The sequence below is a fragment of the Modestobacter sp. SYSU DS0657 genome, assembly GCF_054050925.1.
The window spans coordinates 1-57,671 of the sequence record NZ_JBJHAG010000023.1 but is presented as its reverse complement, the minus strand read 5'-3'; the positions used below and the strand labels follow the sequence as shown (position 1 = coordinate 57,671).

The following is a 57,671-nucleotide window of genomic DNA, read 5'->3' as shown; positions in this document are numbered from 1 at the left end:
CAAGACCAGCCTCGCGCTCATCATCGGCTCCGAGCTCGGCACGGCGGTGAAGATCACCAGCGGCCCGGCGATCGAGCGGTCGGGTGACCTGGCCGCGATGCTGTCCAACCTCGGCCACGGTGACGTGCTGTTCATCGACGAGATCCACCGCATCGCCCGCCCGGCCGAGGAACTGCTGTACATGGCGATGGAGGACTTCCGGGTCGACGTCGTGGTCGGCAAGGGGCCCGGCGCGACCGCCATCCCGCTGGAGATCAACCCGTTCACCCTGGTGGGCGCCACCACCCGCGCCGGCCTGCTCACCGGCCCGCTGCGCGACCGGTTCGGCTTCGTCGGGCAGATGGAGTTCTACGAGACCGCCGACCTGCAGCGGGTCCTCGCCCGCAGCGCCGACCTGCTCGGGGTCGAGCTCACCGACGACGGCTCGGGAGAGATCGCCGGCCGCTCGCGGGGCACGCCGCGGATCGCCAACCGGCTGCTGCGCCGGGTCCGGGACTTCGCCGAGGTGCGCGCCGACGGCCGGATCACCCGCGACGTCGCCCGGTCGGCACTGGCCCTCTACGACGTCGACGAGCTCGGCCTGGACCGGCTGGACCGGGCGGTCCTCGATGCGCTGGTGACCAAGTTCGGCGGCGGCCCCGTCGGGGTGGCCACCCTGGCGGTCGCCGTGGGGGAGGAGCCGCACACCGTCGAGGAGGTCTGCGAGCCCTTCCTGGTGCGTGCCGGACTGCTGGCCCGCACGCCCCGCGGACGGGTGGCCACCGAGGCGGCCTTCTCCCACCTGGGGCACCCGCTGCCGCGTGGGGGACTTGCGCTGCACGGGGGTGCTGCGCCCGCTGGGGGCACAGGTGACCCGCCGCCGGACGGGGCGTCGTCACAGACCCTCTTCGACGCCTAGACTCCTCGGCGCTGGCGCGCAACCCGGACCAGCCGGGCGACGCGCCTCGCCCCGGGGCCACTCCGCGCGGGTGGGAGTGCGCCGGCGCCGATGTACCCGAGCGGCCCTCCCGGGCCGCACCGACCGCGCGACCTGCCGCGGTAGAGAGGCTCACCAGTCGTGGAACAGCTCTTCCCGTTCGTCCTGCTCGCCCTCGCGTTCGTCCTGCTGATCGTGCTGCCGGCCCGGCAGCGCAAGAAGATGCAGGCCAACGCGCAGGCCCTGCAGGAGTCGCTGACGGTCGGCACGCCGGTCATGCTGACCAGCGGCATCCACGGCACGGTCGCCGGCCTCGGTGAGGGGACCATCGACCTCGAGGTCGCCTCCGGCGTCGTGATCACCGTCGCGCGCCCCGCGGTGATGGAGGTCCGCACGCCGGCCGCTCCGGCCGACGGCGCCCCGAACAGCTCCGGCGGGACGGTCGACGGCGACGGCGACCCCACCGACCGCACCCGCTGACCCGGGCCCATGGCTGCCCGCCAGCTCCCTGCGCGCCGCTACTTCGCGGCCTTCCTGCTGATCGTCGCGGGGCTGTACGCGCTGGTCTTCCTCACGGGTGACCAGCGCACGCCCCAGCTCGGCCTGGACCTCCAGGGCGGCACCACCGTCACCCTCACCGCGCGCACGCCCGGCGGCGAGGCCCCGGCCCGCGAGGACCTCGAGCTCGCCCGGCGCATCATCGAGCAGCGCGTCAACGGCCTGGGCGTCGCCGAGGCCGAGGTGGTGACCGAGGGTGACAGCAACATCGTCATCTCGGTGCCCGGTGACGACGGCGAGCGCGCCCGCGAGCTGGGCACGACCGCGCAGCTGCGCTTCCGCCCGGTGCTGCAGGCCGAGCCGGTCATGCCGCCCGCCGAGGACGCCGCGCCGACGGAGGACCCGGCCGAGGAGCCGGCTCCGGAGGAGGGCGCCGCGCCGGTCACCCAGGAGGAGGCGGCCGCGGAGTTCGCGACGCTCACCTGCGACGACCAGACCACCGACATCGACCGGCCCGACGACCACATCGCCGCGTGCGGCGAGGACGGCGCCGTGAAGTACCTGCTCGGCCCGTCGGTCCTCGAGGGCACCGACGTCACCGACGCGACCGCCGGCACCCGCGCGGGCACCGGCGAGTGGATCGTCGACCTGTCGCTGAACAACTCCGGCGCCGACGCGTGGGCCACGTACACCACCGCGAACGTGGGCAACAGCGTGGCGATCACCCTGGACGGCCGGGTGGTCTCCGCGCCGACGATCAACAGTGCCATCGTGGGTGGCAGCACCGAGATCAGCGGCAACTTCACCCAGGCCGAGGCGACCGAGCTCGCCAACCAGCTCAAGTACGGCGCGCTGCCGCTGACGTTCGAGCAGGCGACCGCGCAGTCGATCTCCACCCAGCTGGGAGAGGAGCAGCTGCGGGCCGGGCTCATCGCCGGTGGCATCGGCGTCGCCCTGGTCTTCGTGTACGGGCTGCTCTACTACCGCCTGCTCGGGCTGGTGATGATCGCCAGCCTGGTGCTGTCCGCGGTCGTCGTCTACGGCTGCCTGGTGCTGCTCAGCCGCGAACTGGGCCTGGCGCTCAGCCTCGCCGGCATCGCCGGGTTCATCGTCTCGATCGGCATCACCGCCGACTCGTTCGTCGTGTACTTCGAACGCCTCAAGGACGAGGTCCGCGAGGGGCGGTCCCTGCGCAGCGCCGTGCCCCGCGCCTGGGTGCGCGCCCGCCGGACCATCCTGTCCGCCGACGCGGTCAGCTTCCTGGCCGCGGCGATCCTCTACTGGCTGGCCATCGGTGACGTGAAGGGCTTCGCCTTCACCCTGGGCCTGTCGACCGTCCTCGACCTCGTCGTGGTCTTCCTCTTCACCCACCCGCTGATGGCGGTGCTGAGCCGGGTCAGGTCCTTCGGCTCCAACCGGTTCTCCGGTCTGGGCCAGGTCGACCGCGGACGCCGCACCGCGCCGGCGACGGCGCGCGAGCCCGAGCTGGTCGGCGCCGGCAGCAGCACGAACGGGAGCACGCGATGACCACCCCCCGGGACGACGCCGACCAGGCACCGGTGCCGGTCGGCTCCGCCGCCGACGAGTCCGTCGACGAGTCGGCGGTGGCCACCGAGGCCACCGAGGAGAGCGTCGGGGACCAGGCGCTCGCCGACGCCGGCCTGCCCGCGGAGGGCGGCGCCGCGGCCCGCCCGCACCGGGCGTCGCTGGCCCACCGGCTCTACAACGGCGAGGCCGGCCTGGCCGTCGTCGCCAGGCGCCGGTTCTGGTTCCGGGTCACCGCCGTCGTCGTGCTGCTGTGCGTGCTGGCGATGGGCGTGCGCGGCTTCAACTTCAGCATCGAGTTCGCCGGCGGCAGCAGCGTGCGGGTGCCGGCCACCAGCGAGCAGCTCGCGGACGTCCGCGAGGCCGCCGAGGGAGCCGGGGCCGAGGTCTCCAGCGCGCAGGTGGTCGGCGGGGACTCCGTGCTGCTGCGCACCAGCGAGCTGGACAACGACACCGAGCGGGCCGTCGTCGACGCCGTGGCCGAGGCCGCCGGCGTCGAACCGTCGGCGGTCAGCCCGCAGTCGGTGAGCGCCGACTGGGGCAGCGACGTCACCAACCAGGCGCTCATCGCGCTCGCGGTGTTCCTGGTCGCCGTGGTCGCCTTCCTCGCGGTGCGGTTCCAGCCCAAGATGGCCGTCGCGGCGATCGTCGCGCTGCTGCACGACATCCTCGTCACCGCCGGCATCTACGCGCTGGTCGGCTTCGAGGTCTCGCCGTCCACGGTGATCGGTCTGCTCACCATCCTCGGGTTCTCCCTCTACGACACCGTCGTCGTGTTCGACAAGGTCGACGAGAACGTCAAGGACCTGGACAAGAGCAGCCGGTCGACCTTCACCGAGGCCTCGGACCTGGCGGTCAACCAGACGCTGATGCGCTCGATCAACACCTCGGTCATCGCGCTGCTGCCGGTCGCCGGGCTGCTCTTCGTCGGCGCCGGGCTGCTGGGTGCCGGCACCCTCAAGGACCTCGCGCTGGTGCTGTTCGTCGGCCTGGCGGCCGGTACCTACAGCTCGATCTTCCTGGCCACGCCGGTGCTCGCCGAGCTCAAGGAGCGGGAGCCCGAGCAGCAGGCGCTGCGCAAGCGGGTGCTCGCCCGCCGGGCGGCCGAGGCGCGCAGCGCTGGCCAGCCGGCCGGGCCGGTCGCCAGCGCCCGCCGTGGCGGGTCGAGCGGGCGGTCGTCGGTGGCCGTCGCGGAGGGGCCGGGGACCGAGCGGCCGGGGGCAGGGCGGCCGGGGACGGGGCGCACGGAGACCCTGCCGGGCCGGCCGGTGGCCGACGTGCAGGTGGAGTCGCCGTCCTCGGTGCAGGCCGCCCCGCGGCAGCCGGGGACCGGCCGCGGTGGCGCGACGGCCCCGCGTCCGGGGCAGCGCCCGGCGGGCAAGAAGCGCCGGTGACCGCCGGGCCTGCGCAGACGCCCGCCGCCGGGACGCAGCTGCCGATCGCGGAGCTGGTCGCGTCGGTCGCGGTCACCATCCCGGACTTCCCCGAGCCCGGGGTGCTGTTCCGCGACCTGACGCCGGTGTTCGCCGACGCCGAGGCCTTCCGCCGGGTCGTCGACGCGTTGGCCGAACCGGCCGGGGTGGACCCGCGGGCGGCGGCGCTCGGCGGCAGCGACGGCTCCGGAGGCGCCCCGGACCCGGGCTTCGACGTCGTCGCCGGGGTCGAGGCGCGCGGCTTCCTGCTGGCCGCCGCCGTCGCGGTGCGCACGGGTACCGGGGTGGTCCCGATCCGCAAGGCCGGGAAGCTCCCGCGCGAGCGGGTGTCGGCCGACTACGCGCTGGAGTACGGCACCGCGACCCTCGAGCTGCACACCGACTCGATCCGCCCCGGCCAGCGCGTGCTGCTGGTGGACGACGTGCTGGCCACCGGCGGCACGCTGGCGGCGGCCGTCAACCTGCTGGAGCAGCTGGGGGGTGTGGTCACCGCGGTCTCGGTGGTGATCGAGCTGGGCGTCCTGGGCGGTCGCCAGCGCGTCGCGCCGCACCCGGTGCACTCGCTCTGGACGACCTGAGCCGCGGGCGCCGGATGACATGATCGGCGGGTGAGCCCAGCAGCTGAGGAGTCCGCGACCCGGTTCCGCTCCGTCTACCGGCACGGCTTCGCGCGGGTCGCCGCGGTCACCCTGCCCGTGACGATCGCCGATCCCGCGGCCAACGCCGCGGCCGTGCTGGCGCAGGCCCGGGAGTGCTCGGCCGAGGGCGTCGCCGTCGCGGTGTTCCCGGAGCTGTGCCTGTCCGGCTACTCGATCGAGGACCTGCTGCTGCAGGACCCGCTGCTGGACGCGGTCGAGGCGGCCCTCGCCGACGTCGTCGCCGGGTCGGCCGACCTGACCCCGGTGCTGGTGGTCGGGGCGCCGCTGCGCCACCGCAACCGGGTCTACAACACCGCGGTCGTCGTGCACCGCGGCCGGGTGCTGGGCGTCGTCCCGAAGTCCTACCTCCCCACCTACCGGGAGTTCTACGAGGCCCGGCAGCTGGCCTCCGGGGTCGACGCCGCCGGCGAGGTGCACACCGTCGCCGGGCAGCCGGTGCCCTTCGGTCCGGACCTGCTGTTCGACGCCGTCGACGTGCCCGGCCTGGTGCTGGCGGTGGAGATCTGCGAGGACATGTGGATCCCGGTCCAGCCCGGGGCCGAGGCGGCGCTGGCCGGGGCCACCGTGCTGGCCAACCTCTCGGGCAGCCCGATCACCGTCGGGCGGGCCGACCAGCGGGCCACCCTGGCGCAGGCGACGTCGATCCGCTGCCTGGCCGCCTACGTGTACGCGGCCGCCGGGCAGGGGGAGTCGACCACCGACCTGTCCTGGGACGGGCAGACGATGGTCTGGGAGAACGGTGTCCTGCTCGCCGAGTCCGACCGCTTCCCCGACGGGCCGCGCCGGTCGGTGGCCGACGTCGACCTGGACCTGCTGCGCGCCGAGCGGGCGCGGATGGGCACCTTCGACGACAACCGGCGCGCGCTGGCCGGCCGGCTGGACCACCGCCGGGTGGAGTTCCGGCTGCAGCCCCCGACCGGGGACCTGGGCCTGCGCCGTCGGCTGGACCGCTTCCCGTTCGTGCCGGCCGACCCCGCGCGGCTGGCCCAGGACTGCTACGAGGCCTACAACATCCAGGTCGTCGGGCTGGAGCGGCGGCTGGCGGCGATCGGCTGGCCGACGGTGGTCATCGGGGTCTCCGGCGGGCTGGACTCCACCCACGCGCTGATCGTCGCCGCCCAGGCGATGGACCGGGCCGGCCGGCCGCGCAGCGACATCCTGGCGTTCACCCTGCCCGGGTTCGCGACCGGCGACGAGAGCAAGGCCAACGCCGTCGCCCTCGCCACGGCGCTGGGGGTGACGTTCGAGGAGATCGACATCCGCCCCGCGGCCACCCGGCTGCTCACCGACATGGGTCACCCCGCCGGCCGCGGCGAGCCGGTCTACGACGTGACCTTCGAGAACGTGCAGGCCGGTCTGCGCACCGACTACCTGTTCCGGCTGGCCAACCAGCGCGGCGGGATCGTGCTCGGCACCGGTGACCTCTCGGAGATCGCGCTTGGCTGGTCGACCTACGGCGTCGGCGACCAGATGTCGCACTACAACGTCAACGGTGGCGTGCCCAAGACGCTCATCCAGCACCTGATCCGCTGGGTGGTGTCCTCCGAGCAGTTCGACGAGCCCGTGCTGCGCACCCTGGAGCGGATCCTGGCCGCGGAGATCAGCCCGGAGCTGGTCCCGGCGGGCGCCGGCGAGCCGGTGCAGAGCACCGAGGCGCAGGTCGGGCCCTACGCGCTGCAGGACTTCACCCTCTTCCACGTGCTGCGCTACGGCATGCGGCCCTCGAAGATCGCGTTCCTCGCGCTGCACGCCTGGGCCGACGCCGAGGCGGGGGAGTGGCCGGCGGGCTTCCCCGCGGACCGGCGGGTGTCCTACCAGCTGGCGGAGATCCGGCACTGGCTGGAGGTCTTCTGCCGGCGGTTCTTCGCCTTCAGCCAGTTCAAGCGCTCGGCGATGCCCAACGGCCCCAAGGTCTCCGCCGGGGGCTCGCTCTCGCCGCGCGGCGATTGGCGCGCGCCCTCGGACGCGACGGCCCGGGTGTGGCTGGCGGAGCTGCAGCGCGAGGTCCCCGAGGGGTGAGCCACCCGGCCCCCTGTGCCCGACCCACCCACCCCGGGGGGCACGACCGGCCGGGCCCGCCCGGGCGCGGCTAGCATGGGATGGGTCCCACCCTCCTCAGCAGGCAGGAGCACTCGTGGCCGGTGACGTCGCCGCACCGCAGACGTCCGACGCGCCCGCCGTCGAGGCGGAGCCGCCGCGCGCGGCGCTGCCCGAGCGGCCGGTCGTCCGTCGTCCCGACGACGTCGCGCCCGAGCCCGGCGGGGACGCCGAGGCGGTACCCCGCCGGCGGGTCCGAGACCGGCTGGCCCGCCGCATCGTCGCCGGTCAGCGTTCCACCGGGATCCGGCCGGTGCTCGAGCCGCTGGCCGTGCTGCACCGGCAGAGCCATCCGAAGGCCGACCTGCTGCTGCTGCAGCGGGCCTACGACGTCGCCGAGGAGGCGCACGCCCCGCAGAAGCGGAAGAGCGGCGACCCCTACATCACCCACCCGCTGGCGGTCGCCACCGTGCTGGCCGGCCTCGGGATGGACACCACCACCCTGGTGGCCGCGCTGCTGCACGACACCGTCGAGGACACCGGCGTCACGCTGGACACCATCCGTGCCGACTTCGGCCCCGAGGTGGCCCACCTGGTCGACGGCGTCACCAAGATCGACCGGGTCAAGCTGGGTGACGCGGCGCAGGCCGAAACGATCCGCAAGATGATCGTCGCGATGTCCCGCGACCCGCGGGTGCTGGTGATCAAGCTCGCCGACCGGCTGCACAACATGCGCACCCTGCGGTTCCTCCCACCGGAGAAGCAGGAGAAGAAGGCGCGCGAGACGCTGGAGATCCTCGCCCCGCTGGCGCACCGGCTGGGCATGAACACCATCAAGTGGGAGCTCGAGGACCTCGCGTTCGCCACGCTGTACCCCAAGCGCTACGACGAGATCGTCCGGCTGGTCGCCGAGCGGGCGCCGTCCCGGGACACCTTCATCGCCGAGGTGACCAGCCAGGTCACCGAGCAGCTCAAGGCGTCCAAGATCGAGGCGACCGTGACCGGGCGCCCCAAGCACTACTACTCGATCTACCAGAAGATGATCGTCCGCGGGCGCGACTTCACCGACATCTGGGACCTGGTCGGCATCCGCATCCTGGTCGAGTCGGTGCGTGACTGCTACGCCGCGCTGGGCATCATGCACGCGCACTGGCAGCCGGTGCCCGGCCGGTTCAAGGACTTCGTGGCGATGCCGAAGTTCAACATGTACCAGTCGCTGCACACCACGGTCATCGGCCCGCAGGGCAAGCCCGTCGAGCTGCAGATCCGCACCCACGAGATGCACCGCACCGCGGAGTACGGCATCGCGGCGCACTGGAAGTACAAGGAGAAGGCGCGCGCCGGCGGCGGCAAGGCGGACCTGGTGCCGACGCCCGGCGCGGCGGGCGACGACATGCTGTGGCTGCGCCAGCTGCTGGACTGGCAGCGCGAGGCGCAGGAGCCGGGTGAGTTCCTGGAGACCCTGCGGTACGACCTGGGGCCGCAGGAGGTCTTCGTCTTCACGCCCAAGGGCGACGTGATCAGCCTCCCCGGTGAGGCCACCCCGGTCGACTTCGCCTACGCGGTGCACACCGAGGTCGGCCACCGCTGCATCGGTGCCCGGGTCAACGGCAACCTCGTCTCCCTGGACAGCAAGCTGTCCAACGGCGACGTCGTCGAGGTCTTCACCTCCCGCTCGCCGACCGCCGGCCCCTCCAAGGACTGGCTGTCGTTCGTCGGCTCGTCCCGGGCGCGCACCAAGATCCGCCAGTGGTTCACCAAGGAGCGGCGCGAGGACGCCGTCGAGGCGGGCAAGGACGCGCTCACCAAGGCGATGCGCAAGGCCGGCCTGCCGCTGCAGCGGCTGCTCGGCGGGGAGGCGCTGGCCACCCTCGCCGCGGATCTGCACTTCAGCGACGTCAGCGCGCTGTACGCGGCGGTCGGCGAGAACCAGGTCTCCGCGGCGTCGATCGTGGAGAAGCTGCTGACCGCGCTGGGCGGCTCCGAGGGTGCCACCGAGGACATCGCCGAGACGGCGATCCCCACCAAGCGCACGGTGGCGCGCACCGCCAGCGGCGACCCGGGCATCGTCGTGCACGGCATGACCGACGTCTGGGCAAAGCTCGCCAAGTGCTGCACGCCGGTGCCCGGCGACGACATCCTGGGCTTCGTCACCCGCGGTGGCGGCGTCAGCGTGCACCGCACCGACTGCACCAACGCCGCTGACCTGCAGAGCAAGCCCGAGCGGCTGGTGGAGGTCGACTGGGCCTCCCAGCCCGGCGCGGTCTTCCTCGTGGCGATCCAGGTCGAGGCGCTGGACCGGCACCGGCTGTTGTCCGACGTCACCCGGGCGCTGGCCGACGAGCGGGTCAACATCCTCTCCGCCTCGGTGCAGACCAGCCGGGACCGGGTGGCGATCAGCCGGTTCACCTTCGAGCTGGCCGACCCCGCCCACCTGGGTGCGGTGCTGCAGACGGTGCGCAACGTCGACGGCGTCTTCGACGTCGAGCGCGTCACCGCGTGATGACAGCCGCGGGAGCATCGCAGGGAGCCCCAGCGACCGAGGAGCGGACCGCGGCGCGGAGTCGCGCCGTCGGCACCGCCTGAGGGTGGACGTCCGCGGCGTCGACCCACGGGACGTGCGCTGGGAGATCGACCAGCCGCGGTATCGCGTCCACTTCTGGTGGGGCGCTCCCGGCGACGAGGGCCGGCCACCGGGGTCGGCGGCCGACGAGTACGAGATCTCCGGGGCGGACATCCCCGCCGTGCTGGACTGGGCGGCGTTCCGCTGCAGCGAGCTGGGGGCCGACCGGTTCGAGGTGTTCGCAGTGGTCGACCACGCCGGCGACCGGGGCCTGGTGCGGCTGACCGCCGGCTGACCCCCGGCTGAGCGGTCGGTCAGGCGGTGGGGTCCCGGCGGCGGCCGGGGCGACGGTCGGGGAGCAGCAGGACGACGGCGGCCGCGGTGCTCAGCAGCAGCGGGAGCCCCGGGCGCTCCCAGGACGCGAGCTGGACGACCGCCGCCCACACCAGGCAGACCACCGCCACGTCCCGCGCCACGTGCCGTCTCATGCCCGGACGGTATCGGCGTGGCCGGCCCCGGACGCGCGACGGCCCGGCCCCTCGGGGAGGGGGCGGGCCGTCGGGTGCTGCGGTTACTGCTGGACGGTCATCGACTCGATGGTGACCGGCTCGGCCGGGGCACCGTCGGACGCGCCGCCCTCGATCCCGGCGGCGGCGATCGTGTCCAGCACCTGCAGGCCGGCCTCGTCGATCGTGCCGATCACGGTGTAGTCGGGGGAGAGCTGGCTGTCGGCGTAGACGAGGAAGAACTGGCTGCCGTCGAAGCCGGAACCGCTGTTCGCCATGGCCACCGTGCCGCGCGGGTACGTCTCCTCGCCGGTGACCTGGGTCGGGAACTGGTAGCTGGGGCCCCCGGTGCCGGTGCCGCTGGGGTCGCCGCACTGGAGCACGCTCAAGCCCCCGGAGGTCAGCCGGTGGCAGGGGCTGCCGTCGAAGAACCCCTGCTGGGCCAGGTACACCATGCTGGCCGAGGCGCAGGGGGCGTTCTCCTGGTCCAGGGTCAGCGGGATGTCGCCGACGTTCGTCGTCATCGTGACCGGGACCGTGCCGGTGGTCGGCACCTCGGCCGGCGGCGTGCCGACGTCGGTGGTGGTCTCACCGCGGCTGGCCTCGGTGAAGTCGCAGGTCCCGTCGCTGCCGTCGACGACCGGGGCGGCGGCGGTGTTGTCGCTGGCGGCGCCGGCGGTGTCGGCCGTGTCGTCCTCGCCGGTGATCCCGGTGATGATGAAGACGGCGGCCACCACGGCCAGCACGGCGATGACCGTCACGCCGATGAGCACGTTCCGGCGCCGCTTGCGGGCCAGCTGCTCACGGCGCTCCAGCTGACGCTGCAGGTGGCGCTGGGCGGCCTCACGGCGCTGCTTGTTGGTCGGCACTCTTCTCGGGCTCCTCGGGCGGTGGTCGGCGGCGGGTCCGGGGCGGCGGCGGCCGGCGCCCGGGCGGCGTCAGGTGCGCAGTGTAGGGGCGCTCCCTGGCGGCTCCCTGGCAGCGCGGCTGGGTGTGATCACAGCCGCGTAACCTGCACGGGTGCTCATCCGCTCGTTCCCCGCCGGCGCGTTCGGCACGAACTGCTACGCGGTGGCCCCTCGCGCGGGGTCGTCGGCGCTGAAGCAGGAGTGCGTCGTCGTCGACCCGGGCATGGACGCCGTCGAGCCGCTGCGCGCGATGCTCGTCGACAACGGCCTGCAGCCGGTCGCCGTCGTGCTGACCCACGGGCACCTGGACCACACCTTCTCGGTCGTCCCGGTGTGCTCCGGCTACGACATCCCGGCCTACCTGCACGCAGCTGACCACCCCATGCTCGCCGACCCGGTGCGCTGGCACGGGCCGCAGCTGGCACCGCTGATCGGGGCGGCCGATCTCCCCGAGCCCGACGACGTCCGGGTGCTGGCCGACGGCGCCACCCTCTCGCTGGCCGGGGTCGACCTGACCGTGCGGCACGCGCCGGGGCACACCCAGGGGTCGGTGGTCTTCTCCCTCGACCTCGCCGACTCCCCGGGCCTGCTGGCCGGCGACGTCCTGTTCGCCGGGTCGGTCGGCCGGGTCGACCTGCCCGGCGGCTCGTGGGACGACATGCTGCGCTCGCTGCGCGACGTCGTCCTGCCGCTGGACGACGAGACGGTCGTGCTGCCCGGGCACGGGCCGGCGACGACGATCGGGCGCGAGCGCGCCACCAACCCGTACCTGGCCGAGGCGGCCGGTGCACCGAAGGGACCAGGACTGTGAGCGGGCTGACCGCCCCCAAGGGCACGTTCGACACGCTGCCGCCGGCGTCGGCGCAGTTCCTCGCCGTGCGCGACACCCTGACCGCGCCGCTGCGCCGGGCGGGCTACGGGTACATCGAGACGCCGACGTTCGAGGACACCGCCGTGTTCTCCCGCGGGGTGGGGGAGTCCACCGACGTCGTCTCCAAGGAGATGTACACCTTCACCGACCGCGGCGACCGGTCGCTGACGCTGCGCCCGGAGCTCACGGCCGGGCTGATGCGCGCCTTCATCGAGCACCGGCTGTACTCCGGCGCGCTGCCGGTGAAGCTGTGGGCGGTCGGGTCGGCGTTCCGCTACGAGCGGCCGCAGGCCGGCCGGTACCGGCACTTCACCCAGGTCGACTGCGAGGCCCTCGGCGTCGACGACCCGGCGCTCGACGCCGAGATCGTCGCGCTGGCGGTGCAGGGGTTCCGCGACCTGGGGCTGCGTGACTTCGAGCTGCTGCTGACCTCCCTGGGCGACGCCACCTGCCGCCCGCAGTACCGCGAGCTGCTGGTCGACTTCCTGGCTGGTCTGGACCTGGACGCCGAAACCCGGCGCCGGGCGGAGATCAACCCGCTGCGGGTGCTCGACGACAAGCGGCCCGAGGTGCAGGCACAGCTGGACGACGCCCCGCTGATGGTCGACCACCTCTCGGACAGCACCAAGGCGCACTACGACGCCGTCCGCCAGCACCTGACCGACCTGGGTGTGACCTGGACCGAGGCGCCGCGGCTGGTCCGCGGGCTGGACTACTACACGAAGACCACCTTCGAGTTCGTGCACTCCGGCCTCGGCGCCCAGTCCGCGATCGGCGGCGGCGGGCGCTACGACGGGCTGTCCGCGGCTCTCGGCGGCCCGGACCTGTCCGGCATCGGCTACGCCGTCGGCGTCGACCGCACCCTGCTCGCGGTGCAGGCCGAGGGGCTGGACCTGGGGGCGGGCGCCGGGGTGCAGGCGTTCGTCGTCCCGCTGGGGGCGGAGGCCAAGCGGCTCGCCGTCCGGCTGGTCGGGCAGTTGCGCGAGGCCGGCGTCGCCGCCGACACCGTGTACGGCGACCGCGGCCTGAAGGGGGCGATGAAGGCGGCCGACCGGTCCGGTGCCTCGCACGCCGTGGTGCTGGGCGAGCGCGACCTGGCCGACGGGGTGGCGCAGCTGAAGGACCTGCGCACCCAGGAGCAGGTCGCCGTCCCCCTGGGCGAGCTGTTCGAGCGCGTGCGTGCGACGGTTGGGAGGTGACTGTGACTTCCTCGACCCCGCTGGAGACCCGCCCGCTCGGCCGCACCGGAGCCGACGTGTCCGTCGTCGGGCTCGGCACCTGGCAGCTGGGGGGTGACTGGGGCGAGGTCACCGAGGCCGCCGCCGCCGCCGTCCTGGACGCCGCGCTCGACGCCGGGGTGACCCTGCTGGACACCGCCGACGTCTACGGCGACGGCCGCTCCGAGCAGCGCATCCGCCAGGCGCTGGCCGCCCGGGGCGAGCGCCCGTTCGTCGCCACCAAGGCCGGCCGGCGCGCCGACCCGTTCACCGCCGAGCAGTACACCCCGGAGAACCTGCGCGCCTGGATCGACCGGTCGCGGACCAACCTCGGCGTCGACACCCTCGACCTGGTGCAGCTGCACTGCCCCCCGCCGACCGTCTACTCCGACGAGCGGGTCTACGACACCCTCGACGCCCTCGTCGCGGAGCAGGCGATCGCCGCCTACGGCGTCTCGGTGGAGACCGTGACCGAGGGCCTGACCGCGCTGCAGCACCCTGGCGTGCAGACCATCCAGGTCATCCTCAACATCTTCCGGCGCAAGCCGCTGGAGCAGCTGCTGCCCGCCGCCCAGCGCGCCGACGTCGGCATCCTCGCCCGGGTTCCGCTGGCCAGCGGCCTGCTGTCGGGCAAGTACTCCACCGACACCACGTTCGCCGCCGACGACCACCGGAACTACAACCGCAACGGCGAGGCCTTCGACGTCGGCGAGACCTTCGCCGGCGTGCCGTTCGAGGTGGGCGTCGCCGCGGCGCGCGAGGTCGCCGAGATCGCCGGCCCGGACGTCTCCACCGCCGGCTTCGCGCTGCGCTGGGTGATCGACCAGCCCGGCGTCACCACCGTCATCCCCGGCGCCCGCAACGTCCAGCAGGCGCTGGACAACGTCGCGGCCGCCTCGCTCCCGCCGCTGTCCGACAGCCAGCTCGCCGACCTCGAGCGCGTGTACGACGAGCGCATCCGCGCGCACGTGCACGACCGCTGGTGACCGTCCCCACCTCCCTCAGAAGGGCCTGAAACGTGCTCCGCACCCACGACGCCGGGACGCTCCGCGCCTCCGACGCCGGCTCCACGGTCACCCTCGCCGGCTGGGTCGCCCGCCGTCGCGACCACGGCGGGGTCGTCTTCCTCGACCTGCGCGACTCCTCGGGCTACGCCCAGGTCGTCGTCCGCGAGGAGGAGGCGCACGCCCTGCGCAACGAGTACTGCGTGCTCGTGACCGGGCAGGTGCAGCGCCGCCCCGCCGGCAACGAGAACCCCGAGCTCTCCACCGGCGAGATCGAGGTCGTCGCCGCGGAGCTGACCGTGCTGTCGGCCGCGGCGCCGCTGCCGTTCCCGATCGAGACCGCGCAGGCGGCCGGGGACGACGTCCGCTACAAGTACCGGTACCTGGACCTGCGCCGGCAGGGGCCGGCGGCGACGCTGCGGCTGCGCAGCGAGGTCAACCGGATCGCCCGCGGGGTGATGGCGCAGCACGGGTTCACCGAGGTCGAGACCCCGTCGCTGACCCGCTCCACCCCCGAGGGGGCCCGCGACTTCGTCGTCCCGGTCCGGCTGCAGCCGGGCCACTGGTACGCCCTCCCGCAGTCGCCGCAGCTGTTCAAGCAGCTGCTGATGGTCGGTGGCCTGGAGCGCTACTACCAGATCGCCCGCTGCTTCCGGGACGAGGACTTCCGGGCCGACCGGCAGCCGGAGTTCACCCAGCTGGACTTCGAGATGAGCTTCGTCGACCGGGACGACGTGCTGGCCGTGGCCGAGCACGTCATCCGGGCGCTCTGGCGTGAGCTGGCCGGCTACGAGATCCCGGAGATCCCGCGGATGACCTACCGCGAGGCGATGGACCGGTTCGGCTCCGACAAGCCCGACCTGCGCTTCGGCGTGGAGCTGACCGAGCTGACCTCCTACTTCGCCGAGACCCCCTTTCGGGTCTTCCAGGCGCCCTACGTCGGCGCGATCGTGATGCCCGGCGGCGGGTCGCAGCCGCGGCGGGCCTTCGACGCGTGGCAGGACTGGGCGCGCTCGCGGGGCTACAAGGGCCTGGCCTACGTCACCGTCGGCGAGGACGGCACCCTCGGGGGCCCGGTGGCCAAGAACATCTCCGAGGCCGAGCGGGCCGGGCTGGTCGAGGCGGTCGGGGCGAACCCCGGCGACTGCGTCTTCTTCGCCGCCGGCCCGCGCCGGCAGGCCCAGGAGCTGCTCGGCGCCGCCCGCAACGAGGTGGCCAAGCGGCTGGAGCTGATCGAGCCGGGGTCGTGGTCGTTCCTGTTCGTCGTCGACTTCCCGATGTTCGAGCAGACCGAGGACGGCGACTGGACCTTCATGCACCACCCGTTCACCTCGCCCACCCCGGAGTGGCGGGAGCGGTTCGCCGACGACAAGGGCGCCGCGCTGTCGGACGCCTACGACCTGGTGTGCAACGGCAACGAGCTGATGAGCGGGTCGGTCCGCATCCACGACGCCCAGCTGCAGGAGCGGGTGTTCCAGACCCTCGGCATGACGCAGGAGGAGGCCCGGGCCCAGTTCGGCTGGTTCCTGGAGGCCTTCGACTACGGCCCGCCGCCGCACGCCGGTGCCGCGATCGGCTGGGACCGGCTCACCGCGCTGCTGGCCGGCGTCGACTCCATCCGCGAGGTCATCGCCTTCCCCAAGACCGGCGCGGGCTTCGACCCGCTCACCGGTGCGCCGACGCCGATCACCGCCGCGCAGCGGAAGGAGGCCGGCATCGACGTCGACCCGGACGCCGATCCGGCCCCCGGTCAGCCCGGCGCCCCCGGTCCGACCGACCCCGCCAAGGGCGCCTGACGGCGGATCTCGTCCTCCCTTGCAGTTGATCATCGGCGAACGGCCGCGCGCACTGGCGTGTCGGGCAGCCGTTCGCCGATGATCGACGCGGGAACCCGGAGCGGCGGGGGGAGCGGCGGGCATGCGGGTGCTGGTCGCGGCGATGCCCTTCGCGGGTCACGCCACCCCGATGGCGGCCGTGGCCGCGGCCCTGGTCGCCCGCGGGCACGACGTCGTCGCCTACACCGGGCGCCGGTACGCCGCGCGGTTCACCGCCGCCGGTGCGACCTGGCTGCCCTGGGAGCGCGCCCCGGACTTCGACGACGCCGACCTGCGGGCCACCTTCCCGGAGGTCGGCGACGGGCGTGGGCCGCGAGAGGTCACCGCGAACGTGGAGCACGTCTTCCTGCGCACCGGTGCCGGGCAGGCGAAGGACCTGCTGGCGGCCGGACCGTTCGACGTGCTGGTGTCCGATCAGCTCGCGATCGGGTCCGCGCTCGCCGCGGAGCGCACCGGCACGCCGTGGGCCTCGGTCTCCCTGGTGCCCCTCGGTCTGACCAGCCGGGACCTGCCGCCGTTCGGCCTGGGTCTGCGGCCCGGCCGGGGCCGCGCAGGGCGGGTGAGGGACGCCGCTCTGCGACGGGCGACCCAGCTCGCGCTGGGACGGCGGCTGGACCGCGTGGCCACCGAGGTACGAGCGGAACTCGACCTGCCACCGGCGCCCTCCACCGCCCTGGACGCCTTCTACTCGCCGCAGCTGGTACTGGCGCACGGAGTACCGGAGCTGGAGTACCCGCGCAGTGACCTGCCCCGGCACGCGCACTTCGTCGGCCAGCTCGCCGCGCCTGCCGGGGGCGCTCCCGTGCCGCCCTGGTGGCCCGAGCTGACCGCGGCCGACCGCCCCCTGGTGCACGTCACCCAGGGCACCTACGACGTCGATCCCGCCGACCTGCTGATCCCAGCGCTGGCCGGCCTCGCGGACGCCGACGTGCTGGTGGCCGCATCGACCGGACCCGCCGGGCTGCCGGCCGCCCAGGTGCCGGCCAACGCCCGGCAGGCACCCTTCCTGCCCTACGACCAGCTGCTCCCGAGGACCTCCGTCGTGGTCACCAACGGCGGGTGGGGCGGGGTGCTGGCCGCGCTGGCCGCCGGTGTCCCCCTCGTGGTCGCCGGCGGCACCCTCGACAAGCCGGAGATCGCCCGCCGGGTCGCCTGGTCCGGTGCGGGGATCGGCCTGCGCACCGGCCGCCCGCTGCCCGCACAGGTGGCGGACGCCGTCGGACGGGTGCTGGCCGACCCGGCCTTCGCGCGGCGGGCCGCGGAGCTGGCCAGCTCCCTGGCCGCTCGTGGCGGAGCTGGCGAGGCGGCCGCCCTCGTGGAGCGGCTGGCCACCGAGCGGCGCCCCGTGCTCCGGGAGTCGCCCGACCCGTGGGCCGCCTGACCGCCCACCGGCCGTTCTCAGTTGATCATCGGCGATCGGTCGCCCCCGGCGGCGTGTCCGACGACCACCTGCCGATGATCAACCCGGGCGTGGTCGCCAGCCGCGGCTGAGCAGGGCGCCCCGAGTGCGCTCGACCACGGGCCGGGGACTCCGGAGGTGCTGGCGGGCGAAGCGCAGCACCAGCCAGCCGTCGGCCGCCATCAGCGAGTACCGGTCGACGTCGCGGCCGAACTGGTCCTCGTCGGCGTGCTGGCGGCCCTCGTACTCCAGCAGCACCTTCCAGTCGCTGTAGCCGAGGTCCCCATGGGCCACCACGCGTCCGAGCCGATCGTGGACCTCCACTTGAGGTCGAGGGTCGGGGAGGTCGCTGGTGACCAGCCAGTAGCGCACCAGGCTCTCCGGGCGGGAGGCCGCCACCGGGTCGAGCAGCGGCGCGCAGGCCCGGGCGCGGACCACCCCACGCACGCGGTCGGCCCGGGCCAGTCGTTCGGACAGCCGAGCGCGGTCGAGGTGGCCGGCGCGGTACAGGGCGTCGCCCACCGCGACCAGCTCCTCCGGCGGGAGCGTGGCCGCCAGATCCAGGAACGTCTGCGGGCCGGCCGTCACCCGCAGGCCCCGGTGGTGCACCACGTCGGCCGGGCCCAGCCGCCGTCCGTGCACCACCAGCCCGGCATGCTGGGGGAGCACCCGGCGGGGCGTCAGGGCCACGTGCGGTCGGGCGGCAGGTCGACCGGCGCACCGAGCAGCGCGGCCGCGGTCCCGTGGCTGAACGCCGCGTCCGGCGGGAGGACGGTCGCCAGCAGGCTGAGCCGCTCCACCTCGTCGACGGCGTCCTCCAGCCGGACGACGACGCCGTGCGTCAGCCGGACGTGGTCCGGGCGGCGGAGCTGTGCGCGGGTGCAGCCGAGGGCGAGAGCGGCGGCGACGGTGGTGGGCTGGGCAGGTGGCAGCACCGGCACCACGCTGGCGGGAACCGCCGGGCCGGCGGAGGTCTGCAGTGCATCTGTGGACGGGCGCCGGCCCTGTGGACGTGGCGTACGTCCGCAGGGCCGACGTGTTGATCATCGGCGAACGGTCGTCCGGCACGCCGCTGCGGAGCGCGGATCGCCGATGATCAACTGGGATGGGAGGGACAGGGGGCGGGAGGTCGAGGGCGCTGGGTCAGGCGGCGTCGAGACGGGCCAGCTGGTCGGGTGTCAGCCGGAGCTCTGCCGCGGCCGCCGAGTCGGTGATCGACTCCGCCCGGGACGCGCCCGGGATGGGGACGACGACGTCGGCCTGGGCCAGGTGCCAGGCCAGCGTCACCTGGTACACGGAGACCCCGAGCTCGTCGGCCACCGCGGCGAACGCGTCGGCGGTCGACCCCAGCGACTTGGCCGAGGACACCCCGCCGAACGGGCTCCACGGGATGAACGCCAGTCCCAGCTCCGCGCAGTGGGCCAGCTCGCCGGCCGAGGAGCGCCAGCCAGGGGAGAACTGGTTCTGCACGCTCACCAGCGCCGGGCCCACGATCTGCCGGGCGCTGTCGATCTGGGCGACGTCGGCGTTGGAGATCCCGGCCAGCCGCACCAGCCCGTCGTCCACCAGTGCCCGCAGGGCGCCCATCGACTCCTCCCACGGCGTCGCCGGGTCCGGCCGGTGGAACTGGTAGAGCCCGATCGCCTCGACTTCCAGCCGGCGCAGCGAGGCCTCGCACGCCCGGCGGAGGTACGCCGGCGACCCGTCCAGCTCCCAGTCGCTGCCGCGGCGGGTGTGCCCGCCCTTGGTCGCCACCAGGACGTCGTCCGTGGTGCCGCCGTACGAGCGCAGCGTTCTGGCGACCAGCTCCTCGTTGTGCCCGAACTCCGCCTCGTCGCGGGCGTAGGCGTCGGCGGTGTCGACCAGCGTCACTCCGGCGTCGAGCGCGGCGTGCACCACCGCCTCGGCGTCGGCGGGCGTGGGACGGTCGTCCTTGGTCGACAGGGGCATGGCCCCCAGGCCGATGGCGCTGACGGTGCGGTCGCCGATGCGTCGCTGCTGCATGGGACCGCCGTGCCCCGCGGGTAGCGTCGCAACCGTGAGTTCGCTGTTCGACCCCGCTCCGGACGACGACGGTGGCGCGCCGGTCGACCCCGGTGCGCCGCTGGCGGTCCGGATGCGACCCCGCTCGCTGGACGAGGTGGTCGGGCAGACCCACCTGCTCGGGCCCCGCGCGCCGCTGCGCCGGCTGGTGGAGGCCGACGAGCCGATGTCCCTGGTGCTCTACGGGCCCCCGGGAACCGGCAAGACCACGTTGGCGCACGTGATCAGCCTGGCCACCAAGCGGCAGTTCGTGCAGCTGTCCGCGCTGGACTCCGGGGTGAAGGAGGTCCGCGCGGTCATCAGCTCGGCCAAGCGCGAGCTGACCATGGCCGGCCGGCGCACGGTGCTGTTCATCGACGAGGTGCACCGCTTCTCCAAGACCCAGCAGGACTCCCTGCTGTCGGCGGTGGAGGACCGGATCGTCAGCCTGATCGCGGCCACCACCGAGAACCCCTTCTTCTCCGTGGTCAGCCCGCTGCTCTCCCGCAGCCTGGTCCTCGCGCTGCAGCCGTTGGACGACGACGACGTGCGCACGCTGCTGCGCCGCGCGCTGACCAGCGACCGGGGGCTGGACGGCGCGGTGACGCTGAGCGCCGAGGCCGAGGAGCACCTGGTCCGCATCGCCGGTGGCGACGGCCGCAAGGCGCTGACCGCGCTGGAGTCCGGCGCGGGCGCGGCGCTCGCTGCCGGCGGCACCGAGATCGACCTGCCCACCCTGGAGACCGCGGTGGCCCAGGCAGCGGTGCGCTACGACCGCGCCGGCGACCAGCACTACGACGTCGCCAGTGCGCTGATCAAGTCGATCCGCGGGTCCGACGTCGATGCGGCGATGCACTACCTGGCGCGGATGGTGGAGGCGGGGGAGGACCCGCGCTTCATCGCCCGCCGGCTGGTCATCTCCGCCAGCGAGGACATCGGCATGGCCGACCCCACCGCGCTGCAGGCCGCGGTCGCCGCGGCCGAGGCCGTGGCCTTCATCGGGATGCCGGAGGGCCACTTCCCGCTCGCCCAGGCCGTCGCCCACCTGGCCACCGCACCGAAGTCCAACGCGCTGACCGTGGCGATCGGCGAGTCCGTCGCCGACGTCCGCGCCGGGCTGGCCGGCCCGGTGCCGCCGGGCCTCCGCGACGCCCACTACGCGGGGGCGAAGAAGCTCGGCCACGGGAAGACCTACTCCTACCCGCACGACCACCCCGACGGCGTGGTGCCGCAGCAGTACCCGCCCGACGCCCTGGTGGGCCGCGACTACTACCGGCCGACGGCGCGCGGGGTGGAGGCGCAGATCGGCGCCCGGCTGGTCAAGCTGCGGGCGATCATCCGACGGCGGAGCTGACGGTGGCCGGGCACAGCTAGGGTTGCTCGACCGGTGGCCCGACCACCGCGCACGCAGAAGACGACGAAGGGGACCCACCACGTGTCCGCAGGAGAGATCGCCGGGCTGATCGCAGCCATCGCGGTGGCGTTGCTGGTGCTCATCGTGGCCGTGCCACTGATGAAGCTGGGGCGCACGCTCGACGAGACCACGCTGACCATCCGGCAGGTCCGGGAGCAGAGCCAGCCGATCCTCAGCCAGGCGTCGACGACGGTCACCCACGTCAACGCCAACCTCGAGCGGGTCGACGACATCACCGGCAACGCCGCCAACGTCTCGAGCAACGTGGCGGCGCTGACCAGCGTCTTCGCCGCGACCCTGGGCAGCCCGCTGATCAAGGTCGCCGCGTTCAGCTACGGCGTCCGCAGCGCCGCGCGGAAGAAGCGCGAAGGCCAGGCGCTCGCCGACGCCCAGCGCACCGCCAAGGACGAGCGGCGGGCCCGCCGCGCCGCCCGGAAGGCCGCCTGATGCGCCGGCTGTTCTGGCTCACGATGGGCGTGACGATCGGCGTCCTCGTCGTCCGCAAGCTGTCCCAGACGGCGGAGAAGCTCACCCCGCAGTCGATGGCCGGCAACCTCGCCGACGGGCTGCGCGAGCTGGCCGACGCGATCGGCGACTTCGGGGCCGACGTCCGGGCCGCGATGGCCGAGCGCGAGGAGGAGCTGCGCGCGGGCACCGGCCTGGACGCCCCGCTGCCCGACAGCTCCCAGGTCGAGCTGCCCACCCGCCGCGGCGCGCACGCCGCGGACAGCTGAGCCCCACCCTCCCCGCTGCCTGAGCAGGCAGCACCCGCTGGCTGGAGAACCGAGACCCACCGCATGCAGACCGCCGAGATCCGCCGCCGCTTCCTGGAGCACTTCGAGCAGCGGGGCCACACCGTCGTCCCGAGCGCCTCGCTGGTGTCGCCCGACCCCTCGTTGCTCTTCACCGTGGCCGGGATGGTGCCGTTCATCCCGTACCTGACCGGCCGTGAGCCCGCCCCCTACCCGCGGGCCACCAGCGTGCAGAAGTGCGTCCGCACCCTCGACATCGAGGAGGTGGGCAAGACCACCCGGCACGGCACGTTCTTCCAGATGAACGGCAACTTCTCCTTCGGTGACTACTTCAAGGAGGGGGCGATCCAGTACGCCTGGGAGCTGATCACCGGAGCGGTCGCCGACGGCGGGCTGGGCTTCGACCCGGAGAAGATCTGGGTGACGGTCTACCTGGACGACGACGAGGCCGCCGACGCGTGGCACCGCATCGCCGGGGTGCCGAAGGAGCGCATCCAGCGGCTGGGCATGGACGACAACTACTGGTCCACCGGGGCGCCCGGGCCGGCCGGTCCCTGCTCGGAGATCTACGTCGACCGCGGCAAGGAGTACGGCCCGGACGGCGGCCCGGCCGTCGACCGCGCCGGCGACCGGTTCCTGGAGATCTGGAACCTGGTCTTCATGCAGTACGAGCGGGGCCCGGGGGAGGGCAAGGACTTCCCGATCCTGGGCGACCTGCCCAAGCAGAACATCGACACCGGCATGGGCCTGGAGCGGGTTGCCTACCTGCTGCAGGGCGCCGACAACATGTACGAGATCGACGAGGTCGCGCCGGTGCTGCGCCGGGCCGCGGACCTGGCGGGGGTGCGCTACGGCGCCGACCACGAGGCGGACGTCCGGCTGCGGGTGGTCGCCGACCACGTGCGCAGCGGGCTGATGCTCATCGGGGACGGCGTCACCCCGGGCAACGAGGGGCGCGGCTACATCCTCCGCCGGCTGCTGCGCCGCGCGGTCCGGTCGATGAAGCTGCTCGGCGTCGACGAGGCCACCCTGCCGGAGCTGCTGCCGGTCTCCCGCGACGCGATGAGCGCCAGCTACCCCGAGCTCGCCGGTGACTTCGCCCGGATGTCCGGCGTCGCCTACGCCGAGGAGGAGGCGTTCCGGCGCACCCTGACCGCCGGGACGGCGCTGTTCGACACCGCGGTCGGCCAGGCGAAGAAGGCCGGCACGCCGGCGCTCTCGGGGGAGCAGGCGTTCTCGCTGCACGACACCTACGGCTTCCCGATCGACGTCACCCTGGAGATGGCCGCCGAGCAGGGCGTCACCGTCGACGAGGCCGGGTTCCGCGCCCTGATGAAGGAGCAGCGCGACCGGGCCCGCGCCGATGCCCGGGCCAAGCGCACCGGCTCGGTGGACGTGCTGGCCTACCGCCGGCTGCTCAGCGAGTTCGGCCCCACCGACTGGCGGGCCTACGACACGCTGCGCACGGACTCGCGCGTGCTGGGCGTGGTCGACGAGTCCGACGACGCGACCAGCGGCGACGCCGAGCCGGTCGTCGGTGCGGGGGGCATCACCCGGGTGGTGCTGGACCGCACCCCGTTCTACGCGGAGTCCGGCGGTCAGGTCGCCGACGCCGGCGAGCTGACCTGGGACGGCGGCCGCGCCGAGGTCATCGACGTGCAGCGCCCGGTCAAGGGTCTGGTGGCCCACCAGGTGCGGGTGCTCGAGGGTGAGCTGCGCGCCGGCACCGAGCTCACCGCCCAGGTCGACCGTGAGTGGCGGCTGTCGGCGTGCCAGGCGCACTCGGGCACGCACGTGCTGCACGCCGCGCTGCGCCAGGTTCTCGGCCCGCAGGCCCTGCAGTCCGGCTCCTACAACCGTCCCGGGTACCTGCGCCTGGACTTCGCCTGGCAGGGCGCGCTCACCCCGCAGCAGCGTCGGGACATCGAGGACGTCGCCAACGCCGCCGTCCGCGCCGACCACGGGGTGCGCGCGCTGTACATGACGCTCCCGGAGGCGCGGGAGTTCGGCGCGCTGGCGCTGTTCGGGGAGACCTACGGCGAGCAGGTGCGCGTGGTCGAGATCGGCGGCGAGTGGTCCCGCGAGCTCTGCGGCGGCACCCACGTGCGCGGCAGCGCGCAGATCGGCACGCTGGCGCTAACCGGCGAGAGCTCGGTCGGGTCCGGTGCCCGCCGGGTCGAGGCGGCGGTCGGCCTGGAGGGCTTCCGCTACCTGGCCCGCGAGCGGGACCTGGTGCGCCAGCTCGCCGACCTGCTCAAGACCCCGCAGGACGGGCTCGCCGACCGGGTCAGCGGGATGCTGTCCCGGCTCCGCGACGCCGACAAGGAGCTCGCCGACCTGCGCGCCCAGCAGACGCTGGCCGCCGCCGGCGACCTGGCCGGTGCGGCGACCGACGTCGGCGGCGTCGCGGTCGTCACCGGGGCACCGGCCGGCCTCTCCGGCGGTGACCTGCGCAGCCTGGCCCTCGACGTCCGGGGCCGGCTCGGGGAGAAGCCCGCCGCGGTGGTGCTGGCCTCCGCCGCCGACGGCAAGGTCGCCCTCATCGCCGCGGTGAACCCCGCCGCGCAGCAGCGGGGCCTGTCGGCCAACGACCTGCTCAAGGCCGCGGCCGGGCCGGTCGGTGGCCGTGGTGGTGGCAAGCCGGACGTCGCCCAGGGGGGTGGCACCGACCCCGCGGGCATCCCCGCGGCCCTGGCCGCCGCCCAGCAGGCGATCGGGGCGGCCACCTCGTGAGCGCGGCGTCCGACGGGTCCGGCACCGGGCCGGTGGAGGAGCCGGTCGCCCAGACCGGTCGTCCGCCGGTGCCCGGCCGGGCACCGGCGGACGACGGCCGGGACGGCCGGCAGGACGCCGAGCCGGGCGGGGAGGGGCGGCACTCCACCGAGCGGGTGCCCTTCCCCCTGCCGGAGCTCCACCAGCACCTGCCGGAGCAGGCCCCGGGGACCGGCCGCCTGCAGCTGGGCGGCTACCCGCCCCGGGTGCCGGGCGCGATCCGCCGTCCCGACGCGGCCCCGGGCGACCGCCGCACCGACTGGCCGGACGAGGACGGCGACCCGCGGAGCCGGTCGTGAGCGCGCCGGACCGGTCCGGCCCGGCGTGGACACCCGGGCGGCGGATGGGCATCGACGTCGGGACCGTCCGCGTCGGCGTCGCCCTCTCCGACGCCACCGGCACCCTTGCCAGCCCGCTGGAGACCCTGCGGCGGACCAAGGACCGACGGGATCTGGACCACCTGGCCGGGCTAGTTGTGACACACGAGGTGGTCGAGGTGGTTGTGGGATTGCCCAAACACCTGTCGGGTGCGTCGGGCTCCTCGGCAAGAGATGCCAGCGCCTACGCTCGGGATCTGGCCAGCCGCATCGGGGACGTCCCGGTGCACCTCGTCGACGAAAGGCTCTCCACCGTGACCGCCGCCACCCACCTGCGCACCGGGGGCATCGACAGCCGCCGGCAGCGGTCGGTGATCGACCAGGCTGCCGCGGTCGTGATCCTGCAGAGCCACCTCGACGGTAGACCTCGCTCTGGCCCCGACTCCGGGAGGCCCACCTCGTGACCGACCCGACCCCGCCGCGTCCGCGCGGCAGACACTCCGAGCTCGACGCGGTCGAGGGCGCCGGGCGCCCCGCAGCCGAACTGCTCGCCGCCTGGGGCGCCACCACGACGCAGCTCTCCGAGGACGCCGGCGAGGCCCGGGGTGACGGGGCCCGAGGTGACCTGCCCGGCGCCGGCCGCCCCGGGCGCCGCCACGTGGCCGAGTCCGACACCGGTGCCCTGCCCGGCTCGCGGGTGCTGCGCGGCGGCGCGGCAGCGGCCGCGGCCCCGGCCGGCTGGGCCCGCGGCCCAGGTCCGGTGCCCGCGGCGCGGGTCGCGGCCGACGTCGCCCCCCGCACCACCGAGCTCGCCGTCCCGCCGTCGGCCCCGGGGCAGTTCCTCCCCGGCCGGGGGGTGCCCGCCGGGCGCAGGCCCGCCGACGACCTCCGGCCGCCGACGTCGACGCACGGCCCGGCCGCGCCCGCCGACGACCAGGACGACCGGTTCGACGTGGGCGACACCGACCCGAGCTGGCGCGCCGGGCGCCGCCTGGTGCCGGACGTGCCGCCGCCGGCGGGCGGCCTCGGCGTCCTGGCGGGCAGCCGGACCACCGGTGCGAGCCTGGCGCCGGCCCTGAGCACCGGTGAGATCGCCACCGAGGTGCACCCCGTGGTCTGGGCCGACGACCGCGGCGCGGACGAGGTCGACGCCGACGACGACACCGCATGGACCCGGGACGACGACACCGCATGGACCCGGGACGACGTCGTCTGGGCAGAGCGCTCCTGGGCCGAGGACCGCCACCACGGCGATGAGCCGGACGGCCCGGACGCCCAGCCCGACGGCGAGTTCCACGGAGCCGAGCAGCAGGGTGCCGGTCACCAGCACGTCGACCACCACCGCTTCGACGACCACCTCGGTGCGGACCCCGGCCACCACGACGACGACGTCCCGCACGACCGGACCGGTGGTCTGGACGTCCTCGGTGCCGGCGGCGGGTCCGGTGGCGGCGGTCGCGGTCGGCGCGGCGGGTCCAGTGGCGGCCACGGTGGCGGGGCGTCCCGGAGCAGCCGGCGCCGGCCGGTCACGATCGTGCTGTCCCTGCTGGTGCTGGCCGGCCTCGTCGCGGGCATCGTGTTCGGCGGGCAGGCGCTGTGGCGCACGCTCAACCCGGCGTCGGAGGACTACACCGGTCAGGGCACCGGCTCGGTCGAGGTCCGGGTCAACGAGGGCGACTCGCTGCGGGCCATCGCCCGTTCGCTGGTGTCCGCCGACGTCATCGCCTCCACCGGGCCGTTCCTGGAGGCAGCCGAGGCGAACGACTCGGCCACCGGCATCCAGCCCGGCGTCTACGAGATGCGCCAGCAGATGTCCGGCGCGTCCGCGCTGGACCTGATGCTGCACCCCGAGACCCGGATGGTCACCAAGGTGACCCTGCGGGAGGGCCTGACCGTCAGCCAGACGCTCAGCCGGCTGGCCGAGGCCACCGGCATCCCGCTGGCGGAGTGGGAGGCGGCGGCGGCCGACCCGGCGGCGCTCGGACTGCCCGCCTACGCCGGCGGCATGCTCGAGGGCTTCCTGTTCCCGGCCACCTACGACGTGACCCCCGACGACACCCCGGCTTCGGTGCTGTCGGCGATGATCGCCCGTGCCGACCAGGTGCTCACCCAGCTCGGCGTGCCGGTCGAGCAGCGGCTGCAGGTCGTCACCAAGGCCAGCATCGTGCAGGCCGAGGCGGGCAACGTCACCGACATGGGCATGGTGGCCCAGGTCGTGGAGAACCGGCTGCGCGACGGCATGCCCCTGCAGATGGACTCCACGGTGAACTACGCCAACGGCAAGGGCGGGATCACCACGACGCCGGAGGACCGGGCCAACCCCTCGCCGTACAACACCTACCTGCACACCGGGCTGCCGCCGGGTGCGATCGGCAACCCGGGCGAGGACGCGATCAAGGCCGTGCTCGCCCCGACGCCGGGGGAGTGGCGCTACTTCGTGGTGGTCGACCCGGACACCGGCGAGACCCGCTTCGCGGTGACCGGCCAGGAGCACCAGCGGAACGTCGTCCTGTTCCAGCAGTGGCTGCAGGACAACCCGGGCAACTGAGCGGCGGGCCGGGGGCGGGCGGGCGCGCCGCCGTCCTCGGCCGGCCGGTCAGCCACTCCCTCTCCCCGTTGCTCCACCGGGCGGCCTATGCCGCGCTGGGGCTGCAGGGCTGGACCTACGACGCCCTCGACGTGGGCGCGGAGGACCTGCCGGTGCTGCTGGCCGGGCTGGGCCCCGAGTGGCGCGGCTTCTCGGTGACCATGCCGTGCAAGCAGGCCGCGGTCGAGGTCGCCGACGAGGTCGACCGGCTGCCCCGGTTGCTCAACGCGGCCAACACGCTGGTGCGCACCGACCGCGGCTGGCGAGCGGAGAACACCGACGTCCAGGGCGTCGGGATGGCGCTGCAGCTGGGCGGGGTCGAGCAGGTCGAGCACGCCGCGGTGCTGGGCGCCGGCGGGACCGCGGCGGCCGCGGTCACCGCGCTGGCGTCGCTCGGCGCCCGGCGCATCGACGTCGTCGTCCGCGAGCCGGCCCGCGCCGGCGACCTGCTGCGCGTGATCGACGAGCTGGGGGTCACCTCCGACGTCCAGCGCCTGGACCGCACCGGCACGCTCACCGCACCGGTCGTGGTGAGCACCGTGCCCGCCGCCGGGCAGCCGGCGGTGGCGGACCTGGCCTGGTGGCGCGGGCAGACCGTGCTCGACGTGCTCTACGCCGGCTGGCCCACCCCGCTGGCCCGGCGCGTGCAGGAGGCCGGGGGCGCCACCATCAGCGGCCTGGAGGTGCTGTTCTGGCAGGCGACCGCACAGGTCGAGCTGATGACCGGGCTCCCGGCGCCGATCGCGGCGATGCGCGCCGCGCTGGACGCCTGACCCGGCGCCGGTGACCGTCGCGCTGACCGGTGCCGGCGCCGTGCTCGGTGCGCTGCTGGGGCCGTGGCTGGCGGCGGTGACCGTGCGGCTGGCCCGCCGCGACGCCACCGCCCGGCCGAACCCCCGCCGCGTGCTGGCGACCTGCCTGGTCACCGCGGCCGCGGTGGCGGCGGCGCCCGCGCTGGCCGGGGTGCGGCCGGCCGCCGTCGCGCTGGCGTGGTTCGGTGGCGCCGCCGTCGTCCTGGCCGGGGTCGACGTGGCCAGCCACCGGCTGCCGGACCGGGTCACCTTCCCGGCGGCGCTGGTCGTCACCGCCGCCCTGGCGGTGGACGGTGCGGTCACCGGCACCTGGCCGGCGGTGGGCCGGGCGGTGCTCGCCGCGGCGGTGGCCTGGGCGGTGCTCACCGGGGTCCGGCTGGTCGACCCCCGCTCGTTCGGCGGCGGGGACGTCAAGCTGCTCGGGCTGCTCGGCCTGCTGCTGGGCTGGGCCGGGTGGGGAGTGCTGCTGACCGGGCTGTTCGCCGGGCTGCTGATCGGGGCGCTCGGGTCGCTGCTGCTGATCGCCACCGGCCGTGCGCGCTGGCGCACGGCGGTCCCCTTCGGCCCGCCGCTGCTGCTCGGCGGGTACGTCGCGCTCGCCCTTGCCGGCCCGCTGCCTTGACCTCGGCCCCGTTCCAGGGGCCTGGCCCGAGCTCGCGAGGGGTGGGGAGGAACGGGGTCCTCCTACTGGCATGATCTGCGGCATGTTGCGCTGGCTGACCGCCGGTGAGTCGCACGGCCAGCAGCTCACCGCCATCCTCGAAGGGCTCCCCGCCGGCGTGCGGGTGCAGACCACCGACCTCGACACCCAGCTCGCCCGCCGCCGCCTGGGCCACGGGCGCAGCGCGCGGATGAGCTTCGAGGAGGACGTCGTCACCCTCACCGGTGGCGTCCGGCACGGCGTCACCCAGGGCGGGCCGATCGCCGTCCAGATCGGCAACACCGAGTGGCCCAAGTGGTCCACCGTGATGTCCGCCGACCCGGTCGACCCCGAGGTCCTCGAGGGGCAGGCGCGCAACGCCCCGCTCACCCGGCCCCGCCCCGGCCACGCCGACCTGGCGGGGCTGCAGAAGTACGGCTTCGACGACGTGCGCCCCGTGCTGGAGCGCGCCAGCGCCCGCGAGACCGCGGCCCGGGTCGCGCTCGGCACGGTGGCCCGGCAGTTCCTGCAGCAGGTGCTCGGGGTCCAGGTGGTCAGCCACGTCGTCGGCATCGGGCCGGTCACGGTGCCCGACGGCGTGCTGCCCGGCCCGGGGGACAACCCGCGGATCGACGAGGACCCGGTGCGCTGCGCCGACCCGGACACCAGCGGCCGGATGGTCGCCGAGATCGACGACGCCCGGAAGTCCGGCGACACCCTCGGCGGGGTGATCGAGGTCGTCGTCCACGGTCTCCCGCCGGGCCTGGGCAGCCACGTGCACTGGGACCGCCGGCTGGACTCCCGGCTGGCCGGTGCGCTGATGGGCGTGCAGTCGGTGAAGGCCGTCGAGGTCGGCGACGGGCTGGAGACCGCCCGCCGCCGCGGCTCGGTCGCCCACGACGAGATCGAGCTGGTGGACGGCGCGCTGCAGCGGCGCACCGACCGCGCCGGCGGCATCGAGGGCGGGATGACCAACGGCGAGGTGCTGCGCGTGCGCGCGGCCATGAAGCCGATCAGCACGGTGCCCCGCGCGCTGGACACCGTCGACGTCACCACCCGGGAGGCGGCGGTCGCGATCAACCAGCGCTCCGACGCCTGCGCCGTCCCGCGCGGCAGCGTGGTGATGGAGGCGATGGTCGCCCTGGTGCTGGCCGACGCGGTGCTGGAGAAGTTCGGCGGTGACTCGGTGCCCGAGACCCGCCGCAACGTGCAGGGCTACCTCGACGCGCTGCCGATCCGGTGACCGGCCCGCGGCTGGTGCTCGTCGGCCCGCCGGCGTCGGGCAAGACCACGGTGGGCACGGCGGTGGCCGAGGCGCTCGGCCTGTCCTTCCGGGACACCGACGCCGACGTCGAGGTGCAGACCGGCAGCACCATCGCCGACCTGTTCGTGCAGCAGGGCGAGGCCCACTTCCGGGCGCTGGAGGAGCAGGCGGTCGCCCGGGCGCTGGCCGAACACCCTGGCGTGCTGGCCCTCGGTGGGGGTGCGGTGACCAGCGCCGCCAGCCGCGAGCTGCTCGTCGCCCACGGCCGGGCCGGTGGCGCGGTCGTCTGGCTCGACGTCGACGTCCCCTCCGCGGCCCGCCGGGTGGGGTTGTCCCGGGACCGGCCGCTGCTGGCGGTCAACCCACGCGCCATGCTGCGCACCATGCTCGAGGCCCGCGCCCCGCTCTACGCCGAGGTCGCCACCGCGACCGTGTCCACCAGCGACCGGGAGGTCGACGCCGTCGTGGCCGACGTGCTCGCCTGCACCACCGGAGACCAGTCGTGACCGCGCACCGGATCACCGTGGCCGGCGAGGCGCCCTACGACGTCGTCATCGGGCCCGGCGTGCAGGCCGAGCTCGGGCTGCTGCTGGCCGGCACGCCCCGCGCGGTCGTGGTGCACAGCCGGGCGCTGGCCGCCGCGGCCGGCGCCGCGGTCGAGACGCTGCAGGAGGCCGGGGTCGCCGCCGAGGCGGTCGCGGTCCCCGACGGCGAGGCGGCCAAGACCGCCGAGGTCGCCGCCGGCGCGTGGGAGGAGTTCGGTCAGCTCGGGCTCACCCGGTCCGACGCCGTCGTCGGCGTGGGCGGCGGCGCGGTCACCGACCTGGCCGGGTTCCTCGCCGCCACCTGGCTGCGCGGGGTCCGGGTGGTCCAGGTGCCGACCAGCCTGCTGGGCATGGTCGACGCCGCGGTCGGTGGCAAGACCGGCATCAACACCCGGGCCGGCAAGAACCTGGTCGGCGCGTTCCACCCGCCCGCCGGCGTGCTCGCCGACACCGACGCCCTCGCCGGCCTGCCCGAGGCGGAGTTCCGCGCCGGCCTGGCCGAGGTGGTCAAGTGCGGCTTCATCGCCGACGGGCGGGTGCTGGAGCTGCTCGAGGCCGACCCCACCGGCCGGGCCGACACGGTGGAGCTGATCGCCCGGGCCGTGCAGGTGAAGGCCGATGCAGTGGGGGAGGACCTGTACGACACCGGCCGCCGTGAGTTCCTCAACTACGGGCACACCCTGGCCCACGCCATCGAGCGGGTGGAGGACTTCGGCTGGCGGCACGGCGAGGCGGTCGCCGTCGGCCTGGTGTTCGCCGCGGAGCTCGCCGGCCAGGCCGGGTTGCTGTCGGCCGCCGACGTCGCCCGGCACCGCGACCTGATCGCCGCCATGGGCCTGCCCACCAGCTACCGCGGTGACTGGCAGCAGCTGCAGGCGGTGATGCGGGTGGACAAGAAGGCCCGCGGCGCCTCGCTGCGCTTCGTCGTCCTCGACGGACTCGGCAACCCGCGCATCCTGACCGACCCCGACCAGGCCTGGCTGGACGCCGCCTGGGCAGCCGTATCGGCGTCCGCCCGCCCCACCACCCCGACGGAGACAGCATGACGATCCAGGTGCTCAACGGCGCCAACCTCGGGCGGCTCGGCACCCGGGAGCCCGAGGTCTACGGGACGACGACGTACGCCGAGCTGGTGCAGCTGATCCAGGCCGCGGCCGCCGAGCTGGGTGTCGAGGTCGTCGTGCGGCAGACCGACTCCGAGGCCGAGCTGCTCGGCTGGGTGCACGCGGCCACCGACGCCGGCGACGCGATCGTGGTCAACCCCGGTGGCTGGTCGCACACCTCCGTGGTGCTGCACGACGCCCTGGCCGCGGTGCCGACCCCCGTGGTCGAGGTGCACATCAGCAACATCCACCGGCGCGAGGAGTTCCGGCACCACTCCTACGTCTCCCGCGTCGCCGACGGCGTCATCGCCGGCCTCGGCGTGCAGGGCTACGAGCTGGCGCTGCGCCACCTCGCCGCGAAGGGCGTGCGATGACCCGGGACACCACCCGCGAGGCCGGCCGCCGCGACCGGCTGCGCGCCGTCGCCGCCGAGCAGGGCCTGGACGCCGTCCTGGTCACCAACCTGCTCAACGTGCGTTACCTGACCGGGTTCACCGGCTCCAACGGGGCGCTGCTGCTGCGCACCGATCCGTCGCCCGCCCACCCCGACCTGCTCGGCACCGACGGCCGGTACACCACCCAGGCGCAGGCCCAGGTGCCCGACGTCGAGCTGCTGGTCGACCGGGGCACCGTGGCGGCGCTCGCCGCCCGGGCCGCGGGCCGGATCGGCTACGAGTCGCACGAGGTGACCGTCGACGGGCTGCGTGCCCTGGAGCGGGTGGTCGGCGACGCGGAGCTGGTCAGCATCCGCCGCGCCGTCGAGGCGCTGCGCGCGGTCAAGGACGACGGCGAGATCGAGTCGCTGCGCCGGGCCTGCGCCGTCGCCGACCGGGCACTGGCCGAGCTGGCCGCCGAGGGGGCGCTGCGGCCGGGGCGCACCGAGCGGGAGGTCGGCCGCGAGCTGGATGCGCGGATGCTCGCGCTCGGCGCGGAGTCGCCCAGCTTCGAGACGATCGTGGCCGCCGGCGCCAACTCGGCCATCCCGCACCACCGGCCCGACGCCACCGCGCTGCGTGACGGCGACTTCCTGAAGCTCGACTTCGGCGCCACCGTCGACGGGTACCACTCGGACATGACCCGCACGTTCGTGCTGGGGCACGCCGCCGACTGGCAGCGTGAGGTGTACGAGCTGGTCGCCGCGTCGCAGGCGGCCGGCCGGGCGGCCCTGGCGGTCGGTGCGGAGGTCGTCGCGGTCGACGCCGCGTCCCGCGACGTCATCGTCGCCGCCGGGCACGGCGACCACTTCACCCACGGCCTGGGGCACGGGGTGGGCCTGGAGATCCACGAGGCACCGGGGATCTCGGCGCTGGGCGCAGGTACCCTGGCCGCTGGCATGGCCGTCACCGTGGAGCCGGGCGTGTACCTGCCCGGGCACGGCGGTGTCCGGATCGAGGACACCCTCATCGTCACGGACGACGAGCCCGAGTTGTTGACCCTCACGAGCAAGGAACTGCTGGTTCTCTAGATGGCTACCACCAACGACCTCAAGAACGGCATCGTCCTCAACCTGGACGGCCAGCTCTGGACCGTCACCGACTTCCAGCACGTCAAGCCGGGCAAGGGTGGCGCCTTCGTGCGCACGACCCTGAAGAACGTGCTGTCGGGCAAGGTCGTCGACAAGACCTTCAACGCCGGCACCAAGGTCGAGACGGCGACCGTCGACAAGCGCTCGATGACCTACCTCTACAAGGAGGGCACCGACTTCGTCTTCATGGACGGTGACACCTTCGAGCAGATCTACGTCCCCGAGGCCACGGTCGGCAGCGGCGCGGACTACCTGCTGGACAACACCGAGGTCACCGTGGCCGTGCACGACGACACCCCGCTGTACGTCGAGCTCCCGGTGACCATGGAGCTCGTGGTGCAGCACACCGACCCGGGCCTGCAGGGCGACCGCTCGACCGGTGGCACGAAGCCGGCGACGCTGGAGACCGGTGCCGAGATCCAGGTGCCGCTGTTCATCAGCACCGGCGAGAAGCTGAAGGTCGACACCCGCGACGGCCGCTACCTCGGCCGGGTCTCCTGATGATCCCGACCCGGCCCGCCCGCTAGTGGCCGCCCGTTCCAAGGCGCGCAAGCGCGCGGTCGACGTCCTCTACGAGGCCGACCTGCGCGGCAGCGACCCGCTCGCGGTGCTCCGCGACCGGGTCGGCGACGACTCCCCGCCGGTGCCCGACCACGCCGTCCGACTCGTCGAGGGCGTGGTCGAGCAGCAGGCGCGGATCGACGAACTGATCGAGCGGCACGCCCAGGGCTGGTCGCTGGACCGCCTGCCCGACGTCGACCGCGCCATCCTGCGGATGGCCACCTACGAGCTGCTGTGGGTCGACGACGTCCCCGACGCCGTGGTGATCGACGAGGCGGTGACGCTGGCCAAGGCGCTGTCCACCGACGACTCCCCGGCCTACGTCAACGGCGTCCTCGGCGGTATCGTCCGGGCCGAGATCCCGACCTGACGTCCCAGCGCTGAACACGAACGGCCCACTCTGCGCTGCAGAGTGGGCCGTGGGCGTTCAGCGGTCTGCCACCATCGCGGTCGTGGCCGTCGGACCGACACGGGGGTGGACGCCGGAGCCCGAACCCGAGGGGCCGCCCACCGTCGTCTGGCTCGAGGTCGACTACGCCTACTCGTCGATCCTGGTCGACCGGTCCCCGGGAGTGCTCGGGGTCCGCGTCCTCGACCCTGTTGCGCTCGGCCTGTCGCCGGGCCTGGCCGAACGGCTGGCGACGTGGCTGACCCGCTGGGAGCGGGTGTCCGGCTACTGGATCAACGAGTGGGGGAGGCCCGACTGGCTCCCGGCGGAGGAGGCGGCGCTGAGCCGGGACCTGCTGGACCTCGGGCACGACGTCGCCCACGAGCTGGGCCCGGATGTCGAGGTGCTGATCGAGGGCGTTCCGCTCGACGAGTACCGCCGCAACGGTCCCTGAGATCTGCGGTCTGGTGGCCACCGGGTGCCGGAGGCCACCAGACCGCAGATCTCGCGCGGGACCTCTCCTGCCGGAACCGGTCGCGAGCGGTGGGGGCGCTGTCAGCGGGGGGTGCGCCGCCGGTCGCCGCCCCAGCTGGGCTCGTCGTCGTCCTCGGTGGCGTAGCCGACGCCGTCCGGGCCGGGGGAGAGGACGCCCCACTCGATGAGCCGGGTGGTCAGCTCGTCGGGGCTCATGTCGTAGATGATCGCCAGCGACTTGAGGTCCTCGGCGCGGATGGACAGCACCTTGCCGTTGTAGTCGTGGCGCTGCGCCTGGATGGTCGAGGCGTAGCGGGCCAGCGGCCCGGCCTCGTCGGCCGGCAGCGAGCCGAGCGACTCCAGGTTCAGCACGATCTTGGTGCTCTTGGTGACGGCGCTGCTCGGCCGCGGGTCGGGCAGCAGCTCGGACACCGGGACGCCGTAGAACACGGCGAGCTCGGACAGCCGCTGGACGGTGACCGCCCGGTCGCCCCGCTCGTACGAGCCCACGACGACGGCCTTCCAGCGTCCGTGCGACTTGTCCTCCACGCCCTGCAGCGACAGGCCCTGCTGGTTGCGGATCGCTCGCAGGCGGGCGCCGAGCGCCCGCGAGTAGTCGGTGCTCATCGTCTCTGCTCACTGACTGTCGTCGGATGGGAGCCGTACTGGTGACGCAGAGTACCGAGCCTGCGTCCCGAGCGACAGTCGGGCGGCCCCCGGAGGGGGCAGATCGGGTGATCCGGGCACGGTCGGAGGTCACATCGGCCGGTGCAGTACCGTCGTCGCCGGTCCCACTCCTTTAACGACCCGTCCAGTGAGGCGGGGAAGGAGGCCTGATGGCCGACTCATCCGACCTGCCCGCACCGCCGCTGCTCGGCGCCGACGACCTCGCTCGCGTGGTCGACCGGATCGCCCACCAGCTGATCGAGAAGGCGGGCAACTCCCTGGCCGACCTCGTGCTCGTCGGCATCCCCACCCGCGGCGCCCCGCTGGCCCGCCGGCTCGCCGGCCGGGTCGAGGCGTTCTCCGGTACCGCCGTCGACGTCGGCACCGTCGACATCACCCTCTACCGGGACGACCTGCGGCGGCGCGGCGTGCGCGCGCTGGAGGAGACCCGGCTGCCCGGGACCGGGATCGACGACCGGCTGGTGGTGCTCGTCGACGACGTGCTCTTCTCCGGCCGCTCGGTGCGCGCCGCCCTGGACGCGCTGCGCGACCTCGGCCGCCCCCGCGCCGTCCAGTTGGCGGTGCTGGTCGACCGCGGGCACCGCGAGCTGCCGATCCGAGCGGATTACGTGGGCAAGAACGTGCCCACCTCCCGCAACCAGAAGGTGGAGGTCCACCTGGCCGAGATCGACGGGCTCGACGAGGTCCTGGTCACCGGCGGCCCGGAGCGGGGTGGTGACCAGTGAAGCGGCACCTGCTGGAGGCCGGCGACCTCGACCGGGACGACGCGACCCTGGTGCTGGACACCGCCGCCCAGATCGAGCAGGCGCTGACCGGGCGCGAGGTGAAGAAGCTGCCCACCCTGCGCGGGCGCACCGTGGTCAACCTCTTCTACGAGGACTCCACCCGCACCCGGATCTCCTTCGAGCTGGCCGCCAAGCGGCTCTCCGCCGACGTCATCAACTTCTCCGCCAAGGGCAGCAGCGTCTCCAAGGGCGAGAGCCTCAAGGACACCGCGCTGACCCTGGAGGCGATGGGCGCCGACGGCATCGTCGTCCGGCACGGTGCCTCCGGGGCGCCGCACCGGCTGGCGCACTGGGTCCGCGGCAGCGTGGTGAACGCCGGTGACGGCACGCACGAGCACCCCACCCAGGCGCTGCTGGACGCCTACACCATCCGCCAGCGGGTGGGCCGGCTCGACGGCGTCCGCGTGGTGATCGTCGGCGACGTGCTGCACAGCCGGGTGGCCCGCTCCAACGTCTGGCTGCTGGCCACCCTCGGCGCCGAGGTCACCCTGGTCGCCCCGCCGACGCTGCTGCCGGTCGGGGTCGGCAGCTGGCCGGTGCGGGTCGGCTACGACCTGGACGCCGTGCTGCCGAAGGCCGACGTGGTGATGATGCTGCGGGTGCAGGGCGAGCGGATGAACGCCTCGTTCTTCCCCAGCGCCCGCGAGTACAGCCGCCGGTACGGGCTGGACGCCCACCGGATGGCGGCGCTGCCCGACGACGCGATCGTCATGCACCCCGGGCCGATGAACCGGGGCATGGAGATCGCCGCCGAGGTGGCCGACTCGGCCCGCTCCACGATCGTCGACCAGGTCGGCAACGGCGTCAGCGTGCGCATGGCCGTCCTGTACCTGCTGCTCGGCGGCGCTCCTGAGGGGACCTCGTGAACACCTACCTGATCAAGAACGCGAGGCCGTACGGCGAGGACGCCGTCGACCTGCTGCTCGACGACGGCCGGATCGCCGCCGTCGGCACCGACCTGGCCGCCGACGGCGCCCGGGTGGTCGACGCCGACGGGCTGGTCGCGCTGCCCGGGCTGGTCGACCTGCACACCCACCTGCGCGAGCCGGGCCGGGAGGACGCCGAGACCGTGGAGACCGGCAGCCGGGCCGCGGCGCTGGGCGGCTTCACCGCGGTGCACGCGATGGCCAACACCGACCCGGTCGCCGACAGCGCCGGCGTCGTCGAGCAGGTCTGGCGGCTGGGCCAGCAGGCCGGGCTGGTCGACGTCGTCCCGGTCGGGGCGGTCACCGTCGGGCTGCGCGGGGAGCGGCTGGCCGAGCTCGGCGCGATGGCCGACTCCGCCGCCCGGGTGCGGGTCTTCTCCGACGACGGGCACTGTGTGGCCGACCCGGCGCTGATGCGCCGGGCACTGGAGTACGTGAAGGCCTTCGACGGTGTCGTCGCCCAGCACGCCGAGGAGCCGCGGCTCACCGTCGGCGCGCAGATGAACGAGGGCGACCGCTCCGCCCGGCTGGGCCTGGCCGGGTGGCCGGCCGCCGCCGAGGAGGCGGTGATCGCCCGCGACGTGCTGCTGGCCGGGCACGTCGGTGCGCGGCTGCACGTCTGCCACGTGTCGACGGCGGGCTCGGTGGAGATCCTGCGCTGGGCGAAGTCCCGCGGCGTGCAGGTGACCGCCGAGGTCACCCCGCACCACCTGCTGCTCACCGACGAGTGCGCCGAGGGCTACGACCCGGTGTTCAAGGTGAACCCGCCGCTGCGCACGGCCGAGGACGTCGAGGCGCTCCGGGCCGGGCTCGCCGACGGCACGATCGACGCCGTCGGTACCGACCACGCCCCGCACGCGGTGGAGGACAAGGAGAGCGAGTGGGCCGCCGCCCGCCCGGGGATGCTCGGGTTGGAGCAGGCGCTCGCCGTCGTCGTCCAGACGATGGTCGAACCCGGCCGCCTCGACTGGCGCGGCGTCGCCGACCGGATGTCGGTCCGCCCGGCGGCCATCGGCCGCCTGAGCTCGCACGGGCGGCCGCTGGCCGCGGGCGAGCCCGCCAACCTGCTGCTGCTGGACCCCGCGCACCGGGCCGTCGTCGACCCGGCCGCGCTGGCCAGCCGCAGCCGCAACAGCCCTTATGCCGGCCGGGAGCTCCCCGGCCGGGTGGTCGCCACGTTCCTCCGGGGCGCCGCGACCGTGCTCGACGGGAAGGCACAGAAGTGACAGAGGCACTGCTCGTCCTGGAGGACGGGCGCACGTTCCGTGGCGAGGCCTACGGCAAGGTCGGGACGACGGTCGGGGAGGCGGTCTTCTCCACCGGCATGACCGGCTACCAGGAGACGCTGACCGACCCCAGCTACGCCCGGCAGATCGTGGTGATGACCGCTCCGCACGTCGGCAACACCGGCGTCAACGCCGAGGACGACGAGAGCCGCCGGATGTGGGTGGCCGGCTTCGTCGTCCGCGACCCCGCGCGCCGCCCGGCGAACTGGCGGGCCACCGGCAGCCTGGACGACGAGCTGACCGCGCAGGGCGTCGTCGGCATCAGCGGCATCGACACCCGGGCGCTCACCCGGCACCTGCGCGACCGCGGCGCCATGCGCGCCGGGATCAGCAGCGACGGGCTCGACCGCGACGAGCTGCTGGCGAGGGTCACCGCCAGCGAGGCGATGACCGGAGCCGACCTCGCACCGCTGGTCAGCGCCGTGGACCCCTACGTCGTCCCGGCGGTGGGGGAGAAGCGGTTCACCATCGCCGCGCTGGACCTGGGGATCAAGACCGCCACCCCGCGGGCGCTCGCCGAGCTCGGCGTGGAGACCCACGTGCTCCCGGCCACCGCCACCGCCGAGGACCTGCTCGCGCACGGGGTCGACGGCGTGTTCGTCTCCAACGGCCCCGGCGACCCGGCCGCCGCCGACTACGCCGTCGCGGCGGTGCGCGGGGTCCTGGAGGCCGGCCGGCCGCTGTTCGGCATCTGCTTCGGCAACCAGATCCTCGGCCGCGCGCTCGGCCTGGGCACCTACAAGCTGCGCTTCGGCCACCGCGGCCTCAACCAGCCGGTGCTCGACCGGGTCAGCGGCACGGTGCGGGTCACCAGCCACAACCACGGCTTCGCCGTCGACGCCCCGCTGGACCGGACCACCGACACCCCGTTCGGGCCGGTCGAGGTCAGCCACGTCGGCCTCAACGACGACGTGGTCGAGGGGCTGCGGCTGACCGAGGTGCCGGCGTTCAGCGTGCAGTTCCACCCGGAGGCGGCGGCGGGTCCGCACGACGCCAACCCGCTGTTCGGCCGGTTCGTCGACCTGATGGCCGCTACGAAGGAAGGCAGTGCCGTGACACCCCCGCCCATCGTCGAGTCGAGCACGGGGGAGAAGGCCTGATGCCCAAGCGCACCGACATCCAGCACGTGATGGTGATCGGCTCCGGGCCGATCGTCATCGGCCAGGCCAGCGAGTTCGACTACTCCGGCACCCAGGCCTGCCGGGTGCTCAAGGCCGAGGGGCTGCGCGTCAGCCTGGTCAACAGCAACCCGGCCACGATCATGACCGACCCCGAGGTCGCCGACGCCACCTACGTGGAGCCGCTGACCCCGGAGTTCGTCGAGCGGGTCATCGCCGCCGAGCGCCCGGACGCGCTACTGGCGACCCTGGGCGGGCAGACGGCGCTGAACATCGCCATCGGCCTGTTCGAGAACGGCGTGCTGGAGAAGTACGGCGTCCAGCTCATCGGCGCCGACGTCGACGCGATCAACCGCGGCGAGGACCGGCAGCTGTTCAAGGAGATCGTGCGCTCGGTCGGCGCCGACGCCCCGCGCTCGAAGGTCTGCGCCACCGTCGAGGAGGCGCTGGCCACCGCGGAGGAGGTCGGCTACCCGGTCGTCATCCGGCCCAGCTTCACCATGGGCGGGCTGGGCTCGGGGTTCGCCACCGACGAGGAGATGCTGCGCCGGATGGCCGGTCACGGCCTGGCCGACTCACCCGTGCACACCGTCCTCATCGAGGAGTCGGTGCTCGGCTGGAAGGAGTACGAGCTGGAGCTGATGCGCGACCGCAGCGACAACGTGGTCGTCATCTGCTCGATCGAGAACATCGACGCGATGGGCGTGCACACCGGCGACTCGGTGACCGTCGCCCCGGCGATGACCCTCACCGACCGCGAGTACCAGCGGATGCGGGACGTCGGCATCGACGTGCTGCGCGAGGTCGGCGTGGAGACCGGCGGCTGCAACATCCAGTTCGCCGTCAACCCCGACAACGGCCGGCTCGTCGTCATCGAGATGAACCCCCGCGTCTCCCGGTCCTCGGCGCTGGCGTCGAAGGCCACCGGTTTCCCGATCGCCAAGATCGCCGCCAAGCTCGCGATCGGCTACACCCTCGACGAGATCACCAACGACATCACCGGGGTCACCCCGGCGTCGTTCGAGCCGTCGCTGGACTACGTCGTGGTGAAGATCCCGCGGTTCGCCTTCGAGAAGTTCCCCGGCGCCGACCCGCGGCTGACCACCACGATGAAGAGCGTCGGCGAGGTGATGGCCATGGGCCGCAACTTCACCGAGGCGCTGGGCAAGGCCATGCGGTCCACCGAGACCACGGCCGCCGGGTTCTGGACCGCGCCCGCGACCCGGGCCACCGCCGACGAGCTGCTGGAGCAGCTGCGCACCCCGGTCGACGGCCGGCTGTACGTTGCCGAGCAGGCGCTGGCCGCCGGCGCCACCGTGCAGCAGGTCTCGCAGGCGTCCGGTTTCGACGAGTGGTTCGTCGACCAGATCGCGCTGGTGCACGAGGTGGGCGAGGAGATCCGGCAGGCCCCGGCCCTCACCCCGGAGCTGCTGCGCCGGGCCAAGCGGCACGGCCTGTCCGACCGGCAGGTCGCCGCGCTGCGCCCCGAGCTCGCCGGCGAGGACGGCGTGCGCATCCTGCGCTGGCGGCTGGGCATCCGGCCGGTCTACAAGACCGTGGACACCTGCGCGGCCGAGTTCGCCGCCCGCACCCCGTACCACTACTCCTCCTACGACGAGGAGACCGAGGTCGAGCCGCGGGAGAAGCCGGCGGTGCTGATCCTCGGTTCGGGCCCCAACCGGATCGGGCAGGGCGTCGAGTTCGACTACTCCTGCGTGCACGCGGTGATGGCGCTGCAGGACGCCGGCTACGAGGCGGTGATGGTCAACTGCAACCCGGAGACCGTCTCCACCGACTATGACGTCGCCGACCGGCTGTACTTCGAGCCCCTGACGTTCGAGGATGTGCTGGAGGTCGTGGAGGCCGAGCGCGCCGCCGGCCCGGTCGCCGGGGTCATCTGCACCCTGGGCGGGCAGACACCGCTGGGCCTGGCGCAGCGGCTCAAGGACGCCGGCGTGCCGGTGCTGGGCACCTCGCCCGAGGCGATCGACGCCGCCGAGGACCGCGGGGAGTTCTCCCGGGTGCTGTCCGACACCGGGCTGCTCGCGCCCAAGCACGGCATGGCGACGACGTCGGCGGAGGCGAAGGCGGTCGCGGCGTCGATCGGCTACCCGGTGCTGGTGCGCCCCTCGTACGTGCTGGGCGGGCGCGGCATGGAGATCGTCTACGACGACGCCACGCTGGAGTCCTACATCACCAAGGCCACCGACGTGAGCACCGAGCACCCGGTGCTGGTCGACCGGTTCCTCGAGGACGCGGTCGAGATCGACGTCGACGCGCTCTACGACGGCACCGAGCTGTACCTGGGTGGGGTCATGGAGCACATCGAGGAGGCCGGGGTGCACTCCGGTGACTCCGCGTGCGCGCTGCCCCCGATCACCCTTGGCGGCGGGGAGATCGCCGGTCTCCGGCGGGCCACCGAGGCCCTGGCGGCCAGGATCGGCGTGCGCGGGCTGATGAACGTCCAGTACGCGCTCAAGGACGACATCCTGTACGTGCTGGAGGCCAACCCCCGGGCCAGCCGCACCGTGCCGTTCGTCTCCAAGGCGACGGCGGTGCAGCTGGCGAAGGCCGCGGCGCGGATCGCGGTCGGGGAGTCGATCGCCGACCTGCGGGCGGCCGGGGTGCTGGCGGCCAGCGGAGACGGCGCCGACCTGCCGGCCGACGCCCCGATCGCGGTCAAGGAGGCGGTCCTGCCCTTCCACCGGTTCCGCACGATGGAGGGTCACGGCGTCGACACCGTCCTCGGGCCGGAGATGAAGTCCACCGGCGAGGTGATGGGGCTGGACGCGGAGTTCGGCACCGCCTTCGCCAAGTCCCAGGCCGCGGTCTACGGCGACCTGCCGACCGAGGGCACCGTCTTCGTCTCGCTGGCCAACCGGGACAAGCGCTCGGCGGTCTTCCCGGTCAAGCGGCTGGCCGACCTCGGCTTCCGGGTGCTGGCCACCGCCGGCACCGCCCAGGTGCTGCGCCGCAACGGGGTCCAGTGCGAGGTGGTCGGGAAGTTCAGCGAGGGCCCGGGCAACATCGTCGAGCGGATCCAGGCCGGCGACGTCGACATCGTGGTCAACACCCCGTTCGGCACGCCCGGCAACAGCGGGCCCCGGCTGGACGGGTACGAGATCCGGGCGGCGGCGGTGAGCGCCGGCGTCCCGAGCATCACCACCACCCAGGGCCTGGCGGCCGCGGTGCAGGGCATCGAGGCGCTGCGCCGCGGGCACCTGGGCGTGCGCAGCCTGCAGGACCTGCACCGCGCGCTGGCCGCTGCCCCGCGTCCCGGCGCCCCGGCATGACCGGCGGGCTGCTGACCGAGCCGGCGCCGGCGGCGCCGCGCCCACCCGTGCAGCGGGTGGTCGCGGTGGCCGGCCGGCGGCCCGTCGGCGCGTACGTAGAGCTGAGCCTGGCCGCCCCGGAGGTGGCCGAGCGCGCGGTGCCCGGCCAGTTCGTCGCCTTCGCGGTCGGCGGGCCGACCTCGGCGAACCTACTGCGGCGGTCCATCGCGATCGCCGGGGTGGGCAGCGGCCAGGTGCAGGTGGTCGTCGCCCCGCACGGGCCCGGCTCCAGCTGGCTGGCCGGGCTGCAGGCCGGCGACGTGGTCGACGTCGTCGGGCCGCTGGGCCGCCCGTTCCCGATGCCGCCGCCGGGCACCCCGGCGCTGCTGGTCGGCGGCGGGTACGGCGCCGCCGCGCTGGTCGGGCTGGCCGGGCGGCTGCGCGCCACCGGCTCGGAGGTCGCCGCGGTCACCGGGGCGGCGTCGGCCGGGCGGCTGTGCTCGGTCCCGGAGCTCGGGTCGCTGGCCGCGCCGTTCGTGGTCATGACCGACGACGGCAGCGCCGGGCGCCGCGGCTGGGTCACCGAGGCGGTCGCCGAGCTGGTCACCGGCGCCGGGGTGGTCTACGCCTGCGGACCGATGGGCATGCTGCGCGCGGTCGCCGACGTGGCCACCGCCGCCGGGGTGCCCAGCTACGTCGCCGTCGAGGAGTCGATGGCCTGCGGCGTCGGCGTCTGCATGACCTGCGTGCTGCCGGTGGTCGGCGCCGACGGGCGCACCCGGTTCGCCAGATCCTGCGTCGAGGGCCCGGTCTTCGGCGGTGACCGGGTCCGGTTCGGCGACGTCGGCACCCTGCCGGCGGACGTCGTCGGCGCCGACGCCATGGGCTTCACCCCGCCGGCGGTGCCCACCCCGGCCGGCGCACCCCCCACCCCGGTCGCCCCGCCCGAGGCCGACCCCGGCGCCCCGGGAGCCTCCTCGTGACCGTCGGACAGGCCGCGCCCGCGGTGGACATGCGCACCGCCCTCGGCCCGGTGGGGGTGCCCAGCCCGGTGCTCACCGCGTCGGGCTGCTCCGGCTTCGGCCGGGAGCTGGAGCCGTTCGTCGACCTCACCGCGATCGGCGCGGTGGTCACCAAGTCGGTGCAGCTGCGGCCCCGCTCCGGCCGGCCGACGCCGCGGATGGCCGAAACGCCCAGCGGCATGCTCAACTCCATCGGCCTGCAGGGGCCCGGCATCGACGGGCTGTTGGCCGAGGACTTGCCGTGGCTCGCCCAGCGCGGCGCCCGCGCGTTCGTCTCCATCGCCGGCACCCGGGTGGAGGACTTCGCGGAGCTGGCCGCCCGGCTGCGCGGCGTGCCGGGGGTGCTGGGCATCGAGGTCAACATCTCCTGCCCGAACGTCGAGAGCCGCGGCGAGGTGTTCGCCTGCGACCCGGTCGCCGCCCGCGACGTCGTCGCCGCGGTGCGCGAGGCCGCCGACCCCGGGCAGCCGGTCTACGCCAAGTTGAGCCCGGACGTCACCGACATCGTGACGATCGCCCGCTCGGTGGCCGGCGCCGGCGCCGACGGGCTGTCGATGATCAACACCCTGCTGGGCCTGGTCATCGACCCCGACACCATGCGGCCGGTGCTCGGCGGCGTCACCGGCGGGCTCTCCGGCCCGGCGATCCGCCCGGTGGCGCTGCGCTGCGTCTGGCAGGTGCACCAGGCGCTGCCGCAGGTGCCGATCCTGGGCATGGGCGGCATCCGCAGCGGCCTGGACGCGCTGCAGTTCGTGCTCGCCGGCGCGAGCGCGGTCAGCGTCGGCACGGCGGTGTTCAACGACCCCTCGGCCTCGGCGCGCATCCACGCGGAGCTCGCCGCGGCGCTGGCCGCGCGCGGGTTCGGCTCGCTGACCGACGCCGTCGGGCACGCGCACCGGCCGGTCGACTCGTGAGCCGCCCGACGCACGCCGAGGTCGACCCGTTCGGCGTCCGGCTGGCCGCCGCGGTGGCCGCGCGGGGGCCGCTGTGCGTCGGCGTGGACCCGCACCGGCCGCTGCTGCTGGACTGGGGCGTCGGTGACGACGTCGACGGGCTGCGCCGGTTCACCGACCTGGTCGTCGACGCGCTCGCCGGGCACGTCGCGGTGCTCAAGCCGCAGATGGCCTTCTACGAGCGGCACGGCGCCCGCGGGGTGGCGGTACTGGAGGAGGCGGTCGCCCGAGCGCGGGAGGCCGGCACCCTGGTGCTGCTGGACGCCAAGCGCGGCGACATCGGCTCGACGATGGACGCCTACGCCGACTACCTGCGCAGCGATCACCCGATGCAGGTCGACGCGCTGACCGTGAGCCCCTACCTCGGTCCGGAGTCGCTGCAGCCGGCGGTCGGCACGGCGCGCCGGTTCGGTGGCGGGCTGTTCGTGCTGGCCCGCACCTCCAACCCCGACGCCGCCACGTTCCAGTCCGCGGTGGTGGGGGAGCGGTCGGTCGCGCAGACGGTCGTGGACACCGTCGGACGCTGGAACGCCCCCGACTGGCTGGTGGGCGACCCGGCGCCCGATCCCGCGGCCCTCGCGGACCAGCAGCGGCGCTTCGGGGCGTTCACCGGGTCCTTCGGTGTCGTCGTCGGCGCCACCCTGTCCGAGCTCGACGTCGACCTCACCGGGCTGCGCGGCCCGGTGCTGGCCCCGGGCCTGGGGGCGCAGGGCGGCACGGTGGCCGACCTGCGCCGGCTGTTCGGCGCCGACCAGGCCGTCGTCCCCACCGTCTCCCGGGACGTGCTCTCCGCCGGCCCGGACGCCGCGGCGCTCCGGGCGGCGGCCGACCGGTGGACGGCGGAGCTGACGGCATGAGTCCCGCGGCATGAGACGGGCGCTGCCCTGGCTGGTGCTGGCGCTGGGCGCGGGCCTGGCGGCGGCCGGGGTCGCCGTCTTCTGGCTGGCGAACACCCGGCCGTCGACCTGGACCGCCTACTCGGGGTCCTACGAGCCGTACCTCCCCGGGACGTCCGAGCCGTACCGGAGCGATCTGAGCCTGACCTTCGACGCCGGCCTGACCGTGATGTGGACCCAGCAGCACGTCACCGGCGTGGGGCTGCTGCTCGCCGGGCTCGTCGTGCTGGTCGGACTGGGGGGCTGGGTGCTCGGCCGGCGGTCCGGCCGGGGTGCGCGGGCGGTCTGAGCCGCGACACGCGCGCTGACCAGCAGTGACGGGAAGGGTGCGCGGCGTGTCCGCCGGGGCGCCCCGCCGGACAGCACACCGGCCTGGCGGTGCCGGCACCGGGGCACGCGTGACCAGTCGGTCTCGGATGACTAGGTTGACGGCCGAGGCTCACACCGCGGGCCGTCGCGAACGAGCTGGATCACCGAAGAACTGCGCCGGCACGCGCCGGACTGAACACGATTGGGTTGCTCCGTGCCCCTTCCCGAGTTGTCCCCCGAACAGCGCGCCGCCGCCCTGGAGAAGGCCGCCGCGGCCCGCAAGGCCCGTGCCGAGCTGCGTGAGCGGCTGAAGAGCAAGGGCGCCACGGTCGGCGACGTCCTCAAGCAGGGCGAGACCGACGAGGTGATCGGCAAGATGCGGGTCTCCGCGGTGCTCGAGTCGCTGCCCGGCGTCGGCAAGGCGCGTGCGGCGAAGATCATGGAGCGACTGGAGATCTCGCCGACCCGTCGGGTGCGCGGGCTGGGCGCCAACCAGCGCCGGGCACTGGAGGCGGAGTTCGGTGGCGAGCACGTCGAGGCCGACCAGGTCCCCACCGAGGGTGCCCTCTGACCGACTCCGCGGTGGTCCCCGACCACCCCGGTGCGAAGATCAACGAGTGGGACGACGAAACCGCGCGCGGCTGACCGTGCTCTCCGGGCCCTCGGGCGTCGGCAAGGGAACGGTCGTCGCCGAGGTCCGGCGCCGGCACCCCGAGGTCTGGGTGTCGGTGTCGGTCACCACCCGCAAGCCGCGTCCCGGTGAGGTCGACGGCGAGCACTACTGGTTCATCGACGACGAGACCTTCGACTGGCTGGCCGCCAACGACGGGCTGCTGGAGTGGGCCTCCTACGCGGGCAACCGATACGGCACCCCGAAGGCGCCGGTCGACGAGCAGCTCGCCGCCGGGTCACCAGCCCTGCTGGAGATCGAGCTGCAGGGTGCTCGGCAGGTGCGGGAGCGCGCGCCCGAGGCCCAGCTGGTCTTCCTGGCCCCGCCGTCCTGGGCCGAACTGGTCAGCCGGCTGGCCGGCCGGGGCACCGAGGCGCCGGAGGTCCAGTCCCGCCGGCTGGCGCTGGCGCAGGCCGAACTGGACGCCGCCGGCGAGTTCGACGTCGTGGTCGTCAACGACGACGTGGCCAGAGCAGCCGACGAGTTGGTAAGCTTGCTGACTGCGCCTCCGCCCGCTGGTCCCTGACCGCAGCCGAGGGCGCCCCCGAGGCGACCGCGCGGACCCGTCCGCCGCCCGCCCGCACACCGAGTTGAGGAGCACGCCCGCCCGTGTCCGGAGTCGCACCCGCCCCTGAGGGCATCACCAACCCGCCGATCGACGAGCTGCTGGAGCGCACCACCAGCAAGTACGGGCTGGTCATCTACGCCGCCAAGCGCGCGCGGCAGATCAACGCCTACTACAGCCAGCTCTCCGAGGGCCTCCTGGAGTACGTCGGCCCGCTGGTCGACACCGCGCCGCAGGAGAAGCCCCTGTCGATCGCGCTGCGTGAGATCAACGAGGGCCTGCTGACCCACACCGCCGGCGAGAATTAAGAGAAGGACCACCCTTCCCCCCACGCCTCGCAGGCTCGGCGCGGGCCCCTGAAGGGCGGCGGTTCCAGCACCTCACGGCCCGAAGTGATGACGAAGCCCCCGGCTGGTGCCGGGGGCTTCGTCGTGCCTGGGGGAGGATGGACGGCATGAGCCGGATCGTGCTGGGGGTGGCCGGCGGCGTCGCCGCCTACAAGTCCGCGCTGCTGCTGCGCGCGCTCACCGAGGCCGGGCACGACGTCCGGGTGGTCCCGACCGCCTCGGCGCTGCGGTTCGTGGGCGCGGCGACCTTCGAGGCGCTGTCGGGCAACCCGGTCAGCACCGACGTCTGGGACGACGTCCCCGAGGTGGCGCACGTCCGGATCGGGCAGACCGCCGACCTGGTGCTGGCGAACCCGGCCACCGCCGACCTGCTCGCCCGCGCCGCTGCCGGCCGCGCCGACGACCTGCTCACCGCCACACTGCTCACTGCGCACGCACCCGTCGTCTTCGTACCGGCCATGCACACCGAGATGTGGCTGCACCCGGCCACCCAGGACAACGTGGCCACCCTGCGCCGCCGCGGCGCGGTCGTGCTGCCCCCCGCCGTGGGCCGGCTCACCGGGCCCGACTCCGGCCCCGGCCGGCTCCCCGACCCGGCCGACGTCGCCGCGCTGGCCGCCGTCGTCCTGGAGCGCGGCGCCGCCGCGCTCCGTCAGGACCTCACCGGCCGCCGCGTGGTGATCAGCGCCGGCGGCACCCGCGAGCCGCTGGACCCGGTGCGGTACCTGGGCAACCGCTCGTCCGGGCGGCAGGGACAGGCGCTGGCCCGGGTCGCCGCCGCGCGGGGCGCCGAGGTCGTGCTGGTCGCGGCCAACGTCGCCGAGCCCGCCCCGTTCGGCGTCCGCACCGTCGCCGTCGAGACCGCCGAGGAGCTGCGCGTGGCGATGGCAGCCGAGGCGGCCGGCGCCGACGTCGTCGTCATGGCCGCGGCCGTGGCCGACTTCCGGCCGGTCTCGGTCGCCGACACCAAGCTCAAGAAGGGCGGCGCCGCCGAGCCGGACGCCGTGCCGCTGACCCGGACCACCGACGTGCTCGCCGAGCTGGTGACCGCCCGGGCACCCGGGCAGGTCGTCGTCGGCTTCGCCGCGGAGACCGGGGACGCCGAGGGCGACGTGCTCACCCACGCCCGGGCCAAGCTGGCCCGCAAGGGGGTCGACCTGCTGGTGGTGAACGACGTCTCCTCCGGCCGGGTGTTCGGCCGGGAGGAGAACGAGGTCACCGTGCTGGCCGACGACGGGACGGCCACGCCGCTGCCGACCGCCCGCAAGGACGCCGTGGCCGCCGGCATCTGGGACGCGGTGGCACGCCGGCTCCCCGGCGCGTGATTCCCGCCGCCTGATCCCCTCGGGCGCGCGCCGACGCCACCCGACGGGCATCCGGCCCCGCCGGTAGGCTCGGCGGTCGAGCTCATCACCGGACGCGGGTCCCGCGCTCGGCCGTCGATCGCAGGGAGAACCGAGTGGCACGCCGCCTCTTCACGTCCGAGTCGGTCACCGAGGGGCACCCCGACAAGATCGCCGACCAGATCAGCGACTCGATCCTGGACGCGATGCTGGAGCAGGACCCCCGCAGCCGGGTCGCCGTCGAGACGATGATCACCACCGGCCAGGTGCACATCGCCGGTGAGGTGACCACCTCCGGCTACGTGGACATCGCCGACATCGTGCGGCGCACCATCCTCGGGATCGGCTACGACTCCTCGCGCAAGGGCTTCGACGGCGCCTCCTGCGGGGTCAGCGTCTCCATCGGCGCGCAGTCCCCGGACATCGCCCAGGGCGTCGACACCGCCTACGAGTCCCGCCTCGCCGGCCTCAGCGACGCCGAGCACCGCGCGGCCATCGCCGACGACCTCATCGAGCGCCAGGGCGCCGGCGACCAGGGCCTGATGTTCGGCTACGCCACCGACGAGACCCCCGAGCTCATGCCGCTCCCGATCGCGCTGGCGCACCGGCTGTCCCGCCGGCTCTCCGCGGTGCGCAAGGACGGCTCGGTGCCCTACCTGCGGCCCGACGGCAAGACCCAGGTCACCGTGGTCTACGAGGACGACCGGCCGGTCGCCGTCGACACGGTGGTCGTCTCCAGCCAGCACGCCGAGGACATCTCGATCGAGACGCTGCTCGCCCCGGACGTCCAGGAGCTCGTCGTCGAGCCCGAGCTCGCCGCCCTCGGCCTGCCCACCAGCGGCTACCGGCTGCTGGTCAACCCCACCGGCAAGTTCGTGATCGGCGGCCCGATGGGCGACGCCGGGCTCACCGGCCGGAAGATCATCGTCGACACCTACGGCGGCATGGCCCGCCACGGCGGTGGGGCCTTCTCCGGCAAGGACCCGTCGAAGGTCGACCGGTCGGGGGCCTACGCGATGCGCTGGGTGGCGAAGAACGTCGTCGCCGCGGGCCTGGCCCGCCGCTGCGAGGTGCAGGTCGCCTACGCCATCGGCGCCGCGCACCCGGTCGGGCTGTTCGTGGAGACCTTCGGCACCAACACCGTGCCGGAGGAGACGCTGGAGAAGGCGATCACCTCGGTGTTCGACCTGCGCCCGGGCGCGATCGTCCGCGACCTGGACCTGCTCCGCCCCATCTACGCCCCGACCGCCGCCTACGGCCACTTCGGCCGCACCGACGTCCAGCTCCCGTGGGAGCGGCTGGACCGGGTCGACGCGCTCCGCGCCGCCGTGGGCTGAAGGATCCCGCTGCCCCCCGAGAGGGACCCCGTCCTCCTCACCCCTCGCAGGCTCGGGGCGAGCCCCGGGACGGGGCCGACCGAGCTCGACGCGGACCCTTGCAGCGGGGCCGCGCTGTCGGTGCCGTCCCGGAGACTGGCGCGGTGAGAGTCGCCCGGGTCGTCGTCGACGTGCCGCTGGCGCACCTGGACCGGCCCTTCGACTACGCCGTCCCCGACGAGCTGGCCGAGCAGGTGGTGGCCGGCTGCCGGGTGCGGGTGCGCTTCGCCGGCAAGCTGGTCGACGGGGTCGTGCTCGAGGTCGCCGGCTCCACCGACCACACCGGCAAGCTGGCGCCGCTGGCCAAGGTCGTCTCGCCCGAGCCGGTGCTCACCCCGGAGGTCGCCGAGCTGGCCCGCTCGGTCGCCGACCGCTACGCCGGCACGCTGACCGACGTGTTGCGGCTGGCCCTGCCACCGCGGCGGGCCGCGCCCGAGAAGCGCCCGGTGGCCGACCCGCCACCCCCGCCGCCGGCTCCCGACCCGGCCGGGTTCGCCCGGTACCCGACCGGCCCGCAGCTGCTGTCCGCGGTCGCCGACGGGGCCCCGGCCCGGGCGGTGTGGACCGCGCTGCCCGGCGAGGACTGGCCCACCCGGCTGGCCGAGCTGGCGCAGGCGGCGCTGTCCGGGGGGCGGGGCGCCCTGGTCGTCGTCCCCGACGGCAAGGACCTCGACCGGCTGGCCGCCGCCGCCGACGCGCTGCTGCCCACCGGCTCGGTGGCGGTGCTGCGCGCCGACGCCTCACCCGACGTCCGGTACGGCAGGTTCCTGACCGCCGCCCGGGGCAGCGCGCAGGTCGTCCTCGGCACCCGCGGCGCGGTCCTCGCCCCGGTGCGCGACCTCGGGCTGGTCGTCGTCTGGGACGACGGCGACGACCTGCACGCCGAACCGCGCGCCCCCTACCCGCACGCCCGCGACGTGCTGGTGCACCGCGCCCACCTGGCCGGCTGCGCCGCGGTGGTCGCCGGCACCGCCCGCACCGCCGAGGGGCAGCTGCTGGTGGAGTCCGGCTGGGCGCACGAGCTGGTCGCCGACCGGGCGACCCTGCGCGCCGCCGCCCCCCGCGTGCAGGCGGTGGGCAGCGACTTCGAGCTGGCCCGGGACGCCGCGGCCCGCACCGCCCGGCTGCCCACCCTCGCCTTCGACGTCGCCCGGAAGGCGCTGCAGGCCGGCACCCCGGTGCTGGTGCAGGTGCCCCGCTCGGGCTACGTGCCGTCGCTGGTCTGCGACCGGTGCCGGGCACCGGCCCGCTGCGCGCACTGCGGTGGGCCGCTCGGCGTCTCGCCGCGCCCGGGGAAGGGCGGCACCCGGATCGCGGCCTGCCGGTGGTGCGCCCGGCCGGCGGCGACCTTCGACTGCCCGCACTGCCACGGGACGAAGCTCCGCGCCGCGGTGATCGGGGAGGCCCGCACCGCCGAGGAGCTGGGGCGGGCCTTCCCCGGCGCCGCCGTGCGGGTCTCCGGTCGCGGCTCGGGTGTGCTGGCCACCGTGCCGGGTGGGGCGGCGCTGGTGGTCGCCACCCCGGGCGCCGAGCCGGTGGCCGAGGGCGGCTACGGCGCGGCGCTGCTGCTGGACGCCTGGGCGCTGCTCGGCCGGGCCGACCTGCGGGCGGGGGAGGAGACCCTGCGCCGCTGGATGAACGCCGCGGCGCTGGTGCGGGCGGGGCAGCCGGTGGTGGTGGCCGCCGACGCGGGCCACCCCGTGGTGCAGGCGCTGGTCCGCTGGGACCCCGCCGGCCTGGCCGCCCGCGAGCTCGCCGACCGCCGGGAGCTCGGCTTCCCCCCGGCCACCCGGATGGCGTCGCTGTCGGCGTCGCCGGCGGCGCTGGCGGAGTTCCTGGACGCGCTGCGGTTGCCCGAGCACGCCGACGTGCTCGGCCCGGTGCCCGAGCCGCCCCGCCCGGGGCAGGAGGGCGAGCGGGAGCGCTACCTGGTGCGGGTGCCGCGGGCCGAGGGCACCGGGCTGGCCCGGGCGCTGCGCGAGGTGCAGGGCGTGCGCAGCGCGAAGAAGGCGCCCGAGCACGTGCGGGTGCAGCTCGACCCGCTCGAGCTGGCCTGACGGCGGGGCGTCAGTCGATCGGCTGGTCCAGCAGCTGCGCCAGCTCGGCGTCCATCCGGGCAGCCACGGCGTCCTCCGCGGCCCGCTCGGTGGCCCGGCGCCAGCGGACCGGCAGCGTGCAGGCGGCGGTGCCCACGCCGGCCAGGGCGCCCAGCAGCAGGTGCGGACGCCGGTGCCCGCGGCGGCGCAGCGCCCGGGCGAGCGGGCGGTGCACGGCGGTGATCCCCAGCCCCCACCCGGTGCTGACCAGCCCCTGGTGGCGCAGCACCGCGTGGTCGGCGGGGTCCGCCGGCTCGATCGGCATGCCCTGGAAGGTGCGCCGCAGCGCGGGCAGGTCGTGGGCCACCGTCTCCGCCGCGACCACGGCCATGACGGCGAGGTACACCCGGCGGCGGGCGGCCGACCGGGCGGGGTGGTCGAGTGCTGCCTCGGCGCCGCCGACGGCCACCCCGTCGACGACGGTGCTGAGGACGGCGTGCAGGCGGTGGGTGGCGAGGGAGGCCATTCCTGCACCGTAGCCAGGTCACCCTGCGGGCGCCGATGGACCCGCCACCTACCATCGTCCGGTGAGCGTCACCCCGATCCGGATCATGGGCGACCCGGTGCTGCGCACCCCGGCCGCCCCCGTCGTCGACTTCGACAAGGAGCTCCAGCAGCTCGTCGCCGACCTGACGGACACGATGCACGCCGCCGGCGGGGCCGGCATCGCCGCGCCGCAGATCGGCGTGGGCCTGCGGGTGTTCACCTGGTACGTCGACGGCGAGGTGGGCCACCTGGTCAACCCCGACGTGACGCCGGTGGGCGAGGAGACCGAGTCCGACGCCGAGGGGTGCCTGTCCATCCCGGGCTTCCGCTTCGACTGCCGCCGCCACCTCTACGTCGCCGCCACCGGCTGGAACATGCACGGCGACCCGATCCGGGTGGAGGGCTCGCACAAGCTGGCCCGCGCCATCCAGCACGAGACCGACCACCTCGACGGGGTGCTCTTCGTCGACCGGCTCGACGCCGAGGCCCGCGAGGCGGCGCTGTCGGTGCTCGCCGACGCCGCCTGGCAGGGCGAGCAGGCCTACCTCCCCAGTGGTGAGCCGGTCCCGGCTCCGGTCGTGAAGGTGAGCCCCCACTGAAGCTCCTGTTCGCCGGTACCCCGGCGCCCGCGGTCGTCTCGCTGGACGCGCTGCTGGGTTCGCGGCACGAGGTCGTCGCCGTGCTGACCCGGCCCGACGCCCCCGCCGGCCGGGGACGGCGGACCAGCCGGTCCCCGGTCGCCGAGCGCGCCGACGCCGCCGGCATCCCGGTGCTGCAGCCCCGGTCGCCGCGCGAGCCGGAGTTCCTCGACCAGCTGCGCGCGCTGGACGTCGACTGCGCGCCGGTGGTCGCCTACGGCGCGCTGGTGCCGCCGGCCGCGCTGGAGATCCCGCGGCACGGCTGGGTCAACCTGCACTTCTCGCTGCTGCCGGCCTGGCGCGGCGCGGCCCCCGTGCAGCACGCGGTCATGGCCGGCGACGAGGTCACCGGCGCGGCGACCTTCCAGCTGGAGGCCGGGCTGGACACCGGCCCGGTGTTCGGCGTCGTCACCGAGCCGATCGGCCCGGCCGACACCGCCGGCGACCTGCTCGACCGGCTCGCGGTCAGCGGCGCCGGCCTGCTGGTCGCCACCCTCGACGGCATCGCCGACGGGTCGCTGCGCCCGGAGCCCCAGCCCGCCGAGGGAGTCAGCCTCGCCCCGCGGATCGAGACCGCCGACGCCCGGGTCGACTGGACCCTTCCGGCCCACGTCGTCGACCGCCGGGTCCGCGGCGTCACCCCGACGCCGGGCGCGTGGACCACCTGGCGCGGCAACCGGCTGCGGCTCGCCCCGGTCGAGCCGTTGCCCACCTCGCTGGGCCTGGAGCCCGGTGAGGTCTCGGTCGGCCCGACCGGCGTGCTGGTGGGCACCGGCCGCGGCGCCGTGCGACTGCGCGAGGTGCAGCCCGCGGGCAAGAAGATGCTCCCCGCCGCCGACTGGGCGCGGGGTGCCCGGCCGGAGCCGGGTGAGCGGCTCGGCGAGCAGGTGGGCGCATGACCGGCCCGGCGAAGCGGGCCGGCTCCAAGCGACGGAACGACCCCGGCACCGGCAACCAGCGCCCCCAGCCCCGGCGGCACCGTCCCACCCTGGACGGCGCCCGGCTGACCGCCTACGACGTCCTCGAGGGCGTCTCCAGCCGGGACGCCTACGCCAACCTGCTGCTGCCCCAGCTGCTGCGCGAACGGCAGCTCGAGCCCCGCGACGCCGCCTTCGCCACCCAGCTGGCCTACGGCACGCTGCGCGCGGCCGGCACCCTGGACGCCGTCCTGACCACGCTGGTGTCCCGGCCGCTGGCCGAGCTGGACCCCAAGGTCCTGGACCTGCTGCGGCTGGGCGCCTACCAGCTGATCGACCTGCGGGTGCCGGCGCACGCCGCCGTCGACACCAGCGTCGCCCTGACCCGGGCGATCGTCGGCACCGGCGCCTCCGGGCTGGTCAACGCTGTGCTGCGCAAGGTGGCCGCCGGCGGTGACCGGGCCGCCTGGGTGCAGGCACTCCAGCCCGCCGACGACGACGCCCGGCTCGCGCTGACCACCGACCACCCGCGCTGGATCGTCGAGGCCTGGCGCGATGCGCTCGGTGCCGCCGGGGAGGTCGAGCCGGCGCTGCTGGCCGACGACGCAGCCCCCGAGGTGCACCTGGTGGCGCGGCGGATCGACCGCGACCAGCTGGCCACCGAGGCCGGCGGCGAACCAGGGCCCTGGTCGCCGTACGCCGTCCGGCTCGGCTCCGGCGACCCCGGGCGGATCGCCGCCGTGCGCTCCGGCGCCGCCGCGGTGCAGGACGAGGGGAGCCAGCTGGCTGCCCTCGCGCTGGTCCGCGCGCCGCTGGAGGGCCCCGACGAGCGCTGGCTGGACATGTGCGCCGGCCCGGGCGGCAAGGCTGGTCTGCTGGCCGCCGCCCGGCCCGCCGGGGTGCACCTGACCGCCGCCGACCGCGCGCCGCACCGCGCCGAGCTGGTGCGCGGCGCGCTGGCCGGGGCCGACGACGTCGACGTGCAGGTCGCCGACGGCACCGCCCCGCCGTGGCCGGCCGGCTCGTTCGACCGGGTGCTGCTCGACGCGCCGTGCACCGGTCTCGGCGCGCTGCGCCGCCGGCCGGAGGTGCGCTGGCGGCGGACCGCCGGCGACGTCGCCCCGCTGGCCGAGCTGCAGCGGCAGCTGCTGGACGGTGCGCTGGCCTCGGTGCGGCCCGGGGGAGTGGTCGCCTACGTGACCTGCTCCCCGCACGCGGCCGAGACGGTCGACGTCGTCGATGCCGCGGCGGCGCGCGACGACGTCGAGGTGCTGCCGGTGGCCCCGCTGTTCAGCGAGGTGCCCGGCATCGAGCGGGGCCGCTACGGCCAGCTGTGGCCGCACCGGCACGGCACCGACGCGATGTTCCTGGCGCTGCTCCGCCGCACCCGCTGACCGTCAGGCCGGCGGGTCGGCGAGCCAGCGCCGGGCCTCGGCCAGGTTGCGCTCGCCGAGCCACAGCTGGACGACCGCGCCCGCCGCCAGGGCGGCCCCGAACACCGCCAGGCCCACGGCCGGTGGGTCGGCGAGCAGCGCCACCGCACTGGCCGTGGTGCCCACGGCGACGACCAGCCCCCAGCCGACCCGCCGCAGGCGTGCCCTGCGCAGCCGCTGCTGGGCGCGGGCCCGGACCATCCCTGGCTGCGCCCACCCGGCGAGCCGCCGGTGGCGCAGCGCGAAGTCGGTGCGGGCGCCGTCGATGCGGGCTCCCCGGTCACCCCACCGCCAGGCGGCCGCGCGCACCAGCGCGAAGAGCAGGAGCAGCAGCCAGGCGAGGGCCGCGGAGGCGTCGCCGCCACCGAGGACCAGGAAGGCGTAGCCGGCCGCGTAGCCGACCAGCACGGCCTCCACGACCAGCCGCCGGCGGCGGTCCCACGCGCGCAACTCCGCCTCGCCCGCCCGGATCGCGGCGTCGTCCTCTGCGGTGCGGTTCCTGGCCACCGGCGCACGGTATCGGCCGCTCGGCAAACCCCTCGCCCGGACCGTCCCGTCGCACTAGCGTCCGTCCTCGTGCCGTGGCTGCCCGAGGACTTCGCCCACCCGACCCGCGCCGAGCTGCCGACCGGGGAGCACCTGCGGCCGATGAGCGACGCCGACACCGAGATCGACTTCCCGGCGGTGATGGGCTCACGGGAGCGGCTGTGGACGATCTACGGCCCAGCCTGGGGCTGGCCGCCGGCGACGATGACCGTCGAGCAGGACCGCGAGGACCTGGCGCACCACGCGCGGGAGATCGCCGCGCACGAGAGCTTCCTCTACGGGGTGTTCCCGCCCGACGAGTCCGAGCTGCTGGGCTGCGTCTACGTGGACCCGCCGGAGAAGGCCGGCGACGCCGACGCCGAGGTCTCCTGGTGGGTCGTCGACCGGTTGGTGGGCAGTGACACCGAGCGGGCCCTGGACGAGTTCGTGCCCGCCTGGCTGGCGGCGCACTGGCCCCTGCGCCGGCCGCGGTTCGTGGGCCGCGACCTCACCTGGGCCGCGTGGATCGCGCTGCCCGACCGGGACGCTCGGGAGCCGGGGCCCGACGCTGGGTGATCCCGCCCCGGTCCGCCGACGTCGCCCGGTTTCCCCGCGCGCCCGGACGGTCATGACCTGCAGCCACCGCCCCGCGGCCAGGGGCGGCGAGCGCACTGGGGGACGGGTGGCCGACGGGATCGACGTGCGGGTGCACCAGCACGACGACGTCGTCGTGCTGGTGGCGCGCGGCGACGTCCGCGGCGACCCGGAGTCGCTGCGCCGGCTGGTCGGGGTGGCGCTGCTCGCTCTGGACGACCAGCCGGCCGTGCTCGACGTCTGCGACCTGTACGTGCACCGGAGGGAGGGGCTGGCGGCCCTGCGGTGGCTGATCCGGGAGCGGCCGCCGGGTGCGCGCACCGTCGTCCTGGCGCGGACGGCGATGCGGCGGCACATGCACGGCGTCTTCGGCCGCGGCGTCGCCTGGTACCCGGCGGAGGTGCAGACGCCGTGGGTCGGCGTCGCCGCCGCGCTGTCGCACCACCGCCGCCACCTGCCGGCCGACCAGCGGAGCGACCTGGACCTGGACCAGCTGGTGCCGCTGCTCTGGGCGGCCGCCGAGCAGCGGGCGGCCGCCCGGGCGCGGCCGGCCCGCGGGGAGCGGTGAGCCCCCCCCCCGCGGGCCGGTCGGTGCAGGTCGGCCGACGACCCGGGAGCCGCCGGTCAGCACGTTCCCGTCCGGGTGCCCCTGCGGTGCCGGCTGCACCCGTCCGCTGGCCGGGCAGCCCCGGCCGGCCCGGTCCGGCTCGCCGGCACCTCGCCGACGGGGGCGCGGGGTCACCGGTGTGGGGGGGGGGGGGGGGGGGGGGGGGGGGGGGGGGGGGGGGGGGCGGGGGGGGGGGGGGGGGGGGGGGGGGGGGGGGGGGGGGGTGGTTGTGGGGCATCCAGCGGAAGGGCGG

58 protein-coding genes (1 of these 58 running past the window's edge) are annotated in these 57,671 nt (G+C 74.9%); 50 read left to right on the top strand and 8 right to left on the bottom strand.

Annotation, left to right across the window (positions count from 1 at the left end; all coding sequences use genetic code 11):
* From ruvB to ACI79A_RS14770, 8 genes are all read left to right on the top strand, one after another.
* Positions 1-898, top strand: the 3' portion of a protein-coding gene (ruvB, locus tag ACI79A_RS14805; protein WP_457084415.1) for a Holliday junction branch migration DNA helicase RuvB. It extends 272 nt beyond the left edge of the window; the window shows 898 of its 1,170 coding nt (coding positions 273-1,170); its start codon lies off the left edge, out of view; the stop codon is at positions 896-898.
* A 159-nt stretch (positions 899-1,057) separates the two neighbouring features.
* Positions 1,058-1,396 carry a preprotein translocase subunit YajC gene (yajC, locus tag ACI79A_RS14800; RefSeq protein WP_457084413.1) on the top strand — a complete coding sequence of 113 codons (339 nt, stop codon included), beginning with the start codon at positions 1,058-1,060 and terminating at the stop codon, positions 1,394-1,396.
* A gap of 9 nt (positions 1,397-1,405) precedes the next feature.
* The gene (gene secD / locus ACI79A_RS14795) at positions 1,406-2,941 is read left to right on the top strand and encodes a protein translocase subunit SecD (protein WP_457084411.1); all 1,536 of its coding nucleotides are present in this window, start codon (positions 1,406-1,408) and stop codon (positions 2,939-2,941) included.
* On the top strand, positions 2,938-4,353 hold the full coding sequence (gene secF / locus ACI79A_RS14790) for a protein translocase subunit SecF (RefSeq protein ID WP_457084409.1): 1,416 nt from the start codon (positions 2,938-2,940) through the stop codon (positions 4,351-4,353). The genes secD and secF overlap by 4 nt, the downstream gene beginning before the upstream one ends.
* Complete coding sequence (locus ACI79A_RS14785; RefSeq protein ID WP_457084407.1) at positions 4,350-4,970, top strand: adenine phosphoribosyltransferase; 621 nt, start codon at positions 4,350-4,352, stop codon at positions 4,968-4,970. Before secF ends, ACI79A_RS14785 begins: the two co-directional genes overlap by 4 nt.
* A gap of 30 nt (positions 4,971-5,000) precedes the next feature.
* On the top strand, positions 5,001-7,070 hold the full coding sequence (locus ACI79A_RS14780) for an NAD(+) synthase (protein WP_457084405.1): 2,070 nt from the start codon (positions 5,001-5,003) through the stop codon (positions 7,068-7,070).
* A 115-nt stretch (positions 7,071-7,185) separates the two neighbouring features.
* Positions 7,186-9,591 carry a RelA/SpoT family protein gene (locus tag ACI79A_RS14775; protein ID WP_457084403.1) on the top strand — a complete coding sequence of 802 codons (2,406 nt, stop codon included), beginning with the start codon at positions 7,186-7,188 and terminating at the stop codon, positions 9,589-9,591.
* Between the two features lie 85 nt (positions 9,592-9,676).
* Positions 9,677-9,946: a hypothetical protein gene (locus ACI79A_RS14770; RefSeq protein ID WP_457084401.1), complete on the top strand. Its 270-nt coding sequence runs from the start codon at positions 9,677-9,679 to the stop codon at positions 9,944-9,946.
* A gap of 19 nt (positions 9,947-9,965) precedes the next feature.
* Here the strand turns inward: ACI79A_RS14770 and ACI79A_RS14765 are convergent, their stop codons facing one another.
* Together ACI79A_RS14765 and ACI79A_RS14760 are read right to left on the bottom strand one after the other, a co-directional pair.
* Entirely contained in the window at positions 9,966-10,139 is a 174-nt protein-coding gene (locus tag ACI79A_RS14765) for a hypothetical protein (protein WP_457084399.1), read from the bottom strand.
* 83 nt (positions 10,140-10,222) lie between these two features.
* Positions 10,223-11,026, bottom strand: coding sequence for a peptidylprolyl isomerase (locus tag ACI79A_RS14760; RefSeq protein WP_457084397.1), 804 nt, complete (start codon positions 11,024-11,026; stop codon positions 10,223-10,225).
* Positions 11,027-11,177: 151 nt separating this feature from the next.
* On the opposite strand from ACI79A_RS14760, the gene ACI79A_RS14755 reads away from it, so the two are divergent.
* From ACI79A_RS14755 to ACI79A_RS14735, 5 genes are all read left to right on the top strand, one after another.
* A complete protein-coding gene (locus ACI79A_RS14755) occupies positions 11,178-11,876 on the top strand; it encodes an MBL fold metallo-hydrolase (protein ID WP_457084395.1) in 699 nt (232 codons plus the stop codon).
* Positions 11,873-13,135, top strand: coding sequence for a histidine--tRNA ligase (hisS, locus tag ACI79A_RS14750; RefSeq protein WP_457084393.1), 1,263 nt, complete (start codon positions 11,873-11,875; stop codon positions 13,133-13,135). Before ACI79A_RS14755 ends, hisS begins: the two co-directional genes overlap by 4 nt.
* A complete protein-coding gene (locus ACI79A_RS14745) occupies positions 13,132-14,139 on the top strand; it encodes an aldo/keto reductase (RefSeq protein ID WP_457084391.1) in 1,008 nt (335 codons plus the stop codon). The genes hisS and ACI79A_RS14745 overlap by 4 nt, the downstream gene beginning before the upstream one ends.
* A 32-nt stretch (positions 14,140-14,171) precedes the next feature.
* Entirely contained in the window at positions 14,172-15,953 is a 1,782-nt protein-coding gene (aspS, locus tag ACI79A_RS14740; RefSeq protein WP_457084389.1) for an aspartate--tRNA ligase, read from the top strand.
* Between the two features lie 121 nt (positions 15,954-16,074).
* Entirely contained in the window at positions 16,075-17,373 is a 1,299-nt protein-coding gene (locus tag ACI79A_RS14735; protein WP_457084387.1) for a glycosyltransferase, read from the top strand.
* Between the two features lie 78 nt (positions 17,374-17,451).
* Here the strand turns inward: ACI79A_RS14735 and ACI79A_RS14730 are convergent, their stop codons facing one another.
* From ACI79A_RS14730 to ACI79A_RS14720, 3 genes are all read right to left on the bottom strand, one after another.
* Positions 17,452-18,060: a DUF559 domain-containing protein gene (locus ACI79A_RS14730; protein ID WP_457084385.1), complete on the bottom strand. Its 609-nt coding sequence runs from the start codon at positions 18,058-18,060 to the stop codon at positions 17,452-17,454.
* An 11-nt stretch (positions 18,061-18,071) separates the two neighbouring features.
* Positions 18,072-18,326: a hypothetical protein gene (locus tag ACI79A_RS14725; protein WP_457084384.1), complete on the bottom strand. Its 255-nt coding sequence runs from the start codon at positions 18,324-18,326 to the stop codon at positions 18,072-18,074.
* 208 nt (positions 18,327-18,534) lie between these two features.
* On the bottom strand, positions 18,535-19,395 hold the full coding sequence (locus ACI79A_RS14720) for an aldo/keto reductase (RefSeq protein WP_457084382.1): 861 nt from the start codon (positions 19,393-19,395) through the stop codon (positions 18,535-18,537).
* Between the two features lie 34 nt (positions 19,396-19,429).
* Between ACI79A_RS14720 and ACI79A_RS14715 the strand changes: the two genes are divergently transcribed.
* The 17 genes from ACI79A_RS14715 to ACI79A_RS14635 all read left to right on the top strand — a co-directional run bounded on the left by ACI79A_RS14715 (position 19,430) and on the right by ACI79A_RS14635 (position 34,547).
* On the top strand, positions 19,430-20,767 hold the full coding sequence (locus ACI79A_RS14715) for a replication-associated recombination protein A (protein WP_457084380.1): 1,338 nt from the start codon (positions 19,430-19,432) through the stop codon (positions 20,765-20,767).
* A gap of 81 nt (positions 20,768-20,848) precedes the next feature.
* Positions 20,849-21,274: a DUF948 domain-containing protein gene (locus tag ACI79A_RS14710; protein ID WP_457084378.1), complete on the top strand. Its 426-nt coding sequence runs from the start codon at positions 20,849-20,851 to the stop codon at positions 21,272-21,274.
* Positions 21,274-21,561, top strand: a complete 288-nt coding sequence (locus ACI79A_RS14705) for a hypothetical protein (protein ID WP_457084376.1) — start codon at positions 21,274-21,276, stop codon at positions 21,559-21,561. Before ACI79A_RS14710 ends, ACI79A_RS14705 begins: the two co-directional genes overlap by 1 nt.
* Before the next feature lie 63 nt (positions 21,562-21,624).
* Positions 21,625-24,312 carry an alanine--tRNA ligase gene (gene alaS / locus ACI79A_RS14700; RefSeq protein ID WP_457084374.1) on the top strand — a complete coding sequence of 896 codons (2,688 nt, stop codon included), beginning with the start codon at positions 21,625-21,627 and terminating at the stop codon, positions 24,310-24,312.
* Positions 24,309-24,650, top strand: coding sequence for a hypothetical protein (locus tag ACI79A_RS14695; protein ID WP_457084372.1), 342 nt, complete (start codon positions 24,309-24,311; stop codon positions 24,648-24,650). The genes alaS and ACI79A_RS14695 overlap by 4 nt, the downstream gene beginning before the upstream one ends.
* A complete protein-coding gene (gene ruvX, locus ACI79A_RS14690; protein WP_457084369.1) occupies positions 24,647-25,132 on the top strand; it encodes a Holliday junction resolvase RuvX in 486 nt (161 codons plus the stop codon). Before ACI79A_RS14695 ends, ruvX begins: the two co-directional genes overlap by 4 nt.
* Positions 25,129-27,216, top strand: coding sequence for an endolytic transglycosylase MltG (mltG, locus tag ACI79A_RS14685; protein WP_457084367.1), 2,088 nt, complete (start codon positions 25,129-25,131; stop codon positions 27,214-27,216). The genes ruvX and mltG overlap by 4 nt, the downstream gene beginning before the upstream one ends.
* Complete coding sequence (locus ACI79A_RS14680) at positions 27,189-28,028, top strand: shikimate dehydrogenase (RefSeq protein WP_457084365.1); 840 nt, start codon at positions 27,189-27,191, stop codon at positions 28,026-28,028. Before mltG ends, ACI79A_RS14680 begins: the two co-directional genes overlap by 28 nt.
* 10 nt (positions 28,029-28,038) lie before the next feature.
* Entirely contained in the window at positions 28,039-28,689 is a 651-nt protein-coding gene (locus tag ACI79A_RS14675; RefSeq protein WP_457084363.1) for a prepilin peptidase, read from the top strand.
* Between the two features lie 82 nt (positions 28,690-28,771).
* Complete coding sequence (gene aroC, locus ACI79A_RS14670; RefSeq protein ID WP_457084361.1) at positions 28,772-29,950, top strand: chorismate synthase; 1,179 nt, start codon at positions 28,772-28,774, stop codon at positions 29,948-29,950.
* Positions 29,947-30,477 (top strand): shikimate kinase, encoded by a 531-nt coding sequence (locus ACI79A_RS14665; RefSeq protein ID WP_457084359.1) that lies wholly within the window; start codon positions 29,947-29,949, stop codon positions 30,475-30,477. The genes aroC and ACI79A_RS14665 overlap by 4 nt, the downstream gene beginning before the upstream one ends.
* Entirely contained in the window at positions 30,474-31,562 is a 1,089-nt protein-coding gene (aroB, locus tag ACI79A_RS14660; protein ID WP_457084357.1) for a 3-dehydroquinate synthase, read from the top strand. The genes ACI79A_RS14665 and aroB overlap by 4 nt, the downstream gene beginning before the upstream one ends.
* Positions 31,559-31,993, top strand: coding sequence for a type II 3-dehydroquinate dehydratase (gene aroQ, locus ACI79A_RS14655; RefSeq protein ID WP_457084355.1), 435 nt, complete (start codon positions 31,559-31,561; stop codon positions 31,991-31,993). The genes aroB and aroQ overlap by 4 nt, the downstream gene beginning before the upstream one ends.
* Entirely contained in the window at positions 31,990-33,084 is a 1,095-nt protein-coding gene (locus ACI79A_RS14650) for a M24 family metallopeptidase (protein WP_457084353.1), read from the top strand. Before aroQ ends, ACI79A_RS14650 begins: the two co-directional genes overlap by 4 nt.
* The gene (gene efp / locus ACI79A_RS14645) at positions 33,085-33,645 is read left to right on the top strand and encodes an elongation factor P (RefSeq protein WP_457084351.1); all 561 of its coding nucleotides are present in this window, start codon (positions 33,085-33,087) and stop codon (positions 33,643-33,645) included. It abuts the gene before it with no gap.
* A 25-nt stretch (positions 33,646-33,670) separates the two neighbouring features.
* The gene (gene nusB, locus ACI79A_RS14640; RefSeq protein ID WP_457084349.1) at positions 33,671-34,075 is read left to right on the top strand and encodes a transcription antitermination factor NusB; all 405 of its coding nucleotides are present in this window, start codon (positions 33,671-33,673) and stop codon (positions 34,073-34,075) included.
* An 82-nt stretch (positions 34,076-34,157) separates the two neighbouring features.
* A complete protein-coding gene (locus tag ACI79A_RS14635) occupies positions 34,158-34,547 on the top strand; it encodes a hypothetical protein (RefSeq protein ID WP_457084347.1) in 390 nt (129 codons plus the stop codon).
* Positions 34,548-34,648: 101 nt separating this feature from the next.
* On the opposite strand, the gene bldD is transcribed toward ACI79A_RS14635, so the two are convergent.
* Complete coding sequence (bldD, locus tag ACI79A_RS14630; protein ID WP_457084345.1) at positions 34,649-35,194, bottom strand: transcriptional regulator BldD; 546 nt, start codon at positions 35,192-35,194, stop codon at positions 34,649-34,651.
* A 209-nt stretch (positions 35,195-35,403) separates the two neighbouring features.
* Here bldD and pyrR point away from each other — a divergent pair, with 209 nt between their 5' ends.
* From pyrR to ACI79A_RS14555, 15 genes are all read left to right on the top strand, one after another.
* Positions 35,404-35,979, top strand: coding sequence for a bifunctional pyr operon transcriptional regulator/uracil phosphoribosyltransferase PyrR (gene pyrR, locus ACI79A_RS14625; RefSeq protein WP_457084343.1), 576 nt, complete (start codon positions 35,404-35,406; stop codon positions 35,977-35,979).
* Positions 35,976-36,905: an aspartate carbamoyltransferase catalytic subunit gene (locus tag ACI79A_RS14620; protein WP_457084341.1), complete on the top strand. Its 930-nt coding sequence runs from the start codon at positions 35,976-35,978 to the stop codon at positions 36,903-36,905. Before pyrR ends, ACI79A_RS14620 begins: the two co-directional genes overlap by 4 nt.
* Complete coding sequence (locus tag ACI79A_RS14615; protein ID WP_457084339.1) at positions 36,902-38,191, top strand: dihydroorotase; 1,290 nt, start codon at positions 36,902-36,904, stop codon at positions 38,189-38,191. Before ACI79A_RS14620 ends, ACI79A_RS14615 begins: the two co-directional genes overlap by 4 nt.
* Positions 38,188-39,351 (top strand): glutamine-hydrolyzing carbamoyl-phosphate synthase small subunit, encoded by a 1,164-nt coding sequence (gene carA / locus ACI79A_RS14610; RefSeq protein WP_457084337.1) that lies wholly within the window; start codon positions 38,188-38,190, stop codon positions 39,349-39,351. Before ACI79A_RS14615 ends, carA begins: the two co-directional genes overlap by 4 nt.
* Positions 39,351-42,662, top strand: a complete 3,312-nt coding sequence (gene carB / locus ACI79A_RS14605) for a carbamoyl-phosphate synthase large subunit (protein WP_457084335.1) — start codon at positions 39,351-39,353, stop codon at positions 42,660-42,662. Before carA ends, carB begins: the two co-directional genes overlap by 1 nt.
* Complete coding sequence (locus ACI79A_RS14600; protein WP_457084333.1) at positions 42,659-43,624, top strand: iron-sulfur cluster-binding protein; 966 nt, start codon at positions 42,659-42,661, stop codon at positions 43,622-43,624. The genes carB and ACI79A_RS14600 overlap by 4 nt, the downstream gene beginning before the upstream one ends.
* The gene (locus ACI79A_RS14595; RefSeq protein WP_457084331.1) at positions 43,621-44,577 is read left to right on the top strand and encodes a dihydroorotate dehydrogenase; all 957 of its coding nucleotides are present in this window, start codon (positions 43,621-43,623) and stop codon (positions 44,575-44,577) included. Before ACI79A_RS14600 ends, ACI79A_RS14595 begins: the two co-directional genes overlap by 4 nt.
* On the top strand, positions 44,574-45,473 hold the full coding sequence (pyrF, locus tag ACI79A_RS14590; protein WP_457084329.1) for an orotidine-5'-phosphate decarboxylase: 900 nt from the start codon (positions 44,574-44,576) through the stop codon (positions 45,471-45,473). Before ACI79A_RS14595 ends, pyrF begins: the two co-directional genes overlap by 4 nt.
* A 10-nt stretch (positions 45,474-45,483) precedes the next feature.
* Complete coding sequence (locus ACI79A_RS14585) at positions 45,484-45,801, top strand: hypothetical protein (protein ID WP_457084327.1); 318 nt, start codon at positions 45,484-45,486, stop codon at positions 45,799-45,801.
* Positions 45,802-46,035: 234 nt separating this feature from the next.
* Positions 46,036-46,392 (top strand): integration host factor, actinobacterial type, encoded by a 357-nt coding sequence (gene mihF / locus ACI79A_RS14580; protein ID WP_457084325.1) that lies wholly within the window; start codon positions 46,036-46,038, stop codon positions 46,390-46,392.
* Positions 46,393-46,438: 46 nt separating this feature from the next.
* Positions 46,439-47,017 carry a guanylate kinase gene (gene gmk, locus ACI79A_RS14575; RefSeq protein ID WP_457084323.1) on the top strand — a complete coding sequence of 193 codons (579 nt, stop codon included), beginning with the start codon at positions 46,439-46,441 and terminating at the stop codon, positions 47,015-47,017.
* 83 nt (positions 47,018-47,100) lie between these two features.
* Complete coding sequence (gene rpoZ, locus ACI79A_RS14570; protein ID WP_153360746.1) at positions 47,101-47,364, top strand: DNA-directed RNA polymerase subunit omega; 264 nt, start codon at positions 47,101-47,103, stop codon at positions 47,362-47,364.
* Positions 47,365-47,510: 146 nt separating this feature from the next.
* Complete coding sequence (gene coaBC, locus ACI79A_RS14565) at positions 47,511-48,728, top strand: bifunctional phosphopantothenoylcysteine decarboxylase/phosphopantothenate--cysteine ligase CoaBC (protein WP_457084321.1); 1,218 nt, start codon at positions 47,511-47,513, stop codon at positions 48,726-48,728.
* Between the two features lie 134 nt (positions 48,729-48,862).
* On the top strand, positions 48,863-50,083 hold the full coding sequence (gene metK, locus ACI79A_RS14560; protein ID WP_457084319.1) for a methionine adenosyltransferase: 1,221 nt from the start codon (positions 48,863-48,865) through the stop codon (positions 50,081-50,083).
* Between the two features lie 143 nt (positions 50,084-50,226).
* Complete coding sequence (locus tag ACI79A_RS14555) at positions 50,227-52,179, top strand: primosomal protein N' (RefSeq protein WP_457084317.1); 1,953 nt, start codon at positions 50,227-50,229, stop codon at positions 52,177-52,179.
* 10 nt (positions 52,180-52,189) lie between these two features.
* Here the strand turns inward: ACI79A_RS14555 and ACI79A_RS14550 are convergent, their stop codons facing one another.
* The gene (locus tag ACI79A_RS14550) at positions 52,190-52,684 is read right to left on the bottom strand and encodes a hypothetical protein (protein ID WP_457084315.1); all 495 of its coding nucleotides are present in this window, start codon (positions 52,682-52,684) and stop codon (positions 52,190-52,192) included.
* 61 nt (positions 52,685-52,745) lie between these two features.
* Here ACI79A_RS14550 and def point away from each other — a divergent pair, with 61 nt between their 5' ends.
* Genes def through ACI79A_RS14535 form a run of 3 tightly spaced genes read left to right on the top strand, consistent with a single transcriptional unit; the run spans position 52,746 to position 55,653 of the window.
* The gene (gene def, locus ACI79A_RS14545; protein WP_457084313.1) at positions 52,746-53,303 is read left to right on the top strand and encodes a peptide deformylase; all 558 of its coding nucleotides are present in this window, start codon (positions 52,746-52,748) and stop codon (positions 53,301-53,303) included.
* Positions 53,300-54,241, top strand: coding sequence for a methionyl-tRNA formyltransferase (fmt, locus tag ACI79A_RS14540; protein ID WP_457084431.1), 942 nt, complete (start codon positions 53,300-53,302; stop codon positions 54,239-54,241). Before def ends, fmt begins: the two co-directional genes overlap by 4 nt.
* Entirely contained in the window at positions 54,238-55,653 is a 1,416-nt protein-coding gene (locus ACI79A_RS14535) for an RsmB/NOP family class I SAM-dependent RNA methyltransferase (protein WP_457084311.1), read from the top strand. The genes fmt and ACI79A_RS14535 overlap by 4 nt, the downstream gene beginning before the upstream one ends.
* Positions 55,654-55,656: 3 nt before the next feature.
* Here ACI79A_RS14535 and ACI79A_RS14530 read toward each other — a convergent pair whose 3' ends face one another.
* Entirely contained in the window at positions 55,657-56,199 is a 543-nt protein-coding gene (locus tag ACI79A_RS14530) for a hypothetical protein (RefSeq protein ID WP_457084309.1), read from the bottom strand.
* 69 nt (positions 56,200-56,268) lie between these two features.
* Here ACI79A_RS14530 and ACI79A_RS14525 point away from each other — a divergent pair, with 69 nt between their 5' ends.
* The gene (locus ACI79A_RS14525) at positions 56,269-56,793 is read left to right on the top strand and encodes a hypothetical protein (protein WP_457084307.1); all 525 of its coding nucleotides are present in this window, start codon (positions 56,269-56,271) and stop codon (positions 56,791-56,793) included.
* Positions 56,794-56,899: 106 nt separating this feature from the next.
* Positions 56,900-57,379, top strand: coding sequence for a hypothetical protein (locus ACI79A_RS14520; protein WP_457084305.1), 480 nt, complete (start codon positions 56,900-56,902; stop codon positions 57,377-57,379).
* Positions 57,380-57,671: the final 292 nt, after the last annotated feature.

What these genes read in the sequence shown, in the direction of transcription:
- secD (WP_457084411.1), top strand. Translation starts at nt 1,406, where the DNA reads ATGGCTGCCCGCCAGCTCCCTGCGCGCCGCTACTTCGCGGCCTTCCTG.
- secF (WP_457084409.1), top strand. Translation starts at nt 2,938, where the DNA reads ATGACCACCCCCCGGGACGACGCCGACCAGGCACCGGTGCCGGTCGGC.
- ACI79A_RS14765 (WP_457084399.1), bottom strand. Translation starts at nt 10,139, where the DNA reads ATGAGACGGCACGTGGCGCGGGACGTGGCGGTGGTCTGCCTGGTGTGG.
- ACI79A_RS14735 (WP_457084387.1), top strand. Translation starts at nt 16,075, where the DNA reads ATGCGGGTGCTGGTCGCGGCGATGCCCTTCGCGGGTCACGCCACCCCG.
- ACI79A_RS14720 (WP_457084382.1), bottom strand. Translation starts at nt 19,395, where the DNA reads ATGCAGCAGCGACGCATCGGCGACCGCACCGTCAGCGCCATCGGCCTG.
- ACI79A_RS14705 (WP_457084376.1), top strand. Translation starts at nt 21,274, where the DNA reads ATGCGCCGGCTGTTCTGGCTCACGATGGGCGTGACGATCGGCGTCCTC.
- alaS (WP_457084374.1), top strand. Translation starts at nt 21,625, where the DNA reads ATGCAGACCGCCGAGATCCGCCGCCGCTTCCTGGAGCACTTCGAGCAG.
- aroC (WP_457084361.1), top strand. Translation starts at nt 28,772, where the DNA reads ATGTTGCGCTGGCTGACCGCCGGTGAGTCGCACGGCCAGCAGCTCACC.
- aroQ (WP_457084355.1), top strand. Translation starts at nt 31,559, where the DNA reads ATGACGATCCAGGTGCTCAACGGCGCCAACCTCGGGCGGCTCGGCACC.
- ACI79A_RS14650 (WP_457084353.1), top strand. Translation starts at nt 31,990, where the DNA reads ATGACCCGGGACACCACCCGCGAGGCCGGCCGCCGCGACCGGCTGCGC.
- efp (WP_457084351.1), top strand. Translation starts at nt 33,085, where the DNA reads ATGGCTACCACCAACGACCTCAAGAACGGCATCGTCCTCAACCTGGAC.
- bldD (WP_457084345.1), bottom strand. Translation starts at nt 35,194, where the DNA reads ATGAGCACCGACTACTCGCGGGCGCTCGGCGCCCGCCTGCGAGCGATC.
- pyrR (WP_457084343.1), top strand. Translation starts at nt 35,404, where the DNA reads ATGGCCGACTCATCCGACCTGCCCGCACCGCCGCTGCTCGGCGCCGAC.
- carB (WP_457084335.1), top strand. Translation starts at nt 39,351, where the DNA reads ATGCCCAAGCGCACCGACATCCAGCACGTGATGGTGATCGGCTCCGGG.
- ACI79A_RS14600 (WP_457084333.1), top strand. Translation starts at nt 42,659, where the DNA reads ATGACCGGCGGGCTGCTGACCGAGCCGGCGCCGGCGGCGCCGCGCCCA.
- ACI79A_RS14585 (WP_457084327.1), top strand. Translation starts at nt 45,484, where the DNA reads ATGAGACGGGCGCTGCCCTGGCTGGTGCTGGCGCTGGGCGCGGGCCTG.
- coaBC (WP_457084321.1), top strand. Translation starts at nt 47,511, where the DNA reads ATGAGCCGGATCGTGCTGGGGGTGGCCGGCGGCGTCGCCGCCTACAAG.
- ACI79A_RS14550 (WP_457084315.1), bottom strand. Translation starts at nt 52,684, where the DNA reads ATGGCCTCCCTCGCCACCCACCGCCTGCACGCCGTCCTCAGCACCGTC.
- ACI79A_RS14535 (WP_457084311.1), top strand. Translation starts at nt 54,238, where the DNA reads ATGACCGGCCCGGCGAAGCGGGCCGGCTCCAAGCGACGGAACGACCCC.